This window comes from Clostridium sp. UBA7339 (assembly GCF_002470865.1).
In the GTDB taxonomy this organism is placed as follows: Bacteria; Bacillota; Clostridia; order Clostridiales; family Clostridiaceae; genus Clostridium_J; species Clostridium_J sulfidigenes.
The window spans coordinates 706053-763723 of sequence record NZ_DKPI01000014.1 but is presented as its reverse complement, the minus strand read 5'-3'; the positions used below and the strand labels follow the sequence as shown (position 1 = coordinate 763723).

At 29.8% G+C, this 57671-nt stretch carries 47 protein-coding genes, 1 riboswitch and 1 other annotated feature (2 of these 49 cut by a window edge); of the genes, 36 read left to right on the top strand and 11 right to left on the bottom strand.

The window, feature by feature from the left end; genetic code table 11:
• Positions 1–93 carry the start of a spore coat protein gene (locus tag B2S02_RS17765; protein ID WP_346921102.1) on the bottom strand. Its footprint begins 423 nt before the window's first position, so the window shows 93 of its 516 coding nt (coding positions 1–93); the start codon lies at positions 91–93; its stop codon lies off the left edge, out of view.
• Between the two features lie 167 nt (positions 94–260).
• On the bottom strand, positions 261–1538 hold the full coding sequence (locus tag B2S02_RS17760) for a dicarboxylate/amino acid:cation symporter (protein ID WP_346847755.1): 1278 nt from the start codon (positions 1536–1538) through the stop codon (positions 261–263).
• 526 nt (positions 1539–2064) lie between these two features.
• Between B2S02_RS17760 and B2S02_RS17755 the strand changes: the two genes are divergently transcribed.
• The 4 genes from B2S02_RS17755 (at position 2065) to B2S02_RS17740 (ending at position 6481) form a co-directional block, all read left to right on the top strand.
• Positions 2065–2538 carry a hypothetical protein gene (locus tag B2S02_RS17755; protein ID WP_346847754.1) on the top strand — a complete coding sequence of 158 codons (474 nt, stop codon included), beginning with the start codon at positions 2065–2067 and terminating at the stop codon, positions 2536–2538.
• A 533-nt stretch (positions 2539–3071) separates the two neighbouring features.
• Positions 3072–4286 carry a hypothetical protein gene (locus tag B2S02_RS17750; protein WP_346921101.1) on the top strand — a complete coding sequence of 405 codons (1215 nt, stop codon included), beginning with the start codon at positions 3072–3074 and terminating at the stop codon, positions 4284–4286.
• Positions 4287–4420: 134 nt separating this feature from the next.
• The gene (locus B2S02_RS17745; protein ID WP_346847752.1) at positions 4421–5149 is read left to right on the top strand and encodes a hypothetical protein; all 729 of its coding nucleotides are present in this window, start codon (positions 4421–4423) and stop codon (positions 5147–5149) included.
• A gap of 156 nt (positions 5150–5305) precedes the next feature.
• Positions 5306–6481, top strand: coding sequence for an amidohydrolase (locus B2S02_RS17740; protein ID WP_346876681.1), 1176 nt, complete (start codon positions 5306–5308; stop codon positions 6479–6481).
• A 53-nt stretch (positions 6482–6534) separates the two neighbouring features.
• On the opposite strand, the gene B2S02_RS17735 is transcribed toward B2S02_RS17740, so the two are convergent.
• Positions 6535–6774 carry a hypothetical protein gene (locus tag B2S02_RS17735; RefSeq protein ID WP_346892725.1) on the bottom strand — a complete coding sequence of 80 codons (240 nt, stop codon included), beginning with the start codon at positions 6772–6774 and terminating at the stop codon, positions 6535–6537.
• Positions 6775–7106: 332 nt separating this feature from the next.
• Here B2S02_RS17735 and B2S02_RS17730 point away from each other — a divergent pair, with 332 nt between their 5' ends.
• The 16 genes from B2S02_RS17730 (at position 7107) to B2S02_RS17655 (ending at position 31855) form a co-directional block, all read left to right on the top strand.
• On the top strand, positions 7107–8405 hold the full coding sequence (locus tag B2S02_RS17730; protein ID WP_346876679.1) for an APC family permease: 1299 nt from the start codon (positions 7107–7109) through the stop codon (positions 8403–8405).
• Between the two features lie 227 nt (positions 8406–8632).
• The gene (locus B2S02_RS17725) at positions 8633–10414 is read left to right on the top strand and encodes a methyl-accepting chemotaxis protein (RefSeq protein WP_346876678.1); all 1782 of its coding nucleotides are present in this window, start codon (positions 8633–8635) and stop codon (positions 10412–10414) included.
• Between the two features lie 445 nt (positions 10415–10859).
• Entirely contained in the window at positions 10860–12935 is a 2076-nt protein-coding gene (locus tag B2S02_RS17720) for a methyl-accepting chemotaxis protein (protein ID WP_346847747.1), read from the top strand.
• A gap of 129 nt (positions 12936–13064) precedes the next feature.
• Positions 13065–13235: riboswitch (cobalamin riboswitch) on the top strand.
• Between the two features lie 213 nt (positions 13236–13448).
• On the top strand, positions 13449–14438 hold the full coding sequence (locus B2S02_RS17715) for an iron ABC transporter permease (RefSeq protein ID WP_346847746.1): 990 nt from the start codon (positions 13449–13451) through the stop codon (positions 14436–14438).
• Positions 14438–15232 carry an ABC transporter ATP-binding protein gene (locus tag B2S02_RS17710; protein WP_346921100.1) on the top strand — a complete coding sequence of 265 codons (795 nt, stop codon included), beginning with the start codon at positions 14438–14440 and terminating at the stop codon, positions 15230–15232. The genes B2S02_RS17715 and B2S02_RS17710 overlap by 1 nt, the downstream gene beginning before the upstream one ends.
• A 29-nt stretch (positions 15233–15261) precedes the next feature.
• Positions 15262–16296 (top strand): ABC transporter substrate-binding protein, encoded by a 1035-nt coding sequence (locus B2S02_RS17705; protein WP_346878133.1) that lies wholly within the window; start codon positions 15262–15264, stop codon positions 16294–16296.
• Between the two features lie 534 nt (positions 16297–16830).
• Positions 16831–18207: a sodium-dependent transporter gene (locus B2S02_RS17700; protein ID WP_346847743.1), complete on the top strand. Its 1377-nt coding sequence runs from the start codon at positions 16831–16833 to the stop codon at positions 18205–18207.
• Between the two features lie 109 nt (positions 18208–18316).
• Positions 18317–18868, top strand: coding sequence for a 5-formyltetrahydrofolate cyclo-ligase (locus tag B2S02_RS17695; RefSeq protein ID WP_346878135.1), 552 nt, complete (start codon positions 18317–18319; stop codon positions 18866–18868).
• A gap of 88 nt (positions 18869–18956) precedes the next feature.
• A complete protein-coding gene (locus B2S02_RS17690) occupies positions 18957–20735 on the top strand; it encodes a peptidoglycan-binding protein (protein WP_346921099.1) in 1779 nt (592 codons plus the stop codon).
• Between the two features lie 164 nt (positions 20736–20899).
• Positions 20900–21745 carry a C39 family peptidase gene (locus B2S02_RS17685; RefSeq protein WP_346847740.1) on the top strand — a complete coding sequence of 282 codons (846 nt, stop codon included), beginning with the start codon at positions 20900–20902 and terminating at the stop codon, positions 21743–21745.
• Between the two features lie 220 nt (positions 21746–21965).
• Positions 21966–22664, top strand: coding sequence for a response regulator (locus B2S02_RS17680; protein WP_150845957.1), 699 nt, complete (start codon positions 21966–21968; stop codon positions 22662–22664).
• Positions 22639–24951 carry a HAMP domain-containing sensor histidine kinase gene (locus B2S02_RS17675; RefSeq protein ID WP_346847739.1) on the top strand — a complete coding sequence of 771 codons (2313 nt, stop codon included), beginning with the start codon at positions 22639–22641 and terminating at the stop codon, positions 24949–24951. Before B2S02_RS17680 ends, B2S02_RS17675 begins: the two co-directional genes overlap by 26 nt.
• A gap of 190 nt (positions 24952–25141) precedes the next feature.
• Positions 25142–28801: an efflux RND transporter permease subunit gene (locus tag B2S02_RS17670; RefSeq protein ID WP_346876672.1), complete on the top strand. Its 3660-nt coding sequence runs from the start codon at positions 25142–25144 to the stop codon at positions 28799–28801.
• A complete protein-coding gene (locus B2S02_RS17665; protein WP_346876671.1) occupies positions 28794–29402 on the top strand; it encodes a TetR/AcrR family transcriptional regulator in 609 nt (202 codons plus the stop codon). Before B2S02_RS17670 ends, B2S02_RS17665 begins: the two co-directional genes overlap by 8 nt.
• 87 nt (positions 29403–29489) lie before the next feature.
• Positions 29490–30041 carry a pyruvate kinase alpha/beta domain-containing protein gene (locus B2S02_RS17660; protein ID WP_346878137.1) on the top strand — a complete coding sequence of 184 codons (552 nt, stop codon included), beginning with the start codon at positions 29490–29492 and terminating at the stop codon, positions 30039–30041.
• A 227-nt stretch (positions 30042–30268) separates the two neighbouring features.
• On the top strand, positions 30269–31855 hold the full coding sequence (locus B2S02_RS17655; protein ID WP_346890922.1) for an ABC transporter substrate-binding protein: 1587 nt from the start codon (positions 30269–30271) through the stop codon (positions 31853–31855).
• A gap of 132 nt (positions 31856–31987) precedes the next feature.
• Here the strand turns inward: B2S02_RS17655 and B2S02_RS17650 are convergent, their stop codons facing one another.
• Together B2S02_RS17650 and B2S02_RS17645 are read right to left on the bottom strand one after the other, a co-directional pair.
• Entirely contained in the window at positions 31988–33073 is a 1086-nt protein-coding gene (locus B2S02_RS17650) for a uroporphyrinogen decarboxylase family protein (protein WP_346876668.1), read from the bottom strand.
• Positions 33066–33734: a corrinoid protein gene (locus B2S02_RS17645; protein WP_346876667.1), complete on the bottom strand. Its 669-nt coding sequence runs from the start codon at positions 33732–33734 to the stop codon at positions 33066–33068. The genes B2S02_RS17650 and B2S02_RS17645 overlap by 8 nt, the downstream gene beginning before the upstream one ends.
• Positions 33735–33958: 224 nt before the next feature.
• Positions 33959–34182 (top strand) — a binding site (T-box leader).
• 257 nt (positions 34183–34439) lie between these two features.
• On the opposite strand from B2S02_RS17645, the gene aspS reads away from it, so the two are divergent.
• On the top strand, positions 34440–35729 hold the full coding sequence (gene aspS / locus B2S02_RS17640; protein ID WP_346921098.1) for an aspartate--tRNA(Asn) ligase: 1290 nt from the start codon (positions 34440–34442) through the stop codon (positions 35727–35729).
• A gap of 108 nt (positions 35730–35837) precedes the next feature.
• Here aspS and tpx read toward each other — a convergent pair whose 3' ends face one another.
• On the bottom strand, positions 35838–36323 hold the full coding sequence (gene tpx, locus B2S02_RS17635) for a thiol peroxidase (RefSeq protein WP_346847731.1): 486 nt from the start codon (positions 36321–36323) through the stop codon (positions 35838–35840).
• 100 nt (positions 36324–36423) lie between these two features.
• On the bottom strand, positions 36424–36975 hold the full coding sequence (locus B2S02_RS17630) for a manganese efflux pump MntP family protein (RefSeq protein ID WP_346876665.1): 552 nt from the start codon (positions 36973–36975) through the stop codon (positions 36424–36426).
• 591 nt (positions 36976–37566) lie between these two features.
• On the opposite strand from B2S02_RS17630, the gene B2S02_RS17625 reads away from it, so the two are divergent.
• The 9 genes from B2S02_RS17625 (at position 37567) to B2S02_RS17585 (ending at position 47886) form a co-directional block, all read left to right on the top strand.
• The gene (locus tag B2S02_RS17625) at positions 37567–39357 is read left to right on the top strand and encodes a MutS-related protein (protein WP_346921097.1); all 1791 of its coding nucleotides are present in this window, start codon (positions 37567–37569) and stop codon (positions 39355–39357) included.
• 215 nt (positions 39358–39572) lie between these two features.
• Positions 39573–41045, top strand: a complete 1473-nt coding sequence (locus B2S02_RS17620; RefSeq protein WP_346878141.1) for a flotillin family protein — start codon at positions 39573–39575, stop codon at positions 41043–41045.
• 235 nt (positions 41046–41280) lie between these two features.
• Positions 41281–42474: a murein hydrolase activator EnvC family protein gene (locus tag B2S02_RS17615; protein ID WP_346847727.1), complete on the top strand. Its 1194-nt coding sequence runs from the start codon at positions 41281–41283 to the stop codon at positions 42472–42474.
• Between the two features lie 270 nt (positions 42475–42744).
• Positions 42745–43608: an ABC transporter ATP-binding protein gene (locus B2S02_RS17610; protein ID WP_346847726.1), complete on the top strand. Its 864-nt coding sequence runs from the start codon at positions 42745–42747 to the stop codon at positions 43606–43608.
• Positions 43609–44277, top strand: a complete 669-nt coding sequence (locus tag B2S02_RS17605) for an ABC-2 transporter permease (protein WP_346921096.1) — start codon at positions 43609–43611, stop codon at positions 44275–44277.
• 11 nt (positions 44278–44288) lie between these two features.
• A complete protein-coding gene (locus tag B2S02_RS17600; protein ID WP_346921095.1) occupies positions 44289–44957 on the top strand; it encodes an ABC-2 transporter permease in 669 nt (222 codons plus the stop codon).
• Positions 44958–45002: 45 nt separating this feature from the next.
• Positions 45003–45383, top strand: a complete 381-nt coding sequence (locus tag B2S02_RS17595; RefSeq protein ID WP_035132342.1) for a GntR family transcriptional regulator — start codon at positions 45003–45005, stop codon at positions 45381–45383.
• A 13-nt stretch (positions 45384–45396) separates the two neighbouring features.
• Positions 45397–46245 carry an ABC transporter ATP-binding protein gene (locus tag B2S02_RS17590; protein WP_346921094.1) on the top strand — a complete coding sequence of 283 codons (849 nt, stop codon included), beginning with the start codon at positions 45397–45399 and terminating at the stop codon, positions 46243–46245.
• A gap of 249 nt (positions 46246–46494) precedes the next feature.
• Positions 46495–47886, top strand: coding sequence for an MATE family efflux transporter (locus B2S02_RS17585; RefSeq protein WP_346878145.1), 1392 nt, complete (start codon positions 46495–46497; stop codon positions 47884–47886).
• A gap of 59 nt (positions 47887–47945) precedes the next feature.
• Here the strand turns inward: B2S02_RS17585 and greA are convergent, their stop codons facing one another.
• Both greA and B2S02_RS17575 read right to left on the bottom strand, forming a co-directional pair.
• Positions 47946–48416 (bottom strand): transcription elongation factor GreA, encoded by a 471-nt coding sequence (greA, locus tag B2S02_RS17580; protein ID WP_346847721.1) that lies wholly within the window; start codon positions 48414–48416, stop codon positions 47946–47948.
• Positions 48417–48655: 239 nt separating this feature from the next.
• The gene (locus B2S02_RS17575; protein ID WP_346847720.1) at positions 48656–49765 is read right to left on the bottom strand and encodes a DUF3298 and DUF4163 domain-containing protein; all 1110 of its coding nucleotides are present in this window, start codon (positions 49763–49765) and stop codon (positions 48656–48658) included.
• 213 nt (positions 49766–49978) lie between these two features.
• Between B2S02_RS17575 and B2S02_RS17570 the strand changes: the two genes are divergently transcribed.
• From B2S02_RS17570 to B2S02_RS17550, 5 genes are all read left to right on the top strand, one after another.
• Entirely contained in the window at positions 49979–50107 is a 129-nt protein-coding gene (locus B2S02_RS17570; protein WP_278245237.1) for a hypothetical protein, read from the top strand.
• A 162-nt stretch (positions 50108–50269) separates the two neighbouring features.
• Complete coding sequence (locus B2S02_RS17565; protein WP_346847719.1) at positions 50270–50950, top strand: uracil-DNA glycosylase; 681 nt, start codon at positions 50270–50272, stop codon at positions 50948–50950.
• Between the two features lie 116 nt (positions 50951–51066).
• A complete protein-coding gene (locus B2S02_RS17560) occupies positions 51067–51540 on the top strand; it encodes a C-GCAxxG-C-C family (seleno)protein (RefSeq protein WP_035132349.1) in 474 nt (157 codons plus the stop codon).
• Between the two features lie 15 nt (positions 51541–51555).
• On the top strand, positions 51556–52500 hold the full coding sequence (locus B2S02_RS17555; RefSeq protein WP_346921093.1) for a TDT family transporter: 945 nt from the start codon (positions 51556–51558) through the stop codon (positions 52498–52500).
• A 350-nt stretch (positions 52501–52850) separates the two neighbouring features.
• Complete coding sequence (locus B2S02_RS17550; protein WP_346847717.1) at positions 52851–54242, top strand: amino acid permease; 1392 nt, start codon at positions 52851–52853, stop codon at positions 54240–54242.
• Positions 54243–54345: 103 nt separating this feature from the next.
• Here B2S02_RS17550 and B2S02_RS17545 read toward each other — a convergent pair whose 3' ends face one another.
• The gene (locus B2S02_RS17545) at positions 54346–56118 is read right to left on the bottom strand and encodes a M3 family oligoendopeptidase (RefSeq protein ID WP_346921092.1); all 1773 of its coding nucleotides are present in this window, start codon (positions 56116–56118) and stop codon (positions 54346–54348) included.
• A gap of 244 nt (positions 56119–56362) precedes the next feature.
• Complete coding sequence (locus B2S02_RS17540; protein WP_346847715.1) at positions 56363–56689, bottom strand: CGGC domain-containing protein; 327 nt, start codon at positions 56687–56689, stop codon at positions 56363–56365.
• A gap of 246 nt (positions 56690–56935) precedes the next feature.
• Between B2S02_RS17540 and B2S02_RS17535 the strand changes: the two genes are divergently transcribed.
• Positions 56936–57671, top strand: partial view of an ABC transporter substrate-binding protein gene (locus B2S02_RS17535; RefSeq protein WP_346847714.1) — the 5' portion only. The gene runs 308 nt beyond the window's last position; 736 of the gene's 1044 nt are visible here — the first part of the coding sequence; it begins with the start codon at positions 56936–56938; its stop codon lies beyond the right edge, outside the window.

Here is a 57671-nt window from a genome sequence, read left to right as displayed (position 1 = left end):
TGCATAATTTGTATACTTTTCAATGCAAATTTCCTCATGTTTTTTTTGATCCTCTAGTAAAGTTCTTTCTTTTTGTGATAATGTTATTTCCATAATACTGCACCTCCGATTATATTTTGTGTAAAACCAATTATTTTATACTAGTAAATGAAATAGTATTGAATTTTAAACAGTATACTAGAAAAAACAGGTTAACACTCAATTTAGGTGTTAACCTGTTTGGTATATATAGAGATGACATAACAATGAGAATTATATCACTATAGGGATTTGTTTTTTACAGTTTCAGAATTAAAGATTTCTTCATTAAATTCTCCTTCAGCCTTTGCTACAATCATTGTACATACTGCATCACCAGTAATATTAACAGAGGTTCTTGCCATATCTAGAATCCTATCAATTCCCATGATTAAAGCGATACCTTCCACTGGTAAACCTACTGATTGTAATACCATGGATAACATAATCATTCCTACACCAGGTACTCCAGCTGTTCCAATTGAAGCTAAGGTGGCTGTTAAAATAACAGTTAAGAAAGAACTTAAGGTTAAATCAACACCATAAATTTGAGCAATAAATACGGTAGCTACACCTTGCATAATAGCGGTCCCATCCATGTTAATAGTTGCCCCTAGTGGTAATGTAAAGGAAGCAACATCCTTTGAGATTCCTAAATTTTCTTCTGCAATTTCCATGGATACTGGTAAGGTTGCACTACTGCTTGAGGTAGAAAAAGCTACTGAAATGGCTGGGAAGAATTTTTTGAAAAATCTTATAGGACTTAATCTAGTAAATAATTTTAATAGCCCACCATAGACAATAGTAGCATGAATAAGTAAGCTTATTAAAACTAATGACATATATTTTATTAAAGGTATCATTGCATCAAAACCTTGAGTGGCAAAGGTACGAGCGATTAAACCAAATACTCCAATGGGTGCAATTATCATTACGAAGTCTACGATTTTCATAATAAGGTCATTTAATTGTTGAAAAAGATTTGTTATCATTTTAGTTTTCTCACCTAGAGTAGATAATCCTACACCTATTAACATGGCAAATACAATAATTTGTAGCATGTTCCCGTTTGCCATGGATGCAATAGGGTTGTTCGGTATCATATCAAGGATAACTTCAACTAATGGTGTAGCCTCTTTGATAGTAACTTCACTTAAACTAGAATTTGATAAATTTAATCCTACACCTGGTTTAAATACTGTAGACAGTGATAATGCAATTGAAATGGCAATAGCCGTAGTAGCTAAGTAAAATAATACTGTTTTTACTCCAATTCTACCTAACTTTTTAATATCTCCCATGCTGGCAGCTCCGTTAACTAGAGAAATAAAAACTAAAGGTACTACAAGCATCATAATAGCTTTTAAAAATGCCTGTCCAACTAAATAGAAAACTCCATTAATTAATAATTCATCGCGAATGAAACCCTCTGGAATGAAGTTGAATATAATACCTGTCATTAAACCTAGGATTAATCCGATAAATATTTTTGTTGATAAACTTATTTTGCCTTTTTTCATTTTACCAATCCCTTCTAATGATTTTTATTATATAAATTAAATTTTTACCTAAAATTATAGAATTATATGGTGAGTAAAATTATATAATGAATAAAAACAAAAGTCAAACTGCAATTATTGGAAAAGTGAAAAATGAATATGAAATATTTTAAAATCAATATAGCATTATTTGATTGAGTGTTAATCTAGTAATAGCGCACATTATCATGGTTATAGATATAGATGTTGAATGTATAAAACTTTTGATATATACAAGTAAATTTTGAAGGATTTTAAAATAAGTATGCAATATTCGTGTAAATAATATCAATGTAGTTAAGAAGAAAGATAAAACTTGAAAAGTTATTTTAATAAATTAACAAATAATAACATATAAAGAATTGTTATTTGCATGGATATATTTTACACTTAGTATAATAGGTTAACAGATACTGTTTATCCGATGCCTACAAGCTCTAATACTCCAATATTCTTCAAAGTGGGAGTAAAGAGCTCTGTTTATATTAAATTTTTAGGAGGGGAATTTATGTTATTTATATTTATGGGGCCAAGCTGTTCGGGGAAATCTTCAGCAGCAGAAGAATTAAAAAAACTTACAGATGTACAGATTTACAGTGGAAAAGATTATTTACGTATGGACAAAAATGAAAATAATGCATGGCAACTATTTGAGGAAATATTGAAAGAAGGTTGTAATAACAAAGATTTACACTCAAAATCAATAATCTATGTAATCTCAGAAAAAAAGGATATAGTAAAATTTAAATTTATTAACGATGCTATTACTATAAATTTTACAGCTGATGCAGAAATAATAAAATCTAGATTTGCAAAAAGGATGAATGGAGTTTTACCAAAGCCAGTAGAAAGTATGATAGACAAGCAGTTACTTGAATGGAAAGACATAACTGCAAAGTTACATGTAGATACAAGTAAAGACAGTCCTAGTGATATAGCTAAAAAGATATATGATCTAGGATTAATAGATAATAATGTATAGGTATTATACTAATACACTATGGGTTGGTTGGAATTTATAATTTATGATAAATGTATTAAAAAATATGCTACTAAGCTTAAATTATGTAACTTTGCTGAAAAAATATTGGTAATGCAATAAATTGATAAAATAGTCTAATAATTTTTATTTACTTTATAAGTTTTCTATGGTAAAATTTACACATAACATATGGGAGGTGCTATAAAGTGATTATTGCTACTTGTTAATTAATTTTTAATGTAAAAATTAATACTGAAAGAAGTCTTAACTACCTAATTATTTAGGTTTATTTGTTGTGCTTCTTTAGAAAATTTACAAGTAAGCGATGTGAAGTTTATAGAACTAAAATTAAAATCTTTTTTACACTTTATATAGTATATTTTTTATTGTGTAAAATATTGTAGATATTTTGGTTGTAATGAGGCGTTGCTTTATTACAGCCTTTTTTAATTTAGTTGAAGAGGTAAAACATCTAACCCTTTAAATTAGATAGGTAAAAATGAAAAAATAAATAGGATAAGGGGTATGAGTATATGAAAAATCAAGTAAAAAATGAATTTAAGGAAATATTGAATATATTTAATGAAGCCTATGTTAAAAGGGATATTAATGAAATAGATATCTTTATGGATAAATTATTTGATAAGGATGAAAGTGTAACTATAGTAGGCACATGTGATGACGAGTGGTGTATTGGATATGAGGAAGTTAAGGATATATTTTTAAGTGACTGGGAATATTGGGGAGATTTAAGAGTTATAGCTGATGAGGCTACTGTAATGGAACTTGAAAATACAGCTATAATTTATACTCCAGCTACAGTGAAATATTCTTTTAACAGTAGAAGTGACACATATACACGTTATTTAGGATATATTAAAGAATATTTTGATGAAAGTTCTGATGAAAGTAAAAAATCTAATAAGGTTAAATTAACAGAACTTAATTGGTCCTTATGTCATTTATTAAATCAAAGGGATGATATAGAAAGAGATTATCTATGGGATATACGTATTTCCTTTATATTAATAAAAAAAGAAAATAGATGGATTATAAAGCATATGCAGTTTTCTTTACCTGTAGTTGGACATCTACCAGATGTAAGGGAATATAAAGATAGTTGTGATAGAACTGAGGTTAATAAAAAAATAAAGGAATTAGAAGAAGCTTATCATAAAAATAAGATAAAGAAAAATGAAATAATAGAATTAATAAAAGACTTTAATAGTGAGTATCTAGATAAGGATATGGAATTAAATTTGATAATTGATAAATATTTTTCTTCTAATAATATATTTGTTGCTAATACAGATAAAGAAATATTCACTAGTAAAGAAGAAATTAAGAAGTTAATTAAGGATCATAGAGGATGCTATGATGAGATCAGGTTAGACAGTGAAAATTCTATGGTTGATTTTAATGAGGATATAGCTTGGGTAGTAATAAGAGGTACTATGGAAAAAGTTATTTCAGAAGAAGAGTCCTTTGAAAACACAGTTAATAAAATAAAGGATATATTTAATAAGGATTTAAATGATAAAGAAAAGCTTTTTAACATTAGAAGAAGAATTGCTGAAACCTTCAAAGAAAATGCTAAAGGTGAAGATTGTATATGGCCATTTAGATTAGAGGGTGTGCTTATTAAAGAAAATAACAAGTGGGTATTTAAATATCTCCAATTTGCTTTTCCTTTTAATTATATTCTTGAGGGAAAGACAGAAGCGGCATCTTTAATAAAGAAATATTAATAACAAAGAGACTAGTAGGGAGAATCCTTACTAGTTTTTTGTATAAATAAGGTTTATTCAAATAGTATAATAAGCAATTAAGGGGAATAATATAAATCTCAGTTAATGCAAATAAATATACTTGGGTGATGTAAATGGATAAACTTATAAGCAATAAAAATCTTATAAAAATTAGCTCTAGGATAATAATTATTATTTACTTTATTTTTTTATGGATTGATTTTATAACCAAAGATTTAAAAAACACATATTCAGTGACATTAAAATATTCAGCTATAGTGCTTTGCTTTATCATATCCTTATTAATTAAATCCCATGGATATAGCAAAAGAGATAAAGGTTTAGTTCAGCTTGCTCGACTATTTACCTTAATTGCAGATTATTTTCTTGCAATTTCCGGCAATTATATTATGGGAGTTTTTTTCTTTTCTCTAGTTCAAATAACTTACATAATAAGGCATAGTATTATGGAAAATAGTAAATATAAAAACTTATTGTTTTTTATAGTATCATTGTCCATAGCCTTAACAGTTTCATTAAAAATAGAAATAGCATCAATAGGAAAAAATCTTGTTGTTTTAGCACTTATATATGCATCTTTATTAATCACTAGTCTTTACTGCTCAGTGAGTACCATAACTAGAGGTAAATATTCTCAAAAAACTTCATGGATAATTGCTTTAGGTATGTTTTTATTTTTTATGTGTGATTTAAATGTGGGACTTTATAATATAGTAGCAGGAGGCAACATAAAATTTTTTCTGGGTTTTTTAATATGGTTATTTTATCTTCCTTCTCAACTATTACTTACATTAAGTGGATTTAAAGTTCAATATCTAAAGAAAGTTTTTTGTAATATTTAACTTTAAAATATTATGAATAATTATTTAAAATCCTACAAAATATAAATACTTAGATAAGAGATAAGTCTAGCTAAGAAATGCATTTAGATTAAGATGAAATTAGAGTTGTTTAGCTATAATTTCAAATGATTATTATATGTTAGAAAGGAGAAGATTATGTTATTAATTAAAAATGGTAAAATATTGACCATGGCTGGTGTGGATTATGATAAGGGATGTATCTTAATAGATGGGAAAAAAATTATAAAGGTAGGAGAATACATTGATGAAGATAACAGTGCCATTTCTGAAGTCATTGATGCAAGCAATTGTATAGTTATGCCTGGAATAATAGAAGCTCATAGTCATATTGGTATTCAAGAAGAAAGAAAAGGTTTCGAAGGTAATGATTGCAATGAAATGACTGAGCCAGTTACACCTTACCTTAAAGCCTTAGATGCTATTAACCCTATGGATTCCACTTTCCACAAAGCCTTGAGTGCTGGGATTACTGGAGTAATGGTTGGACCAGGAAGTTCAAATGTGGTGGGTGGGCAGTTTGTATTTATCAAAACTCACGGTAGAGCAATAGATAATATGGTTGTTCTGGAACCTGCTGCAATGAAGGTTGCATTTGGAGAAAATCCAAAATCAAATTATAATGATAAAGATAAGATGCCAACATCACGTATGTCCATAGCTGCTCTTTTACGAGAAGAGTTGTTTGAAGCTCAGCAATATTATAAAAATAAGAAAAACTCTCAACAATCAGGTAATGAAGACAAGGATTTTAATGAAGAGTTTAGAAAAGAATGTTGGTTACCTGTATTTGATAAAAAGATACCTTTAAAAGCACATGTACATAGAGCTGATGATATTCTAACTGCAATACGCATAGCTAAACAATTTGGATTAAAAATGACTCTTGATCACTGTACAGAAGGGCATTTAATTGCAGAAGAGATAAAGGAGTCTGGATTCCCAGCTATAATTGGGCCAACGCTATCAGTACGTAATAAAATAGAGACACAAAATATGGATTTTAAAACAGCAGGCTTGTTGCATAAGGCAGGTGTAAAGGTAGCTATTACTACAGACCATCCTGTTACAAGAATACAAGATTTGGCAATTTGTGCTGGATTCGCAGCAAAAGAAGGATTGGGTATAGATGAAGGACTTAAAGCAATTACAATAAATGCAGCTGAAATATGTAATGTATCACATAGAGTTGGAAGTATTGAAGTTGGAAAGGATGCTGATATTGCAATCTTTGATGGCAATCCCATGGAGATATTTACGAAAACTTTGTATACTATAATTGATGGTGAAGTGGTTTATAAACCAGAAGACTAGCTACAATAATTTTTAGGAACAGGTTTTTGATTTAAAACTAAATAACTTTTTTATTACTTTATTATAATAAAAGTGGCAACAAAGCCAGCTAATACTGATTTTGTTGCCACTTTCTTACATGTAGAAACAAATTCCTTTGTTCCCATAAGTTGTGTATGTGAAATATTATTTGTTGTTGTTATTTTTGTTGTTGTTGTTATTTTTGTTGTTGTTGTTATTTTTGTTATTATTGTTGTTATTATTATTGTTGTTTTTGTTGTTATTATTTTTACAATTGTTGTTTTCCATGACATATCACCTCCTACCTAACTTATAATTTGCAAAAAAAAATATATTATTCATTCTAATAAAAAATTATCAATAAAAATTTTTATGCATAGTTTTTCTTATATAAGTGATTTTACACTAGACTAATTAGCAAAAATTTTTTAAAATATAAGGTACATGATTTTAAGTTGTAAAATTGATATAAAAGAAATACATTTTGTTAAATTACACAAAAAAAATAAGGTGTTAAAAATTTGATTTCTAATGGAAGTATAGAAATTTATAACATTAAGCCTTAAGCATAAAAAACAAATTGTAAGATATAATAAAGCTATAAAAAGCTATTTAGGAGGAAACAATGATAGAAAAAACACAAAAGAAGACAATAACATTTATTGAAGCCATTGCAATAGTAGTTGGAATGATAATAGGATCTGGAATATTCCTAAAACCAGGTATTGTTTTTAATGATGCAGGTTCACCTATAATGGGCATAATGGCTTGGGTAGTTGGAGGTATTATAACTTTAGCTTCTGCTCTTACAATTGCGGAGATAGCTTCATCTATACCTAAAACTGGTGGGTTATATGTTTATCTTGAGGAGCTGTATGGAGAAGTATGGGGTTTCCTATTAGGATGGGTTCAAACAGTAATATCTTATCCTGCATCGGGAGCAGCTTTAGCCATAGCTTTTTCCACTTATGCTACATTTTTTATTCCAATGAATAACTTCGAGCAAAAACTTCTAGCAGTAGGAATCTTAGTGTTTGTAATAATCATGAATATAATTAGTACTAAATATGGGGGAGTAATTCAAACTATTTCAACGGTGGGAAAGCTTCTTCCAATAGTTGCTATTATTATATTTGGTTTAATTAGTGGTAAAACTCATGATTTTCGCTCCGTTACCGTTATGACTGAAGGAGCTGGTTTTGGAGCTGCAGTATTGGGTACCTTATGGGCTTATGATGGATGGATAGGGGTTACAAACATAGCAGGTGAATTAAAAAATCCTTCTAAGGAAATGCCTAAGGCAATTATTTTTGGAGTTACTTCAGTTATATTTATATATGCATTAATAAGTATAGCAATGGTTAATGTAATGCCCATTGAAAATATAGTTGCATCAACAACACCAGCATCGGATGTAGCAGTTTCACTATTTGGAAAAGGTGGTGCTGCATTTATAACTGCAGGAATTATAGTATCTGTATTTGGAGCTATGAATGGATATTTATTAACAGGTGCTAGAGTCCCATTAGCTATGGGACAGAGAAAACAATTGCCCTATTCAACTCAATTGGGTAAGATACACAAAAAATTTGGAACTCCTACTAATGCATTAATTCTTGAAGGGGTGCTAGCTACTATTTATATTTTCTCGGGAACATTTAATACTCTTACGGACTTATTAATATTTGTTTTATGGATATTCTTTGTCATGGGTGTCTTTGGTATATTTAGACTTAGAAAAAAAATACCTGCAGATAAAAGGCCATATAAAGTTCCTCTTTATCCATTCATTCCAATGGTGGGAATATTAGGAGGAATTTACATATTATATAGTACAATTGTATCTGCACCATTGAATTCTATAATAGGGATTGGTATAGCTCTTGCTGGTCTTCCAATATTCTATTATTTAAAAAGAAAATAGTGTTCAGCCTCAATGATTGAGCTATGACTCTATATTAATAAAAGATTGATTCGGATAATTATTCGAATCAATCTTTTTTATAATGTATAGAAAACTATTTAAGCAAAAATTCAATAGCAAAGTAAATACAATAAAAATTGAATTTTACACTATTCTTATAACTGAATTGTTACGATAAATTAAACAATATATATATAATGTGAATAAAGTGTGAAGGAGTTGATATTATGAGAATTGAAGGTATAAAAAAAGTTAGTTCTAAAATGAGTATTGCAACAGTAATAATAACTCTAATAACAGCGATTACTATAAGTGTAGTAATGTCTTATATGAATATTCAAACTAGCAATGCACTATTAGATAGTGAAAGACAAATCTTAAATGAAGATTATGATATGAAAATTAAGGAACAAGTAGAAATTGTAATTGGTATGATAGATACAATAAATAAAAAGACTGAAATAGGTAAACTAACTGTTGATGAAGCTAAGAAACAAAGTGCGGATTTAGTAAGAGAGTTGAAGTTTGGTGAAGAGGGTTATTTTTGGATCGATACTGTTGAGGGTGAAAATATTGTGCTTTTAGGGTCTAAAACTGAAGGAACAAATAGATTAAATTCACAAGATGTTAAAGGAAAATATCTTGTGAAAGAAATAATAGAGAATGGTAAAAAGGAGAATGGAGGATATACTGAATATTGGTTTCCAAAATCGGGAGAAACAGAAGCATCACTTAAAAGAGGATATAGTAAATTATATGAACCTTTTAATTGGGTAATAGGAACAGGGAATTATATAGATGAGATTGATAAGATAATAGCTGAAAAAGAAGCTATTATAAAAAAAGACTTAGTAAAGAGTATAACTATTAATATAATTTTACTTATTGCCTCATTAATAGTAGCAATAGTTTTATCATCTTTTGTAAGTAAAAAAATAATAAAACCTTTAATTATAATTAAAGATTTTGCAACTCGATTAGCTTCTTATGATTTTTCAGCACCTATTAGTATAGAGAGTAAAGATGAATTTGGACAAACAGCTATTGCTTTAAATATTGCACAAGAAAATGTAAATGGATTAGTAAAAATAATAATGGAAAACTCAGAAAATATCAGTGCATCTGCAGAAGAACTTTCAGCAACAGTTGAAGAATTGGCAGCTAAAACTGTAACTGTTAATGAAGCTGTAAATATAATTGCAGAAGGTGTACAAGAATCCGGCGCTACCACAGAGGAAATAAGCGCTTCTATTGAAGAAGTAGACTCAAGTATAAATATATTATCTTCAAGAGCTATGGAAGGAAGTAATAATGCCAGTGAGTCTAAAGGAAGAGCAAGCAAGGTAAGGGATAATAGCAAAAAGGTAAAGCAGGTAGCAGGAGAACTATATATTCAAAAGGAAGCGAATATGAAAAAGGTAATAGATGAAAGTTCTGTAATAGATAATATTAGAGTTATGGCAGATACTATATCTTCTATATCAGATCAAACTAATCTGCTTGCTTTAAATGCAGCTATTGAAGCTGCAAGAGCAGGAGAGCAAGGGCGAGGTTTTGCAGTAGTTGCAGAAGAAGTAAGAAAACTTGCAGAACAATCTTCTGGTGCTGTAGTAGAAATACAAAAAACTATAGAGACAGTAAAACAAATATTTAATAAAAGTATAGAAACAGGAAATGACATATTAAAATTCATTGATGTAGATATAATGAAGACTTATGATGAATACGAAGAAACAGGTAATCAATACTATGTTGATTCTGATTTTGTAAGTGATATGTCAGAAGAAATAGCAGCTATGTCACAAGAAATTACAGCCACAGTAGGACAAGTGAGTGAAGCAATTCAAAATATGGCTGAATCTTCACAAGAATCTAGTGAAAAAGCAGAAACTATAAAAGAAAGCATGGATGAAACTACAAAAGCTATAGAGCAAGTAGCTCAAACAGCACAGGTTCAGGCTGAACTTGCGCAACAATTAAATGAAATGATTCAAAAATTTAAGATATAAATTTTAAATTTTTCAATATAAGAAGAAAGACTATGAGATATCTAAATTAATAACTCATAGTCTTTCTTTTTCCCTTTCTCGTAGATATTAAATGTCATGACCTAATTAGTTACATATATAAATAGTATTATTAATGTGTATTTTTAAGATTTTAATAGGAGTAAATGGTATAGTAAGGTTAACATAATGAATTATATGAAGTATCATAGGAAGATGAAAACTAAAAAAATATATTTAAATTAACATTTAATAACAAAATATTATTACAAAAAATAGTATAAAATAGCTTATATATATTTTATACTATTTTTTGTATGTGAAAATAAAATCAATTTAATGAAATAACAAGAAATATTAAGCTTATACTATTTTAATATATTAATTGATACGATAAATAAAATAATATATTGTAAAATATAAGCTAAAAATGAGGGAGGCTGAAATTATGAAGTTTAAGGGTGTGAAGGTTAAAGGTATAAAAATTAAAAGTATTAAGGTAAAGATGATTTTGTTACTTATGCCTGTAATAATAGCTTCTATGGTTGTACTGGCATATATGAGTTATTCAAGTGCAAAAAAGATAATAAATAGTGAGCTCGAAATAAACATGAATAGTAAACTAAATGAAAAGTCGCAAGAAATTGAAAAGAGTTTGGAGAGGCATCAGAAAATATCTGAAAGTTTAGCTAAAGTGGCTGAGAATTCTGTATCATCGCTGACTGAAGAAAATTATAAAGGTGTGTTGGAAAGCTTAATTGACACAAATGATGAAACTTTTGGAGCTGGTGTTTGGTTTGAACCATTTAAATATAAGAAAGATATTCAGCTATTTGGACCTTATGCATACAAGTTAAACGGTAAAGGTACTTATACAGATGAATATAGTAAGACAGATTATAAAACAGGTGATTGGTATAAAATAGGACAAGACACTGATAAGAGTGTTGAATGGTCATCACCTTATTATGATGATGTAGCGAAAGTTTCTATGATAACTGCTACATGTCCAATGTACGATTCAAATAATAATTTTATAGGAGTTACCACAGCAGATATAGATTTATCTACTTTACAAAATAATATAAAAAATATGCAAATCGGTAAAGAAGGAAGGGCATTTTTAATAGATAAAAGTGGTTTATATGTTGCAGATGTAGATGAATCTAAAATTATGAAAACTAATATAAAAGATGATGAAAATTCTACATTGTCAGTCTTAGGTGAAAAAATGTTAACTGATAAGAATGGTCAAGGAACATTTACAGATGATAAAGGAATTCAAAAGGTTTATTATAGCACCGTAGAAGGTACAGAGTGGATTATTGCTGTATGTATTCCTGAGGAAGAAGTATATCTTCAAATTAATTCACTAAGAAATAAAATAAGTATAATAATAGTAGTTGCAATTGTAATAGTAGTATTATTTATATTATTTTTTGCTAATTATATAGGAAAGAACATTAAAAAGGTTAATGCTTTTGCTATGAAGATTGCAAATGGAGATTTAACAGAAAAACTAGAATTAAAAAGCAATGATGAGCTTGGTGAAATGAGTAAGTATCTGAATAAGATGACAGAAAACATTCATTCTATCGTAAAAATTATAATGGAGAATTCGGAAAATATAAGTGCATCTGCGGAAGAACTTTCAGCAACTGTTGAGGAATTGGCAGCTAAAACTGTAAATGTTAACGAGGCTGTTAATACTATTGCAGGTGGTATGCAGGAGTCAAGTGCTGCTACAGAGGAGATAACTGCATCTGTTGAAGAAGTGGATTCAAGTGTGAATATATTATCTTCAAAGGCCATGGAAGGAAGCAATAATGCAAGTGATTCTAAAGTGAGAGCCAGCAAGGTAAAGGAGAATAGCAAAGAGATTAAAAAGATAGCAAAAGAACTATACATTCAAAAGGAAGCTAATATGAAGAAGGTTATAGAAGAAAGTTCTGTAATAGATAGCATTAGGGTTATGACAGATACAATATCATCTATAGCTGATCAAACTAACCTACTAGCTTTAAATGCTGCTATCGAAGCTGCAAGAGCAGGAGAACAAGGACGTGGGTTTGCAGTAGTTGCAGAAGAAGTAAGAAAACTTGCAGAACAATCTTCTGGTGCTGTAGTAGAAATACAAAAAACTATAGAGTCAGTAAAACAAATATTTAATAAAAGTATAGAAACGGGAAATGACATATTAAAATTCATTGATGTAGATATAATGAAAACTTATGACGAATATGAAGAGACAGGTAATCAATATCATTTTGATTCTGATTTTGTAAGCAATATGTCAGAAGAAATAGCAGCTATGTCACAGGAAATTACAGCTACAGTGGGACAAGTAAGCGAAGCCATTCAAAATATGGCTGAGTCTGCTCAAGAATCTAGTGAAAAAGCAGAGACTATAAAAGAAAATATGGATGAAACCACAAAAGCTATAGAGCAAGTAGCTCAAACGGCACAAAGCCAAGCAGAACTGGCACAACAATTAAATGAAGTGGTTCAGCAATTTAAAATATAAGGTATAAGTTATACTTATTAATAAAGGGAGAATTCCAGTATAAAATGGGATTTCTCTCTTTATTTTTAAAATATGTAATACGGGTTATTACATTGACTTTATATTTATATAAACGTATAATAATAATATGTTAATAATGGAAATATGGGTGCATTTATGTTAAAAGGGAAGCTAGGTGAAAATCCTACGCAGAGCCGCTACTGTAATTGTCCTATACACAAAGCATATGCCACTGAGTTACTTGGGAAGGCGTTTTGTGTGGACATAAGTCAGGAAACCTGCCTATGTTAGTTGTACAATACTCTTCGTATCTAAGGGTGTGCAAAAATAGAGATTATCGGTGAGGGTATTCTTATCTTATCACCGACTAAATTTGCGTTGTCATAACTAATTTGATGTGCTTTTTATTTCCATACCATATTTGGTATGGATTTTTTATTTGTAGAAATATAATATTAACTGTATTTTGAAAAATGTGTATACCTAATTGAATATTTAAGGTAAGGAGGGTTTATGAGAATTAAGAATAGAAATAAATATATTATCTTGGTCATCTTATTAGTGATTTTTATAATTAGTCTATTTTTAAGTGTTGGCATGGGAGCTATAAATGTTAGCCCTAAAGAAATAATTCAAGCTCTTACAATTAAAAAGGGAACGGCAAATTATCATATTATTTGGAATATACGGTTACCAAGAACTATTGTTTCTGTATTAGTAGGGGCTTCCTTGTCTTTATCAGGTGCAATTATTCAAGGAGTTATGAGAAATTCATTAGCTAGTCCAAGCATAATTGGGGTATCTTCAGGTGCTGGATTTACAGCGCTTTTAATTCTAATTTTATTTCCTCAATATTATCATCTGGTTCCCTTAGGAGCATTTGTAGGGGCTTTTATAGTAACCATGCTTATTTATGGATTAGCTTGGAAAGATGGATTGTTGCCCAATAGGCTAATTTTAGCAGGGGTTGCAGTGAATTCTTTATTAGGTGCAGGAAATAATGCTTTACTAACCTTTTTCCCTGATAGAGTTTCGGGAGTTATAAATTTTATGGTTGGAGGACTTAATGGAGTTACTTGGGCAGATGTACATAGTGTATTACCTTATGTAATAGTGGGAGTAATAATTGCTTTAATGTTACCTGACAAGCTTAACATTCTTGTTTTAGGAGATGAAGTTGCTACTGGGTTAGGTGTTAATGTAGAAAGACTAAGATTTATATTTATAATTTTATCTTCATTACTTGCAGGTAGTGCAGTAAGTGTAGTAGGCTTATTAGGTTTTGTGGGCTTAATTGTACCACATATTACTAGATTGATTATTGGAGCTGATTACCGATTTTTGTTTCCAGCAGCAGTTTTATTAGGAGCTATTGTTGTGCTTATATGTGATTTGCTTGCAAGAACATTATTTTCTCCTATTGAAATACCAGTAGGAATAATAATGTCTGTATTGGGTGCACCTTTCTTCTTATATTTACTTAGATCAAGGGGGGCTAAATAATGATTGCCTTAGAAGCAAAAAAAATTAATGTGAGTTATAGTAAAAAGAAAATTATTGATAATTTAGATTTTGAAGTTAAAAAAGGTGAAATAGTAACAATTATTGGTCCTAATGGCTCAGGGAAGTCTACCCTTATAAAAGCTCTGTCTAGATTTATAAAGGTAACTAGTGGTGAAGTAGAGTTATATAGTAAGAATATTTATAAGTTTAATACCAAGAAAATTGCACAGGAGATGGCAATATTACCTCAAGTTAGAAATATTAATATGGATGTAACCGTTGAGAATTTGGTGTCTTATGGAAGGCAGCCCCATTTGAAATTTGGGACAAGAATAAATAAGGATGATGAGAAAATAATAAAGTGGGCAATGGAAAAGACAAAGATATACAATTTAAAAGATAGATATGTATCTACACTTTCGGGTGGAGAGAGACAAAGAGCGTGGATTTCAATGGCTTTGGCGCAAAAACCTAGTATTTTAGTGTTGGATGAACCTACAACTTTTTTAGATATATCATATCAATTAGAAGTTCTTGAAACGGTTAAAGAATTAAATGAATCTTTAAATCTTACTGTTGTTATGGTACTGCATGATTTGAACCAAGCAATTAGATATTCAGATAAAATTTATGTTTTAAAAAAAGGAAAGGTTTGTAACTTTGGAAAGCCTAATGATGTAATAACTTCAGAATTAGTAAAAGAGGTATTTGCCATTGATGCTAATATTTATCATGATGGAGTAAATGATTGTTCATATATAATTCCACAAAAATTGTGTAATTTAAGTATATAAGAAAAATAAATAAAATGGAGGAATAAATGATGAAAAAGTTTAAAATTATGTCACTAGTTATTGCTATAACTATGACTATGGCTTTATTAGTAGGATGTGGAGGTAAAGCTACTAATAAAGAAAATAATGGAGCAACAGATACTAATAAGAAAGGGGAACAAGTTGCAGCTGATTCATTTGAAAGTTATGGTATAAAGGATAATGGGGATAGTATAACTTTTATTGACAGTAGAGATAAAGAAGTAACAATCAAAAAAAATCCTACAAAAGTTGTTTGTGCTTATAATTCTTATTTAGATCTTTGGTATAAATTGGGCGGAAAGGTTGTTGGTCGTGTAGAAGAATCAGATGAGAAATCTGTTCCAGAAAGTAAAGATGCAACAGTTGTAGGAACGGCAGGTGCACCTAGTGCTGAGGCTATTATTTCTTTACAGCCTGATTTGGTAATCCTTTCTAATGGGTTTTCTGCTCATGTAGAATTAGCAACGGTTTTAGAACAAAGTAATATACCAGTTTTATGTATGGGAATTGATAATATAGATGATTATATTAAGGTGGTTAGAATTTATACAGCACTTTTAGAAAGAGAAGATAGCTATAAAAAATATGCCACAGATATAAAAGGTGAAATTGAAGAGATGATTTCCAAGGTTCCTCAAGGTGAAAAATCTAGAGTAATGTTAATGATGAGTACGGTAAAAGGAATAAAAATTAAAGGTTCTGATAGTGCCACAGGTGAAATTTTGAAAGATTTAGGTGCTGATATTATTGGTGATGGTATTGTACAAGGTAAAAGTTCTGTAGATTTTAGCATGGAAGTATTGTTAAAGGAAGACCCTGATTTTATATTTGTTACAGAAATGGGATCTGATACGGAAAAGATAAAGGAAAAGAGAATTGAAGACTTAGAAAAAAATGAAGTGTGGTCTTCTTTAAGAGCTGTTAAAGAAGGAAAATACATCGTATTACCAAAGGATTTATACACATATAAACCTAATGATAGATATGTGGAAGCTTATAATATAATAGCTGAATATTTATATCCTAAAGTGTTTAAAAAATAAAGTAATATTTAGTTAAATAGAAAAACAGGTGATAGTCTCATCTGTTTTTTATTTGCTAAAAAAGATGAAAAGCTTTAAATTAAAAAATTGAAAGAAAACGACAAAATTTTGTTGAAATTTATAATTATTTTATATATAATTTTAAATTAAATACTTCTATATGTTAATAAAGTATAAATAGAAGTTCTTATATTCATTGTTATTTAAAATATAGGATATTGCTATATACTGAAAATTTTTAAAGGGACATTATAGAGTTTTAATGGTATTGCAATATATTGTTAATAAAGTGTCAAAAACGATTTAACAATATATTTTATGGTGATTTCAAAATATAATTAATGTCTGGAAAGCCCTTAAATATAAGGATTTACATTTATGCGGCTATAGAGAATATGATAGCTATAAGCAAAACAATGAATATAGATAAAATTTCTATTCAATTATCTGAAAATTTGTATTATAATAATTATAAAATATATTCTATAATTAAATATATTTTAAACAATTATCAAATTTGATAGGGGGAAAGTTATGGATAAAAATACGAGTAACAGAGGACAATGGGCATCTAATATAGGTTTTATATTAGCAGCAGCAGGTTCAGCGGTAGGTTTGGGGAATATATGGAAGTTTCCGTATTTAGCAGGTGCCAATGGAGGAGGAGCTTTTGTTGTTATTTACTTAGTTATGATTGTAATCATTGGATTTGTAATTATGCTAGGTGAGATGGCAATAGGACGTAATACTCATTTAAGTTCAGTAGGAGCATACAAAAAGTTAAGTGAAAAGTGGGCATTTGTAGGTTTTATTGGAGTAGTTGTGGGATTTTGCATACTAGCATTTTATAGTGTTATAGGTGGCTGGGTACTAAATTATATAGGTAAGTATTTAATTGGAGGAATATCAGGAGCAGAAGCAGGAAATTATTTTAGTGGATTCATAGCAAGTACTACTCAACCTATAGTATGGCATTTAGTATTTATGGTTCTTTGTTGTGTAATAGTATTGAAAGGAATAGCTGGAGGTATCGAAAAAGCAAGTAAATTTATGATGCCAGCACTATTTATATTATTAGTTATAATTGCTATTAGATCAGTAACTTTAGATGGAGCAATGGAAGGAATAAAGTTTTTTATAAAACCAGATTTTTCGAAGGTTACAATTGGAACAGTTATGGCAGCTTTAGGACAGGCATTCTTTTCATTAAGCTTAGGAATGGGGGCAATAATTACTTATGGTAGTTATTTGGGAAACACAGAAAACTTAGAAAAGAATGCAGTAATTATACCAGCTATAGATACAGCAGTAGCTCTTCTTGCTGGATTTGCGGTGTTACCAGCAGTGTTTGCCTTTGGATTTGAGCCGGGAGCTGGACCAAGCCTCATGTTTATAACGTTACCTTCAGTATTTGATTCAATGCCTTTTGGACAATTTTTTGGTATTTTATTTTTCATATTAATTTTGTTTGCAGCATTAACATCAGCCATATCGTTGCTTGAAGTTGTAGTAGCATTTGTAATTGATACTTTTAAAATAGAAAGAAAGAAGGCTACTATAATAATATCAACAATTTTATTTTTTATAGGAATACCTTGTTCCTTGGCCAATGGACCAGTTATGAAAGATGTATTAATATTTGGATACAATTTCTTTGACTTTATGAGTTTCTTAGCTGAAAATCTACTTATGCCACTAGGAGGACTTCTAATGTGTATATTCATAGGCTATGTATGGGGTGTTGATAATATCTCAGATGAGATTAGTTGCAATGGTAAATATAGATTTAGAAGTAAACAATTCTTTGTAATAATGATAAAATATATTGCACCAGTTTTAATATTCATTATATGGTTAAATGCCATAGGAGTATTACCATATATATTAAAAATATTTGGAATAACATTATAATAAATTTAAAGGAATACTACTAAACAATATTATTGTTTTGAGTATTCCTTTATTTAATGTATTATAAAATATATAAAGATATTAATCGGAAGAAAGGAGTAGATTAATAATGAATATAAAAGAAGAAAAAATGCAACTTCGTAATGAAATTATGAAACGTATTGCTGAATTATCAAAGGATTATACTTTAGAAGCGGATAAGAAAATTTATGAAAAAGTAATAAATCTTAAGGAGTATAAAGAAGCAAAGGTTATATTTTGTTTTGTAAGTACAGAAGATGAAATTAATACAAGAAATATCATTGAGAATGCATTAGAAAGTGGTAAAAGAGTTGGAGTTCCCAAATGTATAGGTAAGGGGATTATGGAGGTACATGAAATTAAGGGCTATAAATCTTTAAAGGATGGAAAGTATGGGATATTAGAACCTAAGGATGAATGTCCATTAATTAGGTCAGAAGAAATAGATTTTGCTATAATACCTTGTGTTTCTTGTAATAAAGAAGGGTATCGTTTAGGTTATGGAGGAGGATTTTATGATCGTTACTTAGAACATGCTACCTTTACTACAGCTGTTATATGTAGAGAAAAGATTACTTGTGACTATATTCCTTATGATGAACATGATGTGAAAATTCATAAAGTGATTACAGATAGATAAATTAAGATAATTATATTTTGGAATTTTACTAACATAAATAGCTTTTCTCCATATAATAACTATGGATAATATTTTTTAGGAGAAAATTATGGGAAGAGGTTTTATAAAAGTAGAACTCTTTACTGCAAGAGAGGTGGTACCTGTTTCAGGCGGAAATATATTTATTTTAAAAAGTACTTCAGTAGATTTTGATAAAGGGAATATATTAACTACAGATTCTAGCGGAATAACGAAAATATTAGAAGTAGATACACCAGATATTGAACTATCAAAAAATAAAGATTCTGATCAAATACCATATTCAGTATATGATTTATATGTTAGGGCTCCTGGATATAAGGATGCAGTAGTAGAAGGGGTTCAAGTTTTTTCTAATGAAGTATCAATACAACAAGTAGAAATGATACCTACTACTAAGGAAAGAGAATTCTTAGAGGAACTAGAGCATAATTATATTCCACCACATCAGTTGATAGAGGAGATGCCTAGGGTTCAGGTAGATGAGAAAGAGCCAATTTTTCAAAGCAAGGTGTTGATAAGACCATATATTCCGGAATTCATAACAGTACATTTGGGTGCACCATCATCCTATGCAGAAAATGTTACTGTAAGATTTCCAGAGTATATAAAGAATGTGGCATCTAGTGAAATATATCCTACTTGGCCAGAGCATGCTATAAGAGCCAATATATATTGTCAAATTTCCTTTGCATTAAATAGAGTATATACAGAGTGGTATAGAAATAAGGGGTATAACTTTCACATAACTAACTCTACAGCCTATGATCAATACTTTATTAAGGGAAGAAATATTTTTGAGAATATTAGTAGAATTGTAGATGATATATTTAATGAATATATTACTAGAGAAGGTTATATGGAACCACTATTGGCACAATATTGTAATGGCACAACTGTAACTTGTAAAGGGTTATCACAATGGGATACTGTAAAACTTGCTACAGATGGATATGAAACTATAGAGATACTAAAAAATTACTATGGTGATAATATTGAACTAACAAAAACTAATGATATAAGAGGTATAGAGGAATCCTTTGGTGGAACTCCGTTAAAGCTTAATACTACAGGAAGTGATGTAGAAACAATTCAAAGACAAATAAATAGAATTTCTAATAATTATCCAGCAATACCTAAAATAGAACCTGTAGATGGAGTGTTTGGATCAGAGACAGAATCATCTGTAAAGGCATTCCAAAGAATATTTAATTTATATGCAGATGGAATCGTTGGAAAATCAACTTGGTATAAAATATCAGGAATTTATGTAGGAGTTAAAAGATTAGCAGAATTAGAGTCAGAAGGAGAAAAATTAGAAAGTGCAGGTGAGTATCCTGGATATTTATTAAAGCAAGGCTCCACAGGTGATGCTGTATCTCAAATGCAATATTTCTTAAATTTTGTATCTCAATATTATAAAGAAGTGCCTCCAATTAATGGAGATAGTATTTTTGGTGTAAGTACCTTAGATTCAGTAATACAATTTCAAAAGAAATTTGGATTAGATGTAGATGGAATAGTTGGAAAGCAAACTTGGAATAAAATATACTCTGTATATAAAGATATAATTAATGGAAGTAATAAGCTAGAAGGAGATGGATATGAGTATCCAGGATATATATTAAAACAAGGTTCTAGAGGAAATGTCATAAGTAAATTACAAACCTACTTAAGCGCTATAGCAGATAAGTATCCCTCTATAAAAAATATAAATGTGGATGGGATTTTTGGAAAGGCAACAAATCAAGCAGTTATAGATTTTCAAAAGTGCTTTGAATTGAATTCTGATGGTATAGTTGGGCCATTAACTTGGGAGAAGATTGTACAAGTATATCAAGATATTTAAATTAGGAACAATATGATAATAAGATAAAGCTTATTCTATGGATTTAAATTCTATAGGATAAGCTTTTAATTGTATATAATTTATAATTTGTTTAATTATTTGTTCTATTTTACATAGTATACTATATTTAATAAATAAATCCTTTGGAAAGAAGGTAAAATCCATTGAAGATTACAAAAAGAGTAAGAGATAAGGATAAAAACTATTCAATAAAAGGGAAATCAATAAGTCTAAGAACAGTATTATTTTTTACATTATGCATTTTGACAGTATATATGTCAGCTATTTTAAATTCCTATACACCAGAGCAGATATCACTATGGAGTTATAAGAAACTAAATAATGAATTAAAAACTCACAAAATTAATGAACAATCTAATAAAAGTTACAAGCTTATCTCTGTACCCTATATAAGTCAAGCTGGAGAATATCCAACAGGGTGTGAGGTTGTAAGTACATCTATGATACTAAAATATTATGGATATAATATATCTGTTGATGAGTTTATAGATGATTATTTAGAGAGCTCATTTTTAGAAGAAGTTAATGGAGATTTATATGGTCCTAATCCTAATGAAGCTTTTGTTGGAGACCCAAGAAGTGTATATAGTTATGGATGTTATGCCCCTGTAATTGTTAATTCATTAAATAAAATCTTAGGAAAAGAGCACTGCGTAAAAAATACCACAGGAAGTGGGTTTAATGAACTTATAGAAAATTATATAGATAAAGAAATACCTGTGTTAGTTTGGACAAGCCTTAATTTACTTCCTACTGAATCAGGTGCAGAATGGTATTTGCGAGAATCAGGGGAGAAGTTTCAGTGGATAAGTAATGAGCATTGTATGGTATTTGTAGGTTATGATAAAGATAAATATTATTTTAATGATCCCTATGAAGGTAATGGTGTAGTTGGCTATGATAAGAAGTTAGTTGAAAAAAGATTTAAGGAATTGGGAGACCAATCGATAGTTATTTTAAATAATAAATTAATGAATGAAATATATTAACATAAACATGGAGCTTATACTCTAAGAATATTAAAGTATAGGCTCTATATTTTATAAAAGTTAATGAATTATGTTTCATAGCTACCATTCTTATTATGTGAACATATTGTAAGAATTTCTTAAGGTTTATATAAACAATTATTTAATATTTCAAGGGTAATATAGAAGTATAGCTTGAGAGAAGTCATGGTATAATTAATATGAAGTGGAGGGGAGTACAATGAATTACAATATATTAGTAGTTGATGATGATAAAGAAATAGTAGATGCCATTGAAATATATCTCTCAAACGAAGGATTAAAAATATATAGAGCTTGTGATGGAATTGAAGCTTTAGAAACTTTAGTAGATAAGGAAATACATCTTATCTTGATGGATATAATGATGCCAAGGATGGATGGAATTAGAGCAACTCTTAAAATTAGAGAAGAAAAAAATATTCCAATAATTCTTATCTCTGCAAAGTCAGAGGACACGGATAAAATCTTAGGCTTAAATATGGGAGCAGATGATTATATAACAAAACCTTTTAATCCTTTGGAGTTAATTGCAAGGGTTAAATCACAACTTAGAAGATATGTGACCTTGGGTAATTTTAACAAAGAAGAAGAAAAGGAAGTTTTAAAAAGTGGTGGATTAGAACTAAACACTAAAAATAAGGAAGTATTTGTTGATGGTGAAAGTATAAAACTAACACCTATAGAATTTAAAATTTTGGAATTATTGCTTAAGAATAAAGGAAGAGTATTTTCCATGGAAGAAATATACGAAAGAGTTTGGAATGAAACTAGCTACAATGTAGATAATACTGTAGCTGTGCATATAAGAAGGATTAGAGAAAAAATTGAAATTAATCCAAAGGAACCAAAATATTTAAAGGTGGTGTGGGGAATTGGATACAAAATCGACAAGTGTTGATGAAAAGGATAGAGAGTATGAAGAAATGGTAAAAGACTGTAGAAGAATAAAAATAGCAAAGACTATAGCTATTATAATAACTGTAGTAATGGTCTCCATATCCCTAATTTCTTTTAAAGATATTAGAGTTAATAGTGGTATTTTTGATGAAAGAAGTCTGTATGGAAGTAAATTTTTAGGAAGTGAAATCAACTCTTTTACAGAAAAGATTCTTGAAGTAATGGAACTTTATAAAACAGAAGATTATATTAAGGAAATAAAAAATTTAACCCAGGAAGAAATTCAATGGAAAAAAGAAATTATAAGAAAGAAGATTCAAGAAGAGTATGATAATGAGAGAAGTAAGTTACATGAAAAATACACTAACAATTGGGATGAAGAGAAGGTTAACAAAGAGGAAGAAGCTATCTATAAAAGCATAGAGGAAAAGTACAATTATAGTGATGAAGAACTAAAAAAGTTAATAGTTGAAGAGAAGTTGGTGAATTATAATAGGTATATTAAGACTTTGGACAGTTATGCAAATTTAAGGTACATTGCCTATGATAAAGCTAATGACATATGGCTTACCAACTATAAACCAGGTAAGGATGCCATTGCAGAGTTAAAGAAAAATAGTGGCTATTTTTCGGAATATCATATTTCTAGCGGAGTAGAAAATAAAAATATATTTATTAATGGAGAACTTATTAAAGACAAGGAAGTAAATGAATATGGTAACTACAGGGAAGGTTATGGAGCTACTGTAGTAGTTAAACATAGTTATAATGAGAATGGTAATAGTTATACTAATGAAGAGAGCTTTAGAGTAAAGGGAGATTTGGATATATATGTAGCAGTCCCAAGTAAACTAGTAGCTGGAGATAGCATATATAATACCTATGAAAAATTTCTGCAAGCTAATTCTATTGTAGATACAGAAATAGGCATTTTGGTAGCCTCCTTATTTGGGGTAGTAATTATGATTTTTGTCCTTAAGAAGTTTAGATATAAGCCATGCTATTCAAATAGAATAGTAGAAAAATTGAAAAATATGCCTTTAGAATTTAAGTTATTAGGTATATTAATGGGATGGATATCTTATCATATGTTTTTTACACATAATTGGAGTAATGAATATAGATACACCATCAATATTAATAATATAATGGTGGTAACACTAATTTTGATAGCTTATTACTTAATTATCAAAGCTTTACTTCAAAATTATAAGGAGAATACACTTCTTAAGGATAGTTATGGAGTAAAACTTTATAATCATTTATGTATAGCTATGGAAAAAGGTACTTTAGGAAGAAAATTAGTATTGGTTATAGGTGTATATGTAGCTATTTGTACTAGTGTATCTTTAATATTAATGGTTATAGTAGGAGCAGTAGGAGCAGTTATTGCCCTTGGCTTTGATATAGTTGCTACAGCAATTGTTATATATAAATTAGTGAAAGAGTTTGCTTATTTAAATAAAATAACTAATGGTGCTAAGCTTATTTCAGAAGGAAAAATTAATGATGATATATCAGAAGAGGGTAAGGGAGCATTAAGAGATCTTGCTCATAGTATAAACAATATGAAGCAAGGACTTAGAAAATCTATAGAAAATGAAAATAAAAGTGAGAAAATGAAAACAGAGCTTATTTCAAATGTATCTCATGATCTTAAAACTCCATTAACATCAATTATTAATTATGTAGATTTACTTAAAAGAATGGGCATTGAACCAGAAGAAGCAAGAGCCTATGTAGAAGTTTTAGATAGAAAATCTCAAAGATTAAAGATATTAATAGAAGACTTATTTGAGGCTTCAAAGGCTGCCAGTGGAGCTATGCAGTTAAATTTTGAAAAAATAGAGTTAAATGCTTTAATAAAGCAGACGTTAGGAGAAGCAGAGAATAGAATTAAAGAAGCAAATTTAGATTTTAAAACCAATATACCATCAGAAAAAATATATATTAATGCTGATGGGAGAAAAATTTGGAGAGTATTTGAAAACCTAATTTCTAATGCTATAAAATATTCCCTAAAAAGCACTAGAGTTTATGTGGATGTAAAATCTGAAAATGGTAAGGTATATATAACAATGAAAAATATATCAGCCTATGAATTAAACTTTGACGCTAGTGAGATTACAGAAAGATTTAAAAGAGGAGAAGAATCAAGGAATACAGAAGGTTCAGGCTTAGGTTTAGCCATTGCAAAAAGCATAATAGAACTTCATGACGGAGCTTTAGAAATAGGTATAGATGGGGATTTGTTTAAGGTGACTGTTGAGTTTAATATTTATGAATAATACATTCTAAAAAAATATATAAGGAGAGTATACTGTTTGAAAATAGATTAAGTACTTTAGTAAGTATTTAGTCTATTTTTAAGCAGTTTTTTAATGCCATGAACTTATTGTAGCTATATGTAATATATGGTATAATATCTGGTGACTGGACGGTCAGTCATTTGAATTTAATAATAATGGGGGTACTAAAGTGTTATCAAAATTCAGCGTGAAGAAACCTATGACAGTTATAGTAGGGGTTGTACTGGTTATTATTCTTGGAATTATATCTTTTACATCAATGACTACTGATTTATTACCTAGTATAGATTTACCTTATGTAGCAGTAATAACTGCCTATCCTGGTGCAAGTCCAGAGAAAGTTGAGCTTACTGTGACAAAGCCACTAGAACAAGTTTTATCTACTACTAGTGGAGTAGAAGAAATTAATAGTATTTCTAGTGAAAACTCAAGCATGGTTATTATTCAGTTCACTCAAGGGACTAATATGGAAAGCGCTATGATTGAGATGAATGGAAATATTGATATGGTTAAATCCCAACTTGATGATGAAGTGGGGACACCTATGCTAATAAAGATAAATCCAGATATGCTACCAATTGTAGTTGCTAGTGTAGACTTTGATGGAAAAGATATTACTGAAACATCAAAGAAAGTAACAGAGGAGATTATACCTGAATTTGAACGATTGGATGGAGTAGCATCTGTTTCTGGTACAGGGATAATTGAGGAAAGTTTACAAATCTCTCTGAAGCAAGAAAAAATAGATAAACTTAATAATAGAATTCTTAAATCTATTGATGGAAAGCTATCTCAAACTAAAGCAGAATTAGATAAAGCTGAAAAAGCTTTACAAGATGGTAAAGTTAAGTTTAATGAAGAAAGTGATAAGCAGAAGGAAAAGTTATTGGAAGGTAGTATGAGCCTTTCTTCCGGAAAATATCAAGTTGAACAAGGGCTAAAACTATTAATCCAAGGTCAAGAAGGATTAGAAAAAAAGCGTGATGAGATTAAAAAGGAAAAGGAAAATCTAGAGAAAGTTATAGAAGAGCAAATAAAGGCAGGAGAAGAAACTTCAGCAGAAGAAAAATTAAAATTAACACAATTATCTATAACTTTGGAAGCTACTAATAAAAGTATTGAAGAGATTTTAAAGCAAAAGAAGGAATTAGAGAAGAAGTTATCAGAAATTATAGGGGGAGAAAAACAATTAGAAGCTGGAAAGGCCACCCTTAACTCTGAGTTAGCCAAGGCACAACTTCAACTAGAAGAAAGTGAAAAGGCTATTAAGAAAGGAAAAGAAGAATTTAAAATTGCAGAAGAAAATGCTTATAAAAAAGCAGGATTAGATGGAGTGATTTCCCAAAGTTCATTAAGTAGTATATTAGCAGCAGAAAACTTTTCCATGCCAGCTGGATATATTACAGAAAATAAACATGAGTATTTAGTTAAGGTAGGAGACCAATTTTCAAATATAGATGAAATAGAAAATTTAGAATTGATAACCTTGGATATAGATGGTATTGGTACAGTAAAGCTTAAAGATGTGGCAGATATAGGATTTATAAATAATTCCCATGACATGTATGCAAAAATTAATGGTAATGATGGTATTTTACTTTCTTTCCAAAAACAAAGTACAGCTTCTACTGCTGAAGTATCCCATGATATAAATAAAACTATTGAAAAATTATTAAAAGAAAATCCAGATATGCATATAAATCAGCTTAGTGATCAAGGAATGTATATTGATATTGTAATAAATTCTGTATTAAATAACTTAATTTTAGGAGGAATTCTTGCAATAGTAATATTACTTGTTTTTTTAAGAGATATAAAACCAACATTTATAATAGCAATGAGTATACCCGTAAGTTTATTATTTGCAATAGGTCTAATGTATTTTAGTGGAGTTACTATGAATGTAATATCTTTAGCAGGACTAGCGTTGGGAGTTGGTATGTTAGTAGATAATAGTATTGTAGTAATTGAAAATATATATAGATTAAGAAGTGAAGGTATGTCTTCTGCTAAGGCTGCCGTTTATGGTGCAGCTCAAGTTTCAGGAGCAATATTTGCATCTACTTTAACAACAATTTGTGTATTCTTACCTATTGTATTTACTCAAGGAATATCTCGACAACTGTTTACTGACATGGGACTAACAATTGCGTATTCATTAATTGCTAGTTTAATTATAGCCCTAACCTTGGTACCTACTATGTCATCTACTATGCTAACCAATACTAAAGAAAAGCCCCATAAACTTTTTGATAAAATTATAGATATTTATGTAAAGTTACTAGATAAAGCCCTTAATCATAAGATTATAATTATAGGTTTAGTGGTAGTATTATTAATTTCTAGTGCTTATAGTGCTTTTTCTATGGGGACAGCATTTATGCCAGAGGTTGATAGTAATGAGATAATGGTATCAATAGAAATGCCGAAGGAAAGTACTACCATAGATGCTAGAGAAATGAGTAATAAGGTAATGGATATAATCCTTACAATACCAGATGTTAAAACAGTAGGTGCAATGCAAGGTGGCAATGGTTCTATGGGCCTTTTGGGTGGTAATGGTAGCGATAAAGCAGTATCTATGTATATAATTTTAAAAGACGAAAGAAGTAACACTAGTCAACAAGTGGCTACTAGCATAGATGAAAAGACAAAGGACTTAAATTGCGATATAACTGTAAATTCATCTAATATGGATATGTCAGCTATGGGTGGCTCAGGTATAGAAGTTCTTGTTAAAGGTAATGACTTAGATAAACTTAAGGAGATAGCTACTGATTTAACAGGAATTTTAGAAAACACTGAAGGAACAATTGATATATCAAATGGCCTAAAAGATGCATCAGAAGAGACTAGAATTACAGTTGATAAAAATAAGGCACTTAAATATGGACTTACTGTAGCACAAGTATATCAACAAGTGGCTACAGCTATTAAGAATGAAACTAAATCAACTAATATTACCATTAACTCTAATGAATATCCTGTAATAGTTGTAACTGAGTCGAAGGAAGAATTAACAAGGGAAACATTGAAGGATTATACTATAAAAGCTACAGTTAATGGTGAAGAAAAGGAAGTATACCTTAAGGATATATCTACAATTTCAGAAGACCAGGCATTAGCTTCTATTAATCATAAGAATCAAGTACGAAGTATGTCAGTTACTGCTGGTATAGACAATGATCACAATATTGGACTTGTCAGTAGAGATGTAGAAAGCAAAATAAGTTCTTATAAATTACCTGAGGGATACACCATAGATATTACTGGAGAAAGTGAAACAATCAATGAAACCTTAGGAGATTTAATAAAAATGATTTCACTAGCTATTGTTTTAATATATTTAATAATGGTAGCTCAATTTCAGTCATTATTATCACCATTAATAGTAATGATTACTATACCTCTAGCGTTTACAGGAGGACTCTTAGCATTAGTAATAACTGGTTTCGAGATAAGTATGATTTCCATGTTAGGTTTTCTTGTATTAGCAGGAATTGTAGTTAACAATGGTATAGTTTTTGTTGATTATGTAAATCAATTAAGGTTACAGGGCGTTGATAAAAGAAGTGCTTTAATTGAAACTGGAAAGGCTCGTATTAGACCTATACTTATGACAGCATTAACTACTATTTTAGGACTCTTAACCCTTGCTATGGGAATAGGAATGGGAGCAGATATGATTCAACCAATGGCTATTGTGACCATAGGAGGATTAACCTATGCTACACTATTAACATTATTTATTGTTCCTATTATATACGACATATTGCATAGGAAGGCTTTAGTAGCAGTAGTAGAGGTTGAGGAGGGTAAAAATGTTTGATAATAACTATGGTAAAAGAGAAATAGATATATTTAATGCTGTAATAAAACTTATGAATGAAGGTGTAGACCTTCATTCAGTAAAAGCTGCTGATATTGCAGAAGCAGCTGGCATAGGAAAAGGAACCCTGTATAATTATTTTAAGTCTAAGGAAGAAATAATAGCAAAGGCTATTATATATAATATAGAAATTCAATTTAATGAAGTATTTAGCATAGTTAATAAGGCTCAGGGATTTAAAAATAAATGTTATGGTTTATTTAAATTAATAGAAGAAAATTCTAGAAGCAAAAACTCAAACTTTATCCTGGCTTTATCAAGTATTGAAACAGATAAACTAAGACAATATTTAGAAGAAGGTAACCAAATTTTTATAAAGCGAAAGGAAGAAATGTCTGACGCTGTAAGAAGGTTAATGGAAGTTGGAATAGATGAGGGTATAGTTAAAGCACAAGAAAATAGAGAGTATGAATATTATGTATTTATAAGTGCTATGTTAGGCTATTCAAATTATTTTTGTTCTACATCAAACCTTGAAACTACGGATATAGAAAAGATAAAAGAAAATGCTTACACTTTGATTTTAAAGTCGTTAAGTTAAAGGATTTTAATTAGGGTAGAATTATTAGCAAAGAGGATATATATTATAATTTAAATATATTATATGTAATTTGGGGAGGAAGTTAGCATGTATTTTGAAAAACCAGGAAAACAGAATACTAAAGATACATTAGAGAGTGCATTAAAAACGGCTCGTAAAAGGAGTATTAAGACTATAGTAGTACCTACTAGTACAGGGAATACTATAGAGGAGCTTATTAAGTTAGATATAGATGGAATAAACATAGTATGTGTTACACATGTTAATGGGTTTAAAGAACCCGGAGTTCAAGAAATTTCTACAGAAAAACTAGAATTATTTAAAAGTAGAGGAATTAAGGTTGTAACTACAACCCATGTGCTTAGTGGAGCAGAGCGTGGACTTTCACGTAAGTTTGGAGGAGTAAATCCAGTAGAAATAATTGCATACTCCCTACGTATGTTAGGTCAAGGTACTAAAGTAGCAGTTGAAATAGCAGTAATGGCTTTAGATAGTGGTGCTATAGGATATATGGAGCCCATTATAGCTTTAGGGGGAACAGGCCTAGGAGTAGATACTGCCATTATTATGCGTACGTCTCATGGTTCTAATATTTTAGATTGTAAAATAGATGAATTTATTTGTAAACCAAGTTTATAGTATAATTTTATTTAACTTATTTTAAACTCAATATTCCATTAAGTTTATAGAACTGTCTCAAAACAATTTACTAATATAAGATGTAATTTGTTTTGAGATAGTCTTTTTTGTGGGTAGATTTCATAATGGTCCTTTATTTTAAGAATAATTTATTTTTATGCTTAAAATTAGCCTAAAGTGCAAAAGCTAAAGTAAAATAATTTATGTTTTATATCAAGGAGGACATTATGAAACTTAAAAGAATGATTTCTATGTTATTAATAATTATAAGTATAATGAATTTTACTGGGTGCGGTAATTTAAAAGGCCCTAAAAATGATGAAGGGCAAATATCTACTACGGCTGGAGGAAATATAATTGTTCCAGTAACAGAGAAACCAGAAATAGTAAACCCTGCATTTACCAATGTAGGAGAGGTTCAGCTAGTGTCTAATATAATTTATTCTCCACTTTTTTCTTATGGAGACGGAGATGTTAGAACTTATCTAGCAGAGTCTGTTGACGTTAAGGATAATAAGGAGATAACTGTTAAATTAAAGAAAAATCTAAAATGGCATGATGGCAAACCTATAAATGCAGATGATTTGGAGTATACAATAAACCTGATTTTAGATGAGAATCAGAATTCACCCTTAAGAGAATATTTAATTATAGATGAAAAGCCTATAAAAGCAGAAAAATTAGATGAATTAACTATTAAAATAACTCTTCCAGTTGAGAATTCAATGTTTTTATATAATCTTTCCAAGGTGGTTCCTATTCCTAAGCATATTTATGAAAATGAAGGCATAGTTGCCACTTCAGAGAGAAATAAGACACCTATAGGATCTGGACCCTTTAAATTTAAAGAATGGACTAAAGAAGATAGTATGGTTTTAGAAAAATATGATGATTATTATTCAGGAAGTCCTAAGGCTGATTTCATAACAATAAAAGTATTTTCATCAGAAGAAGCTACAGAGGAGGCTTTCAATAAGGGAGAGCTAACCTTAGTTAAAGCAAGCGCAGAATTATATGATAAAGCCTATAAGGGAGAAGAATTGCAATCTTATACCTTTAGCCAAGGAAGATTAAACTATATAGTTTTTAATCAAAATCTTAGTTCAATGCAAAATATAGTATTTAGAAAAGCACTATCCTATGCTTTAGATAGAAAAGAAATGATAGTTGCAGCCTATGGAGAATCAGGTGCAGAGAAGGTAGAAGAAGGGAATTCAATTTTAATTAAAGAGGCAGAACTATACATAGAAGATGAGGTAGAAGTATATAATCATGATATAGAAAAGTCGAAAGCATTAATAGAAGAAAGCGGAGTTTCTATAAACAACCTTAAGTTAGCATATAATACAGAAGCTTTTGCTCATAAGGAGTATGCAGAAATTGTACAGAAACAATTGAAAGACATAGATATAGAGGTTGACATAGTACCTTATGAAAATGTAGATTTTTATAACAAGTTATATAGTAAAGATGATGAATGTGCTTTATACATTAGTGGATATTCTTTAGGATTAGCTCCAGAAGATTATAGAAAGATGTTTGAAACAGGCTCTTACTATAATCAAACAGGATATACTAACTTTAAAGTAGATAATTTATGGAAGATAGGGGCAGAAGAGGTAGATGCAGATAGAAGAAAAGCAATTTATCGAGATATACAACGTCAGATTGCATCAGATGCAGCAATTTATGCTATAGATTATGAACAAAACCTTATGGTAGCACAAAAAAACCTAGATGGGGTACCAGAAGCTAAACCTACAGCTAATATACTTTTTGAAGATTGGTCAAAGTTACATTTAAATAGTAAATAAACTACAAGTAATTTAAGCGCTGAAACTTACCTAATAGTTATAAGAAAGGTTACTTTCAACAATGTAAGGAAATTTCAGCGCTGATTTAACTTTGAATATTTTAAAACTCATTTATAAACCAATAGGATATATTTAAATAACACCATACTTTTTAATAAGAAAATCTATTTTTTCTGGATCTATAGGCCATCCAAGTTCTCTAGTAACATCCAGCATAGCATGGATATTATCCATAGGAGTTTCAACAGGAAGTCCACATCCAGACATTACTGAATAGCCTTTAGGACTATCATAACCATCCTTTATACATATTAAGGTAGCTACCTTAACTTCATTAGGAGTACCGCTATACATTACAGTAGAAGGATCTACATTTCCCATGATTTTTATGTGGTTTCCTATAGTTTCTTTGCACTTTGATAGGCTTACTACATTATCTATGCTAAATGCACTGAAGCCTAAGTCTACTATATCTTGCCAAATAGGATCTGTTTTTCCGCAAATATGGACAGAAGGAGTTGAACCTTTATCCTTTATGAAGTTAACTAATTGTTCCATATATGGCGTACAGTATTTTCTGAAATGAGTAGGGCTAATAACAGTGGAAGATGCCATAGGTTCACAGATGCTAATTCCAACGCCTTGTTTTAGAGATTCTTTCACAAAAGAAATACAACTATCAAGAGAAATTTTGCATAGTTTATGAACGGCTTCAGGATTTCTTATCATGAGTTTGGTCATTTCTTGAACACCAATTAAGAAACATGCATTAGTGAATGGTCCTACTATTGCTGCACTACAAGGAACTTCAGAACCTATAGCATCTTTTACGATTTTCATAGCTTCTATATGAATAGGAAGCCTTCCATCCTTTAATGGATTTACAGGGGTAAGTTTATTTAGTTCATCTATAGATTTAATTGCTGGTTCAAGTAGGTCTACAGTATTATCTTCTGGATATTTCATTTTTGCACCCATGGCTTCTGAAATAATAAATAAATCTGTAAAAATTTTAGCACCATCTCCACCAAATCTTTTGTGGGTTTCTATAACTGCATTGGATAGAGCTTTACTACTATGATTAAACTCAGAAATTTTTAATCCTGCTACCCTTGCAATACCATTGGAAAGATTTGGATTGCATTGTATTCTATCGATAGTGTTTCCTTGAGAAATTGCTATAGCCCTTTCCATAGGAGTCATTTTATCCTTAAACATTAGCTGCATTCCTCCTTGAAACAAGTTCTTTGGCTAAACGAGCAGCCTTTGAAGCCTCAACTTCATAACCATCTGCCCCTATTTTATCTGCAAAGCTTTGAGAGATGGGTCCACCACCTATCATGACTACAACATCATCTCTAAGTCCAGCATCATTTAACATATCAATAACTACCTTCATATTATCCATAGTTGTAGTCATTAAAGTAGACATTCCAACTAATGTAGCTTTTGTTTCTTTTACTTTATTTATGAATTCCATAGGAGGAACATCTCTTCCTAGGTCATGTACTTCAAAACCACATGTTTCAAGCATAATTTTGAATAAATTTTTACCTATGTCATGGGTATCGCCCTCTACTACACCCACAACAGCCTTATGTTTTATCTCATTAGAAGCAAATTTTAGATGAGGTCTAAACTTATCCATACCTGCATACATAGCATCAGAACACATAAGTAGCTCAGGAATATAATACTCCTCTTCCTCATATAAAATTCCTGCCTTATCCATTCCTACAGCTAAACCAGAAGCTATTCCATCATAGGCATCATATCCTAGATTTAGGTATTCGTCAGCTTTAGCTCTTACTAAATCTTCATCCATATCAAGGACGCTGTTACATAGAGCATCTAAAAGTAAATTTTTCTTTTCGTCCATTTTCACACACACCTTTTTGTTTTATTGTAGGTTTCTATAAATTCATAAAAAAATAAATTTATATCCAAGTATATAATAATATTTTTTTTAGAATAATTTAGCATTATTTGAAATAACTATTAGTTAAATTTACTTATTTAAAATTCTAACTAAAAATAATGAAGAATTATCAAAATATATTGACAAAAATTCTAAAAAGGCATATTATATAGAAAATATATATTTATAATTCTTTGAAAGGAAGAGTAAATATTACTAAGTATGTAAAGCGAGTAGAGGATGGTGGAAGCTCTATGAGAAAAGTAGTATTGAAAGACATCCTGGAGATATTTACCTGAAATGAAAAGTAGGGTAGATCGGATTCCTCCGTTAAAGGGATTGAGATGATAAAGTAAATAATACTTAATCAAATTAGGATGGTACCGTGAATATTGCTTTCGCTCCTATTGGAGTGAAGGTTTTTTTATTTTAATGAAATAGAGCTCATTTCATTAATGTTAGTTTTCTTAGAATACCGGTATAAGGCATCTTCAAATGTCTTAAGAAAATTAATCTATCCTAATATATAATAATTTCTAGAGTGTAAAACTCTAAGAATTTATTAGTGTTTAATTACTATATCAGCAAGGGTGGTACCGCATATTTTGCCCCTTGAGCCGTTGGCTTAAGGGGCTTTTTAAATGCTTAAATTTAGGAGGTATAACAATGAAAAGAGTATTAATAAATAATTTAATTGATCATATGAATGAAAAAGTAAAAATATCAGGATGGGTTTATCGCATAAGAAAGTTAAAGTCCATTACCTTTATAGTATTAAGAGATAGAACAGGTCTAGTACAATGTGTAGCTGAAAATTCTATTGCTGAAAAAATGGATTTAAAAACAGAATCTGTAGTTTCTATTGAGGGTGTAGTTAAAGATGGAAAAAATAAATTAAATAACTTTGAGATTGAAATTGAAAGTATTGAAGTTATTAATTCTACAATAGGGGAACTTCCTATAGAAGTTAATAATAAAGACCTAAACATTAATTTAGACACTATGTTAAATAATAGAGTATTAAGTTTGAGACATGAAAAGATAAACTCAGTATTTGGTATTCAAAATATACTAGTTCAGGGATTTAGAGAATTTCTAACTAAGGAAGGATTTACAGAAATTTTCACACCCAAATTAGTATCTGAGGGAGCAGAAGGAGGAACAGAGGTATTTAAGGTTAAATATTTTGAAAGAAAAGCTTATCTAGCTCAAAGCCCTCAGTTTTATAAGCAAATGATGGTAGGTGCAGGTTTTGAAAGAGTTTTTGAGATAGCTCATGTATATAGAGCAGAACAGCATAATACCAATAGGCACTTAAATGAATATATAAGTATGGACTTTGAAATGGGATTTATTGAAGATGAAAGAGAAGTTATGGACATGGAAGAAAGACTATTAAAGTATATTTTAAGTAAGGTTAAAGAAGAGGGGAATAAATACTTAGACATACTAGAAGTTAAAATTCCAGAAATCCGAGGAGAAATACCTAGAATGAAGTTGAAGGATGCCTTGGACATACTAGAAAAAGAGTACGGCAAAGAGAACTTAGATGGAGACCTTGACCCAGAGGGTGAAAAACTTATTTATAGATATGCCAAGGAAAGGTTAAACTCAGATTTCATATTTTTAACCCATTACCCAAGGAAAAAGAGACCAATGTACACCATGCCTTGTGGAAAACTAGAGACTTACAGCTTTGACTTATTATTTAGAGGAGTTGAAATAACTACTGGAGGACAAAGAATTCATAATTATAATGAGTTAATAAAAAATATAGAATATAAAGGTCTTAACCCAGAGAATTACAGCAGCTATACCTGTGTATTTAAACAAGGTATGCCAACCCATGGAGGTCTTGCCATAGGATTAGAAAGGTTAACGGCTCAGTTATTAGGATTAGAAAATGTAAGAGAAGCATCACTAATTCCTAGGGACAGAACTAGACTTACACCTTAAGTGACCTTAGGAGCAAAGAGAAAAAAATTAAAATTTAAGTATAAGTTCTAAGTCCAGGATATTATTATACATCCTGGACTTTCATTAAAACATATACAAATTATTGTATTACTTCACAGCTTGAAGTGCAGCTTCATAGTTAGGTTCATCAGTGACTTCACTGCAATATTCTACATAGGTAATTGTGTTATCTTCATCTAATACGAAGACAGCTCTAGTAAGTAATCCTAGTTCATTGATGTATACTCCATATCTATCACCAAATTCTCTAGTTTTATAATCGGAAAGAGTAATTACATTTTTAATTCCAGCAGCTCCACACCATCTACCTTGAGCAAAAGGTAAATCCATTGATATGGTGTATATAGTAACATTATTAAGTTTAGAAGCTTCTTCATTGAATTTTCTAACTTCCATATCACATACACCTGTATCTATAGATGGAACAACTACAAAGATTCTTTTTCCTTTAGTATCTTGTAAAGTAACAGGTTGTAGTTCATTATTAATTAAAGTAAAGTCAGGAGCCTTATCTCCTACTCTTAGTTGAATTCCTTTTAAAGTAATTGGATTGCCTTGAAATGTAATTTCCAAGCATATCATCTCCTTTTAAATTTATATTCCATAGATATAATATGCTCAAATATACTATTTATTATAAGGTTTTATAACAATATTTAAATAGTAAACAATATTATAAAACTGCCTTTACAGCTATAATAATTAAAATAATTCCGCCTAATATTTCAGCTTTTTTACCAAGTAAATCTCCACATTTCTTTCCTATGAAGATGGCAATAAAACTACAAATAAATGTGGTTATACCGATGATACAAATAGCTGGAAGAATAGCAATATTCATAGCGCTAAAGCCAATACCTACTGCAAAAGCATCTATACTAGTAGCTATTCCTTGAAAAAATAAAAGCTTGTAGTTAAGGGGTACAACTTTATTTTCATCTTCTTCTTTATCTGGGAATATGCCTTCTTTTAACATATTTGCCCCTATAAATCCTAATATGATTAAAACTAAAATACCAGAATATTTACTTAAAATTTCTGAGAACATTCCTCCTGCATAATAACCTAGAAAAGGCATTGCCCCTTGAAAGAAGCCGAAGAATAAAGGCATAGCTATAATTTTTGTTTTAGTAGCATCCTTGTACACCATACCATTAGTCATAGATACTGCGGCAGCATCCATACTAAGACATAATCCTATCATTATAATTTCAATAGTACTCATTAAAAAACTCCTTAATCTTATTTTATTAAACTTTAAGTTATCCTCCTCATACATAATAAAAGACCCATGTATAGCAAAGTTTAAAGTATCTCTTTTATTAGAGACATCTTAATTAAGCTATACATGAGTCTTGTTCTTTAAGGCAAGCCAGATTAAAAAATTAATCATTATGTTGACTTGTCACGTATAAAAGCATTATACGCAAACTACTCCCCCATGATACATTATTTTATTATTATATTATAAAACCATGAATAAGTAAATATGATTTACACTTTTATATAAGTTTGATATAAGTAGAAATATTGGATATAATATACATGTAATATAACATGTAGTAACAGTGAAGAGCAACAATATAATTTAAACATAAAATTAAACTGAAAAAGATATTATAAAATAGCTTATCTATATATGGAGAATTTAACTATAAAACTATATAACTATATAAATAGTTAACTATTTGTTCTGTTCATGCGGGTTTCGGGGGTTTGCTGTTTAAATATTATATTTAAACTTATGTTAAATATATAAGAAATTGATATAGGTACAGTGATGATTTTAAAGTGTAAAAAGGAAAGGAGTAATAATGTGGTTGAAGATAAATTTTTAAGCAAAATAAGTAAGTATAATGATGATATTGCTAAATATAAAAAAGAATTTGATAGAATCGGATATTTAAGATTATTAGTAATGATACTAGCCTTGTATTTCACCTATATAGGAATAAAGGTAGAAGTGACAAATAGGGTTCTATTTCTTTCTATAGTTTTTTATGGAAGTTTTATATTTTTAGTAATATATCATAGAAAAGTAAAAAGTAAATTAAAACTGGCTGAGGATATGATTGAAATAAATAATAGATACCTTCAAAGAATTTCTGGTCAGTGGATAAAGTTTCAGGATTTGGGAGAAGAGTTTGTAAATAAGGAGCACAGATATGCATCTGATTTAGATATTGTAGGTAGTGAATCTTTATTTCAATTAATAAATATAACTAATACTTGGCATGGAAGAAAATCTTTAGCTAATTCTTTATTAGAACCTAGGTTTGATTATAATGAAATACTATTAAGACAAGAGGCTATAAAAGAGTTATTTGATGACTTGGATTTTTGTGAGGAAATGGAGTATATAGGTAGAAATAGTAGGAATAGATTAAAAAGTCCTGAAAAATTAATAAAATATGTAGAAGATAAAGGTGTCCTTATAAAATCGAAATTAATTAAAAAGACTATATATTTAATGCCCTTAGTTACAATACCAATTACTTTAATAATACTTATATTTAAAATGAATAATTTTAATTGGTTAATGTATTTTCTTTTAATTGTGCAAACAATTATATGGACAATATCTACTTTAAAGTTAAATTTAGTTCTAGAAGTAGTTAATTATTTTAGAGGAAACCTAGAAGAGTATTTAAACATTTTAAAGTTAATAGAGAAAAAAGATTTTAAATCTAAAAAGTTAAAGAATATAAAAGAAAATTTATTTAAAGATAAAGATTCATCAATTAAAGCTATAAAAAGACTTTCTAATATATCAGAAAGAGTAAATATGAGAAATAATGGATTGTTATATTTAGCTTTAAACATACTATTTCTTTGGGATTATCAATGTGTATTATCTCTTGAGGATTGGAAGGCTGAAAATGGTGATAAAATAGAAAGTTGGCTTTCCAATATTGGGGTTATAGAAGAACTTATGAGTCTTGCTGTGTTAATTCATATAGATGAAAATGTAACATTACCAACAATAAATCCTAGGGGTGTTAAAATAGAGGCACAAGACCTTGGTCATCCTTTAATAAATAGAGATGTACGAGTTAATAATGATTTAAGTATGAAGGAAAATATATTTATAATTACAGGATCAAATATGTCAGGTAAAACTACATTTTTAAGAACTATAGGTATAAATTTAGTTTTAGCCTATGTAGGTGCACCAGTATTTAGTAAGAAAATGGAGTGTAGCTTATTAGAGATATATACATCTATGAGGATAACAGATGATTTAAAAAATGGAATTTCAACTTTTTATGGAGAATTAATTAGAATAAAGGAAATTATTGAAGGTGCAAAGAATAATAAAAATATGATTTTTCTTATTGATGAAATTTTTAGAGGAACTAATTCTAAGGATAGGATTACTGGAGCTGAAGCTGTAATTAAAAACTTAAGTAAAGCTGGAGTTATAGGGGCTTTAACTACTCATGATTTAGAATTATGTAGTCTTTCAGAGCATAGTGGAATAAAAAATTATCATTTTTCTGAGTATTATAAAGAAAATAAAATATATTTTGATTACGAACTAAAAGTAGGTAAATCCAATACCACAAATGCTAAATATTTAATGAGAATTGTAGGAATTGAAATTTAATTTACATGGGTTCTTTATTTTTAAAGAAAATGGTGTAATTTTAAGTATGTATTAAGTACTTTTAAGTTAATATTCTCATGGAAAGTAATATATGTGTTATTATTTTCATAAGATATATAAGGCATCTTCAAAAAATAAATAAGTCAGAATATACTTTCCATCTTTGACTTATTATTTATTTTCAGATGCCTAAAATAATTAGGGGGAAAGTGTAAATGGGAGAACTGTTAGAAATTTTTACTGACAACTTAGGATGGATAATTCTTGCATTAGCGATTATTTGGCTTATTTGTATTACTTGGAAGAAGGCAGCCCAAGATAAAGCTATTGTAGTTACAGGACTTAAGAGAAGGGTTATAAGTGGTAAGGGAGGATTTGTTGTTCCATTCTTCGAACAAACCAATAGATTATCACTTGAAAACATGAAGGTTGAAGTAAAGACTCATGAATCCTTAGATAGTAATGGAGTACCAATAGATACTGATGGAGTAGCTATAATAAAGGTTAAGTCAGATCCTGCAAGTGTATTATTAGCTATGGAGCAATTTAATACTGGAAAAGAAAGAGAAACTATTGAAGTAATGAAGGGAACTGTACAGGATGTACTGGAAGGTAAACTAAGAGAAATAGTTTCAAAAATGAGTATTGAAGAGATATACAAAGACAGAGAAATGTTTGCAAATGAAGTTGAAAATGTTGCAAAGTCAGACCTTGAAAGGATGGGTCTTGAAATTAAGACCTTTACAATTAGAGACATAGACGACACTAAGGGATATCTTCAAGCACTTGGTGCTAAACAAATAGCAGAAGTTAAGAAAAATGCAGCAATAGCTGAGGCAGAAGCAAAGAGAGAAGAGATGCAAAAAACCGCAGAAGCAAAGAGGCTTGGAATGGAAGCACAAATATTTGCAGAAGCTGAAATTGCTAGAGCTAATAAAGAGAAGGAATTAAAAGTTCAATCCTTTAAAGAAGAAGAGAAAAAGGCACAAGCTAAGGCAGACTTTGCTTATGAAGTTGAAAAGAATATAGTTCATAAGAAAGTTGTAGAAACCTTAAAGGATGCAGAATTATTTGAAGAACAAAGACAAACTGATATAGCAGAGCAACAAGTACGTAAAAAAGAGAAAGAACTTGAATCTACAGTTAAAAAAGTAGCAGAAGCTGATAAATATAGAGCTGAGCAAGCAGCAGAAGCTGAGAGATTTATGATGATTAAGAGAGCTGAAGCAGAGGCTGAAACAATAAAAATTAAAGGTATGGCAGAAGCAGATGCCATAAGATTAGTAGGAGAGGCTAATGCAGATGCAATGAAGGCTGAGGCAGAGGCTATGAAGAAGAAGGCTGAAGCTTATAAGGAATATGGAGAAGCAGCTATTATTCAAATGTTAACAGATAAGCTTCCAGAGGTAGCAAAGAATATAGCAGAGCCATTATCTAGAACTGAGAAGATGGTTATTATTGACAATGGGGGTCAAGGTGGAGCAGCTAAGGTGTCAAAGAACATAGCTAATATCATGGCTGAAGTTCCAGAAGTTATCAATTCCTTAACTGGTATAGACCTTGTAGAGCTAGTAAAGGGAATAACCTTAAATAAGAAAAATGAAGATTTAGAAGATGATGAAGAAAAAACTATTATAGAACCTGAAACTATAGAATCAGAAGTAGAAGAGAGTTCTGTAATAGAATAAATATTTATACAGTAAAAAGACTCTAGGCTATTAAATTAGTGGCTTAGAGTTTTTATTTTTCAATTTATCATTTTAAGCAAATACAGAGTCTAATAAAGAGTTTAGAAGGTTTCATATAAATATGAAATTTCTACCAAAACCCCTAGTTATGTTGACAAGGGGGGTGTACATTGCTAGAATTAAAAATAGATATTGGTAAAAGTATGGAGAAAAGGTGCCATTAGGGGGGAAAACCATGAATAAAAAATTAAGATTCATAGCAGCGGTAGTTGTAAGCTGTAGTTTAATGTCATCAACAGTATTAGCAGATGACTTATCAGATGCAAAAAGTAAATCTAAAGAAATTGAAACGCAAATTGAAAGTAATAAGGCTAAAGTATCTGAGTTAGAAGAAAACAGAGATAATATATTAAGTGAAATTTCAGAGTTAGACAACAATATGGACAAGTTGTATAGTGAGGTAAATAATTTACAAGCTCAAATTTCACAGTCAACTAATAAAATAGAAGAGCTAGAAGAAAGATCTAGTGAACTTAAAAAAGAGTTAGAAGCCAATAAAAAGGTCATGGATAAAAGACTAAGAGTTTTATATAAAAACAATGGTACAAGCTACATAGAAATTCTACTTAGTGCCGAAGGTTTTTCAGATTTTTTTGAAAAGATAGATATAATTAATACCTTAATTTCTTTTGACAATGAAGAAATAAATAAATTTAAGGCAAATCAAGAAGAATTAGATAAAAATATAAAGGATTCCTCTGAAGAAAAGAAAACCTTAGAAAATGCAAAAGCTATAGTGGATGCAAATTTGGAAGAATTAAATGCTAAAAAAGATGAGAAGACAAAACTTATGGCAAAGGCAGAAAATGAATTAGGAACAGCTGAAAAGCTTCTAGCTCAAAATGAAGCAGAATCTGAAGAAATTTTAGCCAGTATAACAGCTATGGAAAAGGCTGCAAGTAGACCTTCTCGTGGAGGTTCAATTTCTCAATCAAACACTAAGCCTTCAAATAGTGGGTCATCTTCAAGTCAAGTATCCACTAATGGAATGTACTCAATAACAGGAACTAGATATGCTATTACATCTCCATTTGGAAATAGAACTAGTCCAGTAGGTAGAGGGCAAGAATTCCATAAAGGAATAGATATAGGTGCTCCATATGGTGCTCCGGTGTATTCTCTTAAGGCTGGAACTGTAACTTATGCAGGATGGATGGAAGGATACGGTAATGTTGTTGTGGTAAGTCATGGAGACATTAGTACATTATACGCTCATAACTCATCTTTATCAGTAAGTGTTGGACAAACAGTAGCAGGAGGACAACAGCTATCAAATGTTGGTTCTACTGGATGGTCAACAGGTCCTCATATACATTTTGAAGTTATTAAAAATGGAACTAATATAGATCCTGCACCATATTATTTTTAATTCAAATTTTTAGAATATAAGAAGTTTAACATATATGTAGATAAAAACATCTAAGCATTGGCAAGTCACTAATGCTCAGGTGTTTTTATTTTGGATTAAATTTAGTATTGACATAGTGTATATAAACAATATATACTGTTAGTATAAAGAAGCAATTTAGCTTAATTTTTTTATAAGTACTGTACATACTGAATATTAACAGCGTTAAACAGTAGTTATAGTAAACTTAATTTTAAATTAAAATTTATAAGAATTAATGGAGGTGTTACTTTGTCTAATAAAATAATAGAAATAAAAAATTTGACTAAAGAATATGAAGATTTTAAGTTGGATAATATTTCATTTAGTTTAGATAGAGGATATATTATGGGCTTTATAGGTGAAAATGGAGCAGGTAAAACAACTACTATAAAACTAATTATGAATTTACTAAAAAGAGATGAAGGTGAAATTCAAATCTTTGGTAAAGATAATATTGACAATGAAAGAGAGATAAAGGAGCGTATAGGATTTGTTTATGATGAATGTTTTTATTATGAAAATATCTCTATTAAAGATAATGAAAAAATAATCTCTGGTTTTTATAAAAGTTGGAATACTAAGGTATTTGAGAATTATTTAAGGAAATTTAACTTAAATAAAAAGCAAAAGGTAAAAGAATTATCTAAAGGAATGAAAATGAAATTTGCCATTGCTTTAGCATTAAGTCATAATGCAGAATTTTTAATACTAGATGAACCGGCTTCAGGACTAGATCCAGTTATGAGGCGTGATATTTTAGATGTATTTCAAGAGGTCATACAAGACGAAAATATAGGTATTTTAATTTCAAGTCATATAATTTCTGATTTAGAGAAGATATCAGATTATATAACTTACATCCAAAAGGGAAAGATAGTTTTCTCTAAAGCTACTAGTGAATTAATGGAGGAATATAAAATAATTAAAGGGGATAAGACTCTATTAAGTAAACTTGATGAAAAAGTTATATATGGATTGAGAGAAACACCATATGGTTTTGAAGGAATAATTAAAGATAAATACATTGAAAAAAGTATAAGGCAGAAAATTGTTAGTGAAAAGCCATCTTTAGAGGAAATTATGGTAGCTATGAATAAGGGGGTAAGAAAATAAATGTGGAAAATGGCCATGAGAGATTTAAGGGGAGTATTTAATCTATACAGCAACAAAAGTGGATTAATTATGATAGTAGTAGTTATATTGTTTGGAGTTGGGAATAAAGGAGCTGGCTTATTTAATTATTTTTTACTAATGGGTGGGGTAATTAGTATAGCCTTTACTGAAATGGAATCTAGAGATAAGATTCATATTAGTATACTTAGTAGTCCTTGTAAAAGAAGTGATTATGTATTAGGTAAGTTTCTGTTTTCTATTATATGGATAATCATAGTAACAGTAATAGGAGTGCTATTAAATAATCTAATTTATATGATATATCCAGCAGAGTATTTAAAATTGCCTCCATCTGTAATTAAAGGGACTGTTAGTTATATTCTTACATTTGTAGCTCTTTATTATTGTGTATATTTTTCATTAGGAATAAAGTTTGCAAAGATATTTTACTTTGTTATCTTCTTTGTTATAATGGCAGGAACTTTAACCATAGGTGAGTATCTTAAAGGAGAAGCATTACCTGGGTGGTTATCTAGCATAGAAAGACTTTTAGTGATATTTCAAAGTAATACTTTAGGAAGTAACATTATATTAAGTGCACTGGTATTAGGTATTTTAGCTTTAATTGCTACTATATCAGTGGTTATTTATGAAAAGAAAGATTTTTAGGAGGAGAATTTATGGGAGCTCTTTTAAAAAAGGATTTTATAACTAGTCGATATATTTATACTATTTCTCTTTTAGTTGTAGGAATAGCATTATGTTTTGCTTCTATGTATAACTTTGAAGCTACACTTTTGATTTATTTATTGGGAACCTTCATAGTACCGTTAATAGCAAATAAATTTACAGCTACAGATGAAATGAGAAGAAACTATGATGTAATTATTAATAGCTTTCCGGTAAGAAGAGTTGATGTAGTGATAAGTAAATTTATTTATTATTTCATAATTTATGTTTTATGTTCATCTATACTTATGTCAATAGTATTATTAGTTGGAAACTTTAATCAAGAAAATTTATGTATAATTTATATTATCCAATCTTTATCCTTTATATATTACTGTTTAATAATTGGGGTTACGAATTTTATATACTATAGATATGATTATAGTGTTGCTGCAAAATACTCCGCAATCATTATTATTGCAGTTATAAATGTGCCTATAATTATTTTGAAGCTTATTGATAAGATACGCCCTAATATTTTCAAAGGAATTAGCAAGTATTTATTAGTAAGTACAATTCCTAAAGTGTATTTAGCTATAGGTATTATTCTAATAGGAATTATAATATATTTTTTCTTTATAGTATTGTCTATAATTGGATATAGAAAGAGAGATTTATAGGTAGATAAAAATTTTCAGAATACATTTAAACTTGGAGGAATTTCAATGAATATAATAATAAACAACTCTTCGGGAGAACCCATATATTCTCAGATAGAAAAACAAATAAAGGACGATATTTTAACAAATAAGTTAGAGCCTAATGAGCCATTGCCATCTATACGAGGGCTTGCTAAAGATCTGAGAATTAGTGTAATTACAACTAAGAGAGCTTATGATGAGCTAGAACGGGAAGGCTTTATATACACAGTTCCAGGGAAGGGATCTTTTGTAAATGTTCAAGATAAGGAACTTTTAAAAGAATCTATTATGAGAAATATGGAAGACTATCTAATTAAGGCAATAGAGGAAGGTTCTAAAGCTGGAATATCAGTAGAAGAAATCATAGAAAGTTTAAGAGTACTTGCTGAAGAATATAACCTATAGTAGGAGGAATATGATGGATAATATATTGTATGTGGATAATTTATGTAAAAAATACAAAAACCTTAAGTTAAATAATGTTTCTTTACAGTTGCCTAAGGGATTTATTATGGGGTTAATTGGTGAAAATGGGGCAGGTAAAACTACGTTAATAAAACTTATAATGAATTTAGTAAAGAAGGACAGTGGAGATATAAAGATATTTGATAAAGATAACGTTAAATTTGAAAGGGAAATAAAAGATAGAATAGGTTTTGTTTATGATGAAGTTTGCTACTACGACCATATGTCTTTAAAAGAAAATGGCAACATGGTTTCTATGTTATATAGTAAGTGGGATAAGGATAAATTTAATTATTATTTAAATAAGTTTGAGCTTAATAAGGATAAAAAACTAAAAGAATTATCTAAGGGTATGAGAATGAAATTTTCATTATGTATAGCCCTTAGCCATGGAGCAGAGTTTATAATAATGGATGAACCTACTGTGGGATTAGACCCAGTGGTTAGATCGGAAGTGTTAGAAGAACTTCAAAGTTTAATGGAAAATGAAAATATGGGGGTATTAATATCTACTCATATAACTTCAGACCTTGAAAGAATAGCAGATTATATTACTTTTATAAAGGATGGAAGTATTGTATTCTCAAAACCAAAGGATGAAATAATGGAAGCCTACAAAATTATTAAAGGGGACTGCAATATACTTACAAAGGAAGTTGAGAAACACTTTGAAGGCATAAGTAAAAATAGATTTGGTTTCGAAGGGTTGACATCACAAGTCGATAAAGTAAGAGAAATTTTAGGAGATAATATTGTAGTAGATAGGGCTACCATAGAGGATATTATGATTTTAAAAAAGTAAATTGAATATATGTAAGTTAAATATGTTATTTACCATGGTTTATGTATAATAAATTAATTAGTTATACATAAACCATGGTATTTTTGTTATATCAAATATAATTAGGGAAAATTGAAATAATAAAATAATTTCAAGAAAAATTCATGTTAAAATTATGTAGACATTCTTCGTAGTACGAAGTAAAATATTTATTGAGGTGTTGTAGAAATATTAATAGCATAAAATTTTATAGTGGTGGGGATTGATATTATGGAGAAAAGAATAGACTTAACAGAAGGGTCTATAAGTGGAAAGCTAGTTCAATTAGCTCTTCCTATTATGGCAACTTCATTTATTCAAATGGCATACAATCTAACAGACATGCTTTGGGTTGGAAGAATAGGAAGTACAGCAGTAGCAGCAGTAGGAACAGCAGGTTTTTTTAGTAACTTAGCTGCAGCTCTTACCATGATAGCTAAGGTAGGTGCAGAGGTAAAAGTATCCCAAAGCTTGGGACGTAAAGATGAAAAAGCTACAAGGAATTATATTGTTAGTGCCCTACAAATTAATATAGTATTATCTTTAATCATGGGAGTAATAATACTATTATTTAGAAGTAAGTTTTTAGCATTTTTCCAGTTAGAAAATGTGAAAGTTATATCTATGGCAGAAACTTATCTAGCTACAATAGCTATGGGGATGGTTATAACAAATTTAATACCAGTACTAACAGCAATATTTAATGGAGCAGGTAACAGTAAGACACCCTTTATTATTAACACTGTTGGTTTAGTAGTTAATATAGTATTTGACCCAATTTTAATTTATGGTATGGGACCTATTCCAAAGATGGGAGTCTTAGGAGCGGCCTTAGCAACAATAGGGTCACAAAGTATAGTTGTAACTTGTTTCTTAATATCTATTTTAAAGAGTAAAGAAAAATATTTAAAATTTACTCTATTAAAGAAACCTGATTTTAGAGCTATAAAAACTATATGTAAACTTGGAATTCCTTCTGGAGTTCAAAGCGGATTATTTACTACTTTTTCTATTTTAATAGCAAGGGTAATAGCTGGATCTGGTGAAGTCGCTATAGCAGTACAAAAAGTAGGAGTTCAAATTGAAGCAATAACTTGGATGACTGCAGGTGGATTTTCAACAGCCCTTAGTTCTTTTGTAGGACAAAATTATGGAGCTAAAAAACATGATAGAATTAAGGAAGGCTATAAAGCTACTATTTTAATAGCAGGAGTAGTTGGAATTTTAGCCACTCTAGTATTAATAATAGGAGGAAAAGGAATTTTTTCAGTATTCATAAAAGAAAAAGAAGCTATAAGGTTAGGTACAGATTATTTAAGAATCCTTGGATATTCTCAATTGTTTATGTGTATTGAAATTACAACAGTAGGAATGTTCAATGGTTTAGGACGAACATATATACCTGCAGCTGTAAGCATTATACTGACAGGACTTAGAGTTCCAGCATCTATGATATTATCATCACCAAACCTTTTAGGCATAGATGGAGTTTGGTGGAGCATTAGTATGAGTAGTGTTCTTAAAGGAATAACTATTGTGATGATTCTATATTACATGACTAAGAAGAAGAATTTATTACTCGATAATACATCAGAAAAAAATATATCTGTAGAAGTGATTTAATATAAAGTAGAAGGCTGTGTCAAAATGAGATTTAGATTATTTTGACATAGCCACTTTTATTATTTTATCATTTCGAGCTTTTCTATGACTACACTATAAGAGCCATCTGGAGATGTAACTTCTGCTTTTTCACCTAAATTTCTTTTGTATAACGCTTTTCCTAAAGGACACTCTATGCTAATTTTATTATTAAGAGGATCTGCTTCAACAGTGGTTACCATGGTGAAATCTTCTTCCTCATCATCATCTAGAAATCTTAGGGTTACAATTTTTCCAACACCAACCTGATTTTCTGATATGTCATCATTTATTATTTTTGCCGTTTTAATCATTTTTTCTAGATATCCCATACGTCTATTATTATCAGCTCTATTCTTTTTAGCTGCTTTGTACTCAAAATTTTCGCTTAAGTCTCCATGAGCTCTAGCTTCTTTTAATTCTTCATTTATCTGAAATCTAACTACATTTTTTCTATGTTCGAGTTCATCTTTTAGAATTTGAACTGATTTTTCAGTGAGATAGTTATACATAATTTAAAACCTACCTTCTAAACTAAATTATATTTATATAATACTATTATACAGCTAAAGATATTAATACAATATACTCTTTTAAATAATATGACTTAGTTAAAGGCTCTGTTGAAAATTACAGTGATAGAACATATAAAATCTAAGAATAAATTAAGAAAAGGACTTATTTAAAATTACTTTAAAATAAGTCCTACTTTATAATTAATTTATTAAGTGTTAAATATTATAGTTATTCGTTAACGGAACTGAGTTTGAATAAGTCGAACTAGTGGACTTTCTGGATATAAAATATTGGAAAGTTCATTATAAAGAATAGTAATTCTAAATAATCCACTAGAGGCTGGTGTAAATTCATCAACTTGATAATATAATACTAAGCCTTCAGGAGTTAAATAGAATTTTTGGGTATCTGTAACTCCGGTATATGGTGTAGTGAAATTTATATTCATTTCATTAGCCTTTTGTGTAGCTATATCACTAACAATTTGAGTATAGTTCATGCTATTATTAAATAAATTACCAAAGTCATAGACCTCTCCAGTATTAACATCCATAGTTAAAGAAGTAAATAAAGTACTGCCAGCTGGATTATCTTCAGTTTCTGTGTACAAAGACATTACTATACTTAATAGACCATCAGAATTTAGCGGAACTTCATAAGCACTTTCTACTGTTGTAAAGTTCACTTTATCAGGAACTAAAACTTCATTAAGCCATAAAGAATTCAATGAATCAATAATTTCTTGATTCACTATACTAGCAGTATCTCCATTTTCAGCATTTTCAATAAATGGATATTCAAGTTTGAATTGTGAAGGTGATAATACTTGAGTTTCTAAGGTAGGTGTAAGATTATCTTCTGGTGGGGTATAACGTCTACCAAAGCATTCAAAGTAATCTATTCTGTTTAAGCTTATACCAAAGTAAACCCATCTCCAGCCAGTCCATCTAAATCCATAGGCAGTTCGTCTATCGACATTAATAAGCCATGCCCAAAAAGAATTTCCATTACGAAGCCATATATATACAAATTGGAATCTACAAGGTCTTATAGATCCAGGGGATACAGCTTTAGTCTGTGGTCCTGAAGAAAATGATTTCTTAGGCGTCATATTTGGGGGAGGTCCTGGAGGTCCTCCTGATTGTGGACCTGAAGGTGAACCAGGTTGTGATACTGGGGGTCTTGGTGGTTGATTCCATGGTGGTGCTGATGGGCCAGGACCTCCTGGGAAAAATGGAGGTACTATCCTTTCATCAAAACACTCATTACAACTTTCTTCGTCATCTAAGTATCTATTAGTATAATAATTTTGTGAGTTTATATCATAGGGTTTCCTAATGAACATAACATGCTCCTTAATAGTATTACAATATCATAATATACAATTTAAATTGGAATGTGAGTTTAAAAAAGTTTTTTTATAAATACATAAAAAAATTTTTTCATGACATACTATTATCATACCAATAAAATCATTATTTGTTTTGTAGTAAGTTTTCATGCCTGTGAATGTTTAAGTGAATTTCATAGAAACGAGAATTTGAAGGAGGAATAGCTTATGAAGAATGTTTATCAATCTACACATATAGCTACTAGCCCCAAAACAAAGCAGCAACTAAGGAAATTTAAAGAGGAATTTTCTGAAGAGTTATCATGGGATAAAGAACGGGGGAAGTACCGGAAATAATATCATGATAGTGTAATGATTTTATTGTTATAATAAATGGTGAAAGCCTTTCTGCACAGTAGCAGAAGGGCTTTCTTTTATAAGAGTTATTGACATAAAAGTTTTTATAAGTAATTATATAAATATAATTGTATAAGTAATGGATGGAAAGGATGATTAGTAATGGTAAATATAGGAAACTATTGGGATGAAAAGCTAAAAGGAGAATTTGATAAGCCTTATTACATAAAATTAAGACAATTTTTGATTAGTGAATATAAAACTGGAAATGTATTCCCAGATATGAATAATATTTTTAATGCCCTTAAATTTACATCTTACGAGGATGTTAAGGTGGTAATATTGGGGCAAGATCCATATCATGGAGCTGGTCAGGCACATGGATTATCTTTTTCAGTTCAACCTGGAGTTAGAATTCCACCATCTCTTTTAAATATGTATAAGGAATTAAAAAGTGATTTAGAGTGCTATATTCCTAATAATGGTTACTTAGTTCCTTGGGCAAAACAAGGAGTATTACTTTTGAATGCTGTACTTACAGTAAGAGAAGGTGAGGCCAATTCACACAAAAATAAGGGCTGGGAATGTTTTACTGATAGAATAATAACATTATTAAATGAAAGAGAGAAGCCTATAGTATTTTTATTATGGGGAAATAATGCAAAGGAAAAGATGAAGTTTATTACAAATCCTAATCACTATATTTTAACTTCAGTACATCCTAGTCCTTTATCTGCAACTAGAGGGTTTATGGGATGTAAGCATTTCTCAAAGACTAATGATATATTAAAATCTTTGGAACAAAAAGAAATTGATTGGCAAATACCTAATATTAATTCATAGTATATTTGAAATTCAAATAGATAAAATATAACTATTTAATATTATAATTATTAAAGTTTATTTATTAGCAAATAGTTATAATGAAGATGAATTAAATATGAAAGAGGGTATATGTAATGATTGAAAAAATTAGTGTGAAAAAGGTTAGAGAAGTTGCAGAAGAACATTTCAGAAAAGGTGAGTTTTATTGTTCAGAAGCAATAGTTGCATCTATTAAAAGTAACTTTGAAGTAGACATGCCAGATGAAATGATTGCCATGGCTTCTGGATTTCCAGTAGGTATTGGAAAATCAAAATGTACATGTGGAGCTGTTACAGGAGCTGTTTTATGTCTTGGATACTTTTTTGGAAGAACTAAAGGAAGTAATCCTCAAGATCCCAAGAGTGTTAAAGCTTTACAGTTAGCCTATGAATTACAAGATAGTTTTAGACAAAAGCATAAATGTTTATGTTGCAGTGTTCAAACTAAAGGTATGGATATGGCATCTGGTGAGCATAAAGCACAATGCATAAGATTTACTGGAGAAATGGCAGAAAAGGCTGCAGAAATTATTGTAAGAGAATTAAATATTGAAAATATTGATGAATAGTTGAGGAAAATGAATATGAATTATATAAAAAAAATACCATTGCCAATGGCAGCTGTAATGCTAGCATTAGCTTCATTAGGAAATTTATTATCATCATACAATATAATATTTAAAAATATCCTTGGAGTGATATCTGCAATAATATTAATACTTCTTACAATAAAGATTATAACTTGCTGGAAAGATGTAAAAGAAGAAATAAAACATCCCGTTATTGCAGCAGTTATACCTACCTACTCCATGGGGGTTATGCTTTTATCTGCATATTTAAAGGAAATATCTTTCTCATCTGGATTTATTCTATGGTGGGTGGGGGTACTAATACATATAGGCCTAATAATATTTTATTCTAAAAACTTTATATTAAAATTTGATATTAAGAAGATGTTTCCAAGTACATTCATTGTTTATGTGGGAATAGGTGTAGGTGGAATAACTGCACCAGCATTTAAATTAGCTCAACTAGGACAAGCTTTTTTCTGGATTGCCTTTATTTCACTTATTATATTAATTCCTGTTTTAGGTTATAGAACCCTTATAGTAAAGGGAATACCAGAACCAGCCTTTCCAACCACAGTAATATTTGCAGCGCCAGCTGCACTTACACTTGCTGCATATTTAAATTCTTTTTCAGAAAAGAATATTAATATGGTCATGTTTTTAGCAGTATTGGTAATGGTATTATATATATGTGGAATAGTGTATCTTGTACAGGGGTTAAGACTTAAATTTTATCCCAGTTATGCTGCATTTACATTCCCTATGGTAATAAGTGCAATTGCAATGAAGGGTACTAATGGATTTTTGATGAAAGCTGGAAAAGAAATTTCTTGGCTAAAATATGTAGTTAAATTTCAAGAGGTAATTGCAACTGTTATAGTATTATATGTGTTTATAAGATTTTTAATGTTTATCCTAAAAAGGGATACAGTTAAAGTAAATACTACAATATCAAGATAATTTAAATATTAATTTTAAATAAACTCTATGAAGAAGATTTTTTCATAGAGTTTTGTTCCTTATTGATGAAAATTAATGATGGACTTTATGAAGAATTTTATATAGAAAGTAGAAAATATATTATGGATAAAAATTGATTTAATATAATATTGTTCATAATAAACATTAAACATACAACTTATATATAAATATCGATAAAAATCCTTTTAAAATATTAAAATTTATTTAAAAATAGGTTGATTTTTGTAATCGATTAAATTAAACTAGATAATTGAGTGGAAATTTAATGTCTAAGGTTTCTAGAAGTAAATTAACTACTTTTAAAAGAAATCAATTATAGGGGGAAAAAAATGGCTAAAAAAGACGGAATACAAACTGATGCTTCACTAAAGAGAGATCTTGGACTAGCTGCAGCTACAGCTATCGTAGTTGGGAATGTAATAGGTTCAGGAATTTTTATGTCACCGGCAAGTTTCGCAAGAGTAACAAACCCAAAAGTAGCTATACTAGCATGGGTTTTAACTTCAATAGGATCATTACTTATTGCTTTAAGCTTTGCTAATTTAGGATCAAAAATGCCTAAAACTGGAGGTCCTATTGTTTATACAAGAGCTGCCTTTGGTGATTTTGCAGGTTTTCTAATTGCATGGTCCTTTTGGATAGGTGCATGGGTAGGAAATGCAGCTATAATTACAGCATTTATGAGTTATTTTACATACTTTGTTCCAGCTGCAAACAATCCACTAGCAGCATTCTTGATATCTTCTGCAGTGGTATGGATATTTACATTAATAAATATATATGGTGTAAAATATGTTGGAAAAATAGGAGTTATATCAACAGTATTAAAAATTGCAGTACTTGTAGTATTTATTGTAATTGCTGCACTAAATTTTGATCCAAGCTATATGAAGACTGTATCTAGTCCAGAAGTAAGCGGAATGGGAACATTACCATCAGCTATAGCTATAGCACTATGGGCTTTTGTAGGATTAGAAAGTGCTACAGTAGCAGGTGGAGAGATAAAAAATCCAGAGAAAAATATTAAAAAAAGTACTATATATGGAATAGTAATAGTGTCTGCCATATATATAGTAATGAGTGTTGTTTCTATGGGTGCTATGGATCAAGCAGCTCTTGCAAATTCAGATGCACCGCTAGCAGATATTATAAATAAAGCTACAGGAGCTTCATGGGGGGGGACTTTCATAGCAGCTGGTGCACTAATTTCTACTTTAGGAGCAACTTCTGGATGGTTATTAACAACAGCTAGAAGTGCTGTTGGAGCAGCTGAAGATGGATTATTCCCAGCAATATTTAAACGTATAAATCCTAAATTTAATACTCCTGTGGCATCTCTTGTTATAGGAAGTATATGCATGAATTTACTTTTAATAATGAACTATGTAGGGTCTCTTAGAAGTGCCTTTGACTTTATGATATTACTAGCTACATTATCTTTCTTACCAGCATACACATTCTCAGCAGCTGCTGAAATAGTATTACTATGTAAGAAATCAAAAGATTTTAGCTTTATAAACTTCTTAAAGAGTTCATTCTTCTCATTACTTGCATTTGCTTATTCTATATATGCTATATATGGAACAGGAGCTGATGTAGTAATGTATGGATTTATATTAATGCTTGTAGGAATACCAATATATGTTTACATGATGCTTCAGAAAAATAAAGAAGATAAGAATATAGATAAAATAAGAGAAGCTGCAGGCTTAGAGAAATAGTATAGAGTTTACTAATTTACTAAGTATGCAAAATAATAACAGTCTGATTAAAATAATTTAAATCAGACTGTTTTCTTAAATTTCTAATATAATCTTAAGTACTTTAACTATTATATTTTAAGAATAGATTAATGTCTTCTTCTATCATTTTTAGAGAAGTTATCCAAAAGTCTTTAGAAGAGATATCAATATTCATTATTTTAGCTATATCGCTTAAAGAATTTTTCCCTGTTGCTGAAAGAAGGGTTTTATATTGTTCTGGGAAGGAATCGCCCCTCTTTAAGTATTCTGCATAAAGACCTTTTGCAAATAATTGACCAAAGGCATAAGGGAAGTTATAGAAATTATTTTCAGCATAATAGTAATGAGTTTTACAAGCCCACATGTATGGATGAAGGAAGTTAGAATCAAGGCCATCACCATAAGCTTCTTTTTGGGCATTAATCATTATTTCATTTAAATCTTTTACACTAAGAGATCTTTCTTTTCTTATTTTAAATAATTCACTCTCAAACAGAAACCTACTATAAATATCAACTATAACTTGAGTACAGTCACTAATTTCAGTTTCTAAGATAGAGAAAGCCTCATCTTTAGTAGCAGTTTTAATAGCTGCTTTTTTTACTATAGTCTCACAGAAGTTAGAAGCTGTTTCTGCTATTGGCATAGGATAATGTGCATTTAATATACTTTCATTGTTAAGGCAATATCCATGATACCCATGACCAAGCTCATGGGAAAGGGTAACTACATCACTAAAGGCATTACCATAGTTTAATAACACCCTACTCTCACCTACATGAGGAAGTCTAGAGCAAAATGCACCTCCTACCTTTCCTGCTTTAGGTAAAACATCTATCCATGATTTTTCCATGGCATTTTTAGCGAAATCTGCTAAGTCATCACTAAAGGTTCTAAAATTATCAATTACACACTTACATCCATCTTCATAGGTGTAAGTCATATCAGCATTACCCATAGGCGCAAATAAATCATAAAATGGTAGACCATTTTTATGGCCTAAAAGTTCGCCTTTTCTTTTGAGATACTTTCTAAATATAGGAAGATATTCTTTAATAGCATCGAGCATTGAGTCTAAAATTTTTCTATCCATCCTTGAATTAAAAAGAGTTTTATCTAGTGGAGAAGAAAACCCTCTTATATCACAAAGTGTTATAACTTCGCCCTTTATTCCATTAATAGCAGCAGCCATACCATCATGAATTTTTTCATAAGCCTTAATTTCAGCCTCATAAGCTTTTCTTCTAATAGTTGAGTCAGCCTCATAAGCCATGTTTCTAATCATAGATAAGGGTAGTTGTCTATTTTCTCCATGTAGTTCTATATCAACCATAAGGCCAGAGGTTAGCACATTTTTAAGTTTGCACCAAGCGTCTGATCCAGTATTTTTCATTTTTGCTATTATAGCTTCTTCTTTATCACTTAGCATATATTTTGCATTTTCTGCTTTTTCTTTAAGGAAAAAATTATGGTCACTAAGTAATCTAGAACCTTGAATTATTTTATCTAAATCTTTAAGATTACCAATCCATTTTGTAATTTTAGCTTCGCTTTCAGCTAGATTACTAATTTTAGAAGAAAGAATATCATCATATTTTAAAGCAGTTGAATTTTTGGTATCTACACTAAGAGTTAAGTGAACCATACTACCTAATTTTCTTGCTAGAGTTTTTAATTCTATATTCATAGATATGAAATTTTCTAACAACTTATCAGGTGAATCTGTACTATCAATAATGTTATTAGTAGTAGTTATGAAGTTTTCTATAAGTTCATCTAGATTATTCAAATCCTCTTTAAATTCATTGCATTCAAAGGAAGAATAAAGCTCTTTAAGACTCCAATTAAGTTCCAAATTTATCATCTCCTTGTATATTTTAATTATATTATAACATAAAAATACAATATATATAATTTTATAAATAAATGTAACTATATAGATAATAAGATGAATTGGAGCTATTACTAACAATTAGGTGATAAAATATATGATAAAAATATAGAAGTGACCAATTGAACTTTTATCTATTAGTCACTTTTTAATATAATTATTAATATTAGATTTTAATTGATTTCTTTAAATTATATAATAAATCTAATTATTTATGAGTTCCATGAATTACATTAAATCCATGATTCTTTAAAAGCTTTTCATGCTTATTATAATTATCACACTCAACATCTATACAAAGAGCTATATGAATGGTATCGACTTTTTTTCTTTTAAGTTGCTCTATTTTATGATTCCAATCTTCTTGATCTGATATAGTTGTATCACAACCACTACAATAGAAGAAGCTTGATAATATAGGTTTTGAATTTTCATACTTTCGAAAGGTATCAGTTAAATTGTTATAGGCATCAAAACATCCAGTTCCAGCACATTGACCGACTAACTTTCTACATGCCATTATTGCTATAGACATAGAAATCCTCCTTATATTTTAAAATGAATAGAATATATAAATTCAGTAATGCTACACAAGGATACTAACATGGGCTATGATACATGTCAAATGGCACAGTATTTTTAGGTTATACAATTATACTTTTTCAATATTAATAATTGTTAGTTATAAACTTTAGTTAGCAAAAATCATTATTCTACATATTATAGAGTATGAGAAGTGAAGTGTTAAACTGTATTACTAATATTATTCTAGGAGGAAATTATGAGAAAGAAAACTATTAAGTTATTAAGTGCTTTAATTTGTGCATTTATATGTGTTGGCTTATTTACAGGATGTAATAAAAATAAGACATCAGACAAAGAAAATCAAGGAAATAAAGATAAAATAACAACTATACGACTTAATGAAGTAACTAGATCCATTTTTTATGCACCAATGTATGCAGCAATTAGTGAGGGATTCTTTGAAGAAGAAGGAATTGAGATTGAACTTTCCACAGGCCAAGGTGCAGATAAAACTATGCAACAACTTATTAGTGGAAGTGTTAATATTGGATTCTCAGGACCAGAGCAAGTAATGTATATTTATAATCAAGGTAGAGAAGATTATCCAGTAGTATTTGCCCAGTTAACTCAAAAGGACGGATCATTTTTAGTATCTAGAGAAAAACATAGTGAGTTTTCATGGCAAGACATTAAAGGGAAGACAGTTATAGGAGGAAGACCGGGTGGAGTACCTGAAATGGCTCTTGAGTATGTATTAAAAAATGAAAATATCGACAAAGAAAAGGACTTAAATTTAGTTACTAATATAGCATTTGACGCAGTTCCAGGAGCATTTAAAGGCGGTACTGGAGACTATGCTGCAATATTTGAACCAACTGCTAGTGTAATAGCAAATGAAATAAATGGATCTGTAGTAGCATCTATTGGAGAAAGCGCTGGAAACCTTCCATATACATGTTTTTATACTGTTCAATCTTATATTAATGAGAATG

What these genes read in the sequence shown, in the direction of transcription:
- greA (WP_346847721.1), bottom strand. Translation starts at nt 48,416, where the DNA reads ATGTATAACTATCTCACTGAAAAATCAGTTCAAATTCTAAAAGATGAA.
- B2S02_RS17735 (WP_346892725.1), bottom strand. Translation starts at nt 6,774, where the DNA reads ATGTCATGGAAAACAACAATTGTAAAAATAATAACAACAAAAACAACA.
- B2S02_RS17585 (WP_346878145.1), top strand. Translation starts at nt 46,495, where the DNA reads ATGGAGAAAAGAATAGACTTAACAGAAGGGTCTATAAGTGGAAAGCTA.
- B2S02_RS17720 (WP_346847747.1), top strand. Translation starts at nt 10,860, where the DNA reads ATGAAGTTTAAGGGTGTGAAGGTTAAAGGTATAAAAATTAAAAGTATT.
- B2S02_RS17660 (WP_346878137.1), top strand. Translation starts at nt 29,490, where the DNA reads ATGTATTTTGAAAAACCAGGAAAACAGAATACTAAAGATACATTAGAG.
- B2S02_RS17745 (WP_346847752.1), top strand. Translation starts at nt 4,421, where the DNA reads ATGGATAAACTTATAAGCAATAAAAATCTTATAAAAATTAGCTCTAGG.
- B2S02_RS17620 (WP_346878141.1), top strand. Translation starts at nt 39,573, where the DNA reads ATGGGAGAACTGTTAGAAATTTTTACTGACAACTTAGGATGGATAATT.
- B2S02_RS17560 (WP_035132349.1), top strand. Translation starts at nt 51,067, where the DNA reads ATGATTGAAAAAATTAGTGTGAAAAAGGTTAGAGAAGTTGCAGAAGAA.
- B2S02_RS17750 (WP_346921101.1), top strand. Translation starts at nt 3,072, where the DNA reads ATGAAAAATCAAGTAAAAAATGAATTTAAGGAAATATTGAATATATTT.
- B2S02_RS17575 (WP_346847720.1), bottom strand. Translation starts at nt 49,765, where the DNA reads ATGTTCATTAGGAAACCCTATGATATAAACTCACAAAATTATTATACT.
- aspS (WP_346921098.1), top strand. Translation starts at nt 34,440, where the DNA reads ATGAAAAGAGTATTAATAAATAATTTAATTGATCATATGAATGAAAAA.
- B2S02_RS17755 (WP_346847754.1), top strand. Translation starts at nt 2,065, where the DNA reads ATGTTATTTATATTTATGGGGCCAAGCTGTTCGGGGAAATCTTCAGCA.
- B2S02_RS17595 (WP_035132342.1), top strand. Translation starts at nt 45,003, where the DNA reads ATGAATATAATAATAAACAACTCTTCGGGAGAACCCATATATTCTCAG.
- B2S02_RS17760 (WP_346847755.1), bottom strand. Translation starts at nt 1,538, where the DNA reads ATGAAAAAAGGCAAAATAAGTTTATCAACAAAAATATTTATCGGATTA.
- B2S02_RS17700 (WP_346847743.1), top strand. Translation starts at nt 16,831, where the DNA reads ATGGATAAAAATACGAGTAACAGAGGACAATGGGCATCTAATATAGGT.
- B2S02_RS17600 (WP_346921095.1), top strand. Translation starts at nt 44,289, where the DNA reads ATGGGAGCTCTTTTAAAAAAGGATTTTATAACTAGTCGATATATTTAT.
- B2S02_RS17630 (WP_346876665.1), bottom strand. Translation starts at nt 36,975, where the DNA reads ATGAGTACTATTGAAATTATAATGATAGGATTATGTCTTAGTATGGAT.
- B2S02_RS17705 (WP_346878133.1), top strand. Translation starts at nt 15,262, where the DNA reads ATGAAAAAGTTTAAAATTATGTCACTAGTTATTGCTATAACTATGACT.
- B2S02_RS17740 (WP_346876681.1), top strand. Translation starts at nt 5,306, where the DNA reads ATGTTATTAATTAAAAATGGTAAAATATTGACCATGGCTGGTGTGGAT.
- B2S02_RS17665 (WP_346876671.1), top strand. Translation starts at nt 28,794, where the DNA reads ATGTTTGATAATAACTATGGTAAAAGAGAAATAGATATATTTAATGCT.
- B2S02_RS17695 (WP_346878135.1), top strand. Translation starts at nt 18,317, where the DNA reads ATGAATATAAAAGAAGAAAAAATGCAACTTCGTAATGAAATTATGAAA.
- B2S02_RS17730 (WP_346876679.1), top strand. Translation starts at nt 7,107, where the DNA reads ATGATAGAAAAAACACAAAAGAAGACAATAACATTTATTGAAGCCATT.
- B2S02_RS17570 (WP_278245237.1), top strand. Translation starts at nt 49,979, where the DNA reads ATGAAGAATGTTTATCAATCTACACATATAGCTACTAGCCCCAAAACA.
- B2S02_RS17680 (WP_150845957.1), top strand. Translation starts at nt 21,966, where the DNA reads ATGAATTACAATATATTAGTAGTTGATGATGATAAAGAAATAGTAGAT.
- B2S02_RS17605 (WP_346921096.1), top strand. Translation starts at nt 43,609, where the DNA reads ATGTGGAAAATGGCCATGAGAGATTTAAGGGGAGTATTTAATCTATAC.
- B2S02_RS17555 (WP_346921093.1), top strand. Translation starts at nt 51,556, where the DNA reads ATGAATTATATAAAAAAAATACCATTGCCAATGGCAGCTGTAATGCTA.
- B2S02_RS17650 (WP_346876668.1), bottom strand. Translation starts at nt 33,073, where the DNA reads ATGTTTAAGGATAAAATGACTCCTATGGAAAGGGCTATAGCAATTTCT.
- B2S02_RS17645 (WP_346876667.1), bottom strand. Translation starts at nt 33,734, where the DNA reads ATGGACGAAAAGAAAAATTTACTTTTAGATGCTCTATGTAACAGCGTC.
- B2S02_RS17725 (WP_346876678.1), top strand. Translation starts at nt 8,633, where the DNA reads ATGAGAATTGAAGGTATAAAAAAAGTTAGTTCTAAAATGAGTATTGCA.
- B2S02_RS17550 (WP_346847717.1), top strand. Translation starts at nt 52,851, where the DNA reads ATGGCTAAAAAAGACGGAATACAAACTGATGCTTCACTAAAGAGAGAT.
- B2S02_RS17590 (WP_346921094.1), top strand. Translation starts at nt 45,397, where the DNA reads ATGGATAATATATTGTATGTGGATAATTTATGTAAAAAATACAAAAAC.
- B2S02_RS17655 (WP_346890922.1), top strand. Translation starts at nt 30,269, where the DNA reads ATGAAACTTAAAAGAATGATTTCTATGTTATTAATAATTATAAGTATA.
- B2S02_RS17690 (WP_346921099.1), top strand. Translation starts at nt 18,957, where the DNA reads ATGGGAAGAGGTTTTATAAAAGTAGAACTCTTTACTGCAAGAGAGGTG.
- B2S02_RS17615 (WP_346847727.1), top strand. Translation starts at nt 41,281, where the DNA reads ATGAATAAAAAATTAAGATTCATAGCAGCGGTAGTTGTAAGCTGTAGT.
- B2S02_RS17565 (WP_346847719.1), top strand. Translation starts at nt 50,270, where the DNA reads ATGGTAAATATAGGAAACTATTGGGATGAAAAGCTAAAAGGAGAATTT.
- B2S02_RS17715 (WP_346847746.1), top strand. Translation starts at nt 13,449, where the DNA reads ATGAGAATTAAGAATAGAAATAAATATATTATCTTGGTCATCTTATTA.
- B2S02_RS17710 (WP_346921100.1), top strand. Translation starts at nt 14,438, where the DNA reads ATGATTGCCTTAGAAGCAAAAAAAATTAATGTGAGTTATAGTAAAAAG.
- B2S02_RS17540 (WP_346847715.1), bottom strand. Translation starts at nt 56,689, where the DNA reads ATGTCTATAGCAATAATGGCATGTAGAAAGTTAGTCGGTCAATGTGCT.